Annotated in this window: 43 protein-coding genes and 2 pseudogenes; 18 read left to right on the plus strand and 27 right to left on the minus strand. The window is 68.0% G+C overall.

Going from position 1 to position 57,671, the window contains the following annotated elements; all coding sequences use genetic code 11:
* Positions 1-224 precede the first annotated feature (224 nt).
* A complete protein-coding gene (locus HWX08_RS32870; protein ID WP_076605960.1) occupies positions 225-662 on the plus strand; it encodes a type 2 periplasmic-binding domain-containing protein in 438 nt (145 codons plus the stop codon).
* 164 nt (positions 663-826) lie between these two features.
* Here the strand turns inward: HWX08_RS32870 and HWX08_RS32875 are convergent, their stop codons facing one another.
* The 10 genes and pseudogenes from HWX08_RS32875 to HWX08_RS32920 form a co-directional block, all read right to left on the minus strand.
* Positions 827-1,516: a DUF429 domain-containing protein gene (locus HWX08_RS32875; RefSeq protein ID WP_174922107.1), complete on the minus strand. Its 690-nt coding sequence runs from the start codon at positions 1,514-1,516 to the stop codon at positions 827-829.
* A gap of 9 nt (positions 1,517-1,525) precedes the next feature.
* A complete protein-coding gene (locus tag HWX08_RS32880) occupies positions 1,526-2,050 on the minus strand; it encodes an HD domain-containing protein (RefSeq protein ID WP_021161966.1) in 525 nt (174 codons plus the stop codon).
* A gap of 121 nt (positions 2,051-2,171) precedes the next feature.
* The gene (locus tag HWX08_RS32885; protein ID WP_174922108.1) at positions 2,172-5,642 is read right to left on the minus strand and encodes an ATP-binding protein; all 3,471 of its coding nucleotides are present in this window, start codon (positions 5,640-5,642) and stop codon (positions 2,172-2,174) included.
* A gap of 3 nt (positions 5,643-5,645) precedes the next feature.
* Positions 5,646-6,896, minus strand: coding sequence for a metallophosphoesterase family protein (locus HWX08_RS32890; protein ID WP_174922109.1), 1,251 nt, complete (start codon positions 6,894-6,896; stop codon positions 5,646-5,648).
* A gap of 36 nt (positions 6,897-6,932) precedes the next feature.
* Positions 6,933-7,134 (minus strand): annotated as a pseudogene (locus HWX08_RS34820) (CbrC family protein).
* Between the two features lie 280 nt (positions 7,135-7,414).
* Positions 7,415-8,179 carry a hypothetical protein gene (locus HWX08_RS32900; RefSeq protein ID WP_174922110.1) on the minus strand — a complete coding sequence of 255 codons (765 nt, stop codon included), beginning with the start codon at positions 8,177-8,179 and terminating at the stop codon, positions 7,415-7,417.
* A 376-nt stretch (positions 8,180-8,555) separates the two neighbouring features.
* Positions 8,556-9,098: a hypothetical protein gene (locus HWX08_RS32905; protein ID WP_069258175.1), complete on the minus strand. Its 543-nt coding sequence runs from the start codon at positions 9,096-9,098 to the stop codon at positions 8,556-8,558.
* A 285-nt stretch (positions 9,099-9,383) separates the two neighbouring features.
* Complete coding sequence (locus tag HWX08_RS32910) at positions 9,384-9,752, minus strand: hypothetical protein (RefSeq protein WP_174922111.1); 369 nt, start codon at positions 9,750-9,752, stop codon at positions 9,384-9,386.
* Positions 9,753-9,831: 79 nt separating this feature from the next.
* Positions 9,832-11,817, minus strand: coding sequence for a gamma-glutamyltransferase family protein (locus HWX08_RS32915; protein ID WP_174922112.1), 1,986 nt, complete (start codon positions 11,815-11,817; stop codon positions 9,832-9,834).
* Positions 11,818-12,042: 225 nt separating this feature from the next.
* The gene (locus tag HWX08_RS32920; protein WP_174922113.1) at positions 12,043-12,999 is read right to left on the minus strand and encodes a LysR family transcriptional regulator; all 957 of its coding nucleotides are present in this window, start codon (positions 12,997-12,999) and stop codon (positions 12,043-12,045) included.
* A gap of 101 nt (positions 13,000-13,100) precedes the next feature.
* Here HWX08_RS32920 and HWX08_RS32925 point away from each other — a divergent pair, with 101 nt between their 5' ends.
* The 4 genes from HWX08_RS32925 (at position 13,101) to HWX08_RS32940 (ending at position 17,458) form a co-directional block, all read left to right on the plus strand.
* On the plus strand, positions 13,101-14,225 hold the full coding sequence (locus HWX08_RS32925) for an aryl-sulfate sulfotransferase (protein WP_174922114.1): 1,125 nt from the start codon (positions 13,101-13,103) through the stop codon (positions 14,223-14,225).
* A 58-nt stretch (positions 14,226-14,283) separates the two neighbouring features.
* A complete protein-coding gene (locus HWX08_RS32930) occupies positions 14,284-15,639 on the plus strand; it encodes a uracil-xanthine permease family protein (RefSeq protein ID WP_174922115.1) in 1,356 nt (451 codons plus the stop codon).
* Positions 15,640-15,925: 286 nt separating this feature from the next.
* A complete protein-coding gene (locus HWX08_RS32935) occupies positions 15,926-16,438 on the plus strand; it encodes a DUF2165 family protein (RefSeq protein WP_174922116.1) in 513 nt (170 codons plus the stop codon).
* An 81-nt stretch (positions 16,439-16,519) separates the two neighbouring features.
* The gene (locus HWX08_RS32940) at positions 16,520-17,458 is read left to right on the plus strand and encodes a tyrosine-type recombinase/integrase (RefSeq protein ID WP_174922117.1); all 939 of its coding nucleotides are present in this window, start codon (positions 16,520-16,522) and stop codon (positions 17,456-17,458) included.
* A gap of 36 nt (positions 17,459-17,494) precedes the next feature.
* On the opposite strand, the gene HWX08_RS32945 is transcribed toward HWX08_RS32940, so the two are convergent.
* The 4 genes from HWX08_RS32945 to HWX08_RS32960 form a co-directional block, all read right to left on the minus strand.
* Positions 17,495-17,974, minus strand: coding sequence for an RES family NAD+ phosphorylase (locus tag HWX08_RS32945; RefSeq protein ID WP_174922118.1), 480 nt, complete (start codon positions 17,972-17,974; stop codon positions 17,495-17,497).
* A complete protein-coding gene (gene parS, locus HWX08_RS32950) occupies positions 17,971-18,426 on the minus strand; it encodes a type II RES/Xre toxin-antitoxin system antitoxin (protein ID WP_006480981.1) in 456 nt (151 codons plus the stop codon). Before parS ends, HWX08_RS32945 begins: the two co-directional genes overlap by 4 nt.
* 367 nt (positions 18,427-18,793) lie before the next feature.
* Positions 18,794-18,997 (minus strand): DUF1289 domain-containing protein, encoded by a 204-nt coding sequence (locus HWX08_RS32955; protein WP_076605959.1) that lies wholly within the window; start codon positions 18,995-18,997, stop codon positions 18,794-18,796.
* 241 nt (positions 18,998-19,238) lie between these two features.
* Positions 19,239-19,880, minus strand: coding sequence for an HD domain-containing protein (locus HWX08_RS32960; RefSeq protein WP_174922119.1), 642 nt, complete (start codon positions 19,878-19,880; stop codon positions 19,239-19,241).
* A 212-nt stretch (positions 19,881-20,092) separates the two neighbouring features.
* On the opposite strand from HWX08_RS32960, the gene HWX08_RS32965 reads away from it, so the two are divergent.
* The 4 genes and pseudogenes from HWX08_RS32965 to HWX08_RS32980 all read left to right on the plus strand — a co-directional run.
* Positions 20,093-21,058 carry a GlxA family transcriptional regulator gene (locus HWX08_RS32965; RefSeq protein ID WP_174922120.1) on the plus strand — a complete coding sequence of 322 codons (966 nt, stop codon included), beginning with the start codon at positions 20,093-20,095 and terminating at the stop codon, positions 21,056-21,058.
* Positions 21,059-21,385: 327 nt separating this feature from the next.
* Entirely contained in the window at positions 21,386-21,697 is a 312-nt protein-coding gene (locus HWX08_RS32970; RefSeq protein WP_244122740.1) for a DUF4148 domain-containing protein, read from the plus strand.
* Positions 21,698-22,031: 334 nt separating this feature from the next.
* On the plus strand, positions 22,032-22,745 hold the full coding sequence (locus tag HWX08_RS32975) for a dienelactone hydrolase family protein (RefSeq protein WP_069258164.1): 714 nt from the start codon (positions 22,032-22,034) through the stop codon (positions 22,743-22,745).
* Positions 22,746-22,851: 106 nt separating this feature from the next.
* Positions 22,852-23,100, plus strand: a pseudogene (locus HWX08_RS32980) (IS5/IS1182 family transposase); the annotation flags it as partial.
* A gap of 232 nt (positions 23,101-23,332) precedes the next feature.
* Here the strand turns inward: HWX08_RS32980 and HWX08_RS32985 are convergent.
* The 4 genes from HWX08_RS32985 to HWX08_RS33000 all read right to left on the minus strand — a co-directional run bounded on the left by HWX08_RS32985 (position 23,333) and on the right by HWX08_RS33000 (position 30,447).
* On the minus strand, positions 23,333-24,865 hold the full coding sequence (locus tag HWX08_RS32985; RefSeq protein ID WP_174922121.1) for an efflux transporter outer membrane subunit: 1,533 nt from the start codon (positions 24,863-24,865) through the stop codon (positions 23,333-23,335).
* 2 nt (positions 24,866-24,867) lie between these two features.
* On the minus strand, positions 24,868-28,059 hold the full coding sequence (locus HWX08_RS32990) for an efflux RND transporter permease subunit (protein ID WP_174922122.1): 3,192 nt from the start codon (positions 28,057-28,059) through the stop codon (positions 24,868-24,870).
* A gap of 15 nt (positions 28,060-28,074) precedes the next feature.
* Positions 28,075-29,331, minus strand: coding sequence for an efflux RND transporter periplasmic adaptor subunit (locus HWX08_RS32995; RefSeq protein ID WP_174922123.1), 1,257 nt, complete (start codon positions 29,329-29,331; stop codon positions 28,075-28,077).
* A 231-nt stretch (positions 29,332-29,562) separates the two neighbouring features.
* Entirely contained in the window at positions 29,563-30,447 is an 885-nt protein-coding gene (locus HWX08_RS33000) for a LysR family transcriptional regulator (RefSeq protein WP_174922124.1), read from the minus strand.
* Between the two features lie 595 nt (positions 30,448-31,042).
* Here HWX08_RS33000 and HWX08_RS33005 point away from each other — a divergent pair.
* Entirely contained in the window at positions 31,043-32,011 is a 969-nt protein-coding gene (locus HWX08_RS33005) for an AraC family transcriptional regulator (protein WP_174922125.1), read from the plus strand.
* Positions 32,012-32,020: 9 nt separating this feature from the next.
* Here the strand turns inward: HWX08_RS33005 and HWX08_RS33010 are convergent, their stop codons facing one another.
* Complete coding sequence (locus tag HWX08_RS33010) at positions 32,021-32,965, minus strand: LysR family transcriptional regulator (protein ID WP_069258158.1); 945 nt, start codon at positions 32,963-32,965, stop codon at positions 32,021-32,023.
* A gap of 474 nt (positions 32,966-33,439) precedes the next feature.
* On the opposite strand from HWX08_RS33010, the gene HWX08_RS33015 reads away from it, so the two are divergent.
* Entirely contained in the window at positions 33,440-34,282 is an 843-nt protein-coding gene (locus HWX08_RS33015; protein ID WP_174922126.1) for an FkbM family methyltransferase, read from the plus strand.
* A gap of 157 nt (positions 34,283-34,439) precedes the next feature.
* Here the strand turns inward: HWX08_RS33015 and HWX08_RS33020 are convergent, their stop codons facing one another.
* Positions 34,440-35,570, minus strand: coding sequence for a DUF2827 domain-containing protein (locus HWX08_RS33020; RefSeq protein ID WP_069258156.1), 1,131 nt, complete (start codon positions 35,568-35,570; stop codon positions 34,440-34,442).
* 316 nt (positions 35,571-35,886) lie between these two features.
* Between HWX08_RS33020 and HWX08_RS33025 the strand changes: the two genes are divergently transcribed.
* The 3 genes from HWX08_RS33025 to HWX08_RS33035 all read left to right on the plus strand — a co-directional run bounded on the left by HWX08_RS33025 (position 35,887) and on the right by HWX08_RS33035 (position 39,874).
* Complete coding sequence (locus HWX08_RS33025) at positions 35,887-37,218, plus strand: MFS transporter (protein ID WP_425128454.1); 1,332 nt, start codon at positions 35,887-35,889, stop codon at positions 37,216-37,218.
* A 149-nt stretch (positions 37,219-37,367) separates the two neighbouring features.
* A complete protein-coding gene (locus HWX08_RS33030; protein WP_174922128.1) occupies positions 37,368-38,426 on the plus strand; it encodes a porin in 1,059 nt (352 codons plus the stop codon).
* 29 nt (positions 38,427-38,455) lie between these two features.
* Entirely contained in the window at positions 38,456-39,874 is a 1,419-nt protein-coding gene (locus HWX08_RS33035) for a M20 family metallopeptidase (protein ID WP_069258153.1), read from the plus strand.
* Between the two features lie 31 nt (positions 39,875-39,905).
* Here the strand turns inward: HWX08_RS33035 and HWX08_RS33040 are convergent, their stop codons facing one another.
* From HWX08_RS33040 to HWX08_RS33065, 6 genes are all read right to left on the minus strand, one after another.
* Positions 39,906-40,877, minus strand: coding sequence for an aliphatic sulfonate ABC transporter substrate-binding protein (locus HWX08_RS33040; RefSeq protein ID WP_174922129.1), 972 nt, complete (start codon positions 40,875-40,877; stop codon positions 39,906-39,908).
* Between the two features lie 280 nt (positions 40,878-41,157).
* The gene (locus tag HWX08_RS33045) at positions 41,158-42,099 is read right to left on the minus strand and encodes a LysR family transcriptional regulator (protein WP_174922130.1); all 942 of its coding nucleotides are present in this window, start codon (positions 42,097-42,099) and stop codon (positions 41,158-41,160) included.
* A gap of 247 nt (positions 42,100-42,346) precedes the next feature.
* Complete coding sequence (locus HWX08_RS33050; protein ID WP_174922131.1) at positions 42,347-43,225, minus strand: hypothetical protein; 879 nt, start codon at positions 43,223-43,225, stop codon at positions 42,347-42,349.
* 253 nt (positions 43,226-43,478) lie between these two features.
* The gene (locus tag HWX08_RS33055; protein ID WP_069258150.1) at positions 43,479-44,189 is read right to left on the minus strand and encodes an outer membrane protein; all 711 of its coding nucleotides are present in this window, start codon (positions 44,187-44,189) and stop codon (positions 43,479-43,481) included.
* A gap of 98 nt (positions 44,190-44,287) precedes the next feature.
* Complete coding sequence (locus HWX08_RS33060; RefSeq protein ID WP_174922132.1) at positions 44,288-44,926, minus strand: response regulator transcription factor; 639 nt, start codon at positions 44,924-44,926, stop codon at positions 44,288-44,290.
* Positions 44,923-46,356 (minus strand): ATP-binding protein, encoded by a 1,434-nt coding sequence (locus tag HWX08_RS33065; protein ID WP_174922133.1) that lies wholly within the window; start codon positions 46,354-46,356, stop codon positions 44,923-44,925. The genes HWX08_RS33060 and HWX08_RS33065 overlap by 4 nt, the downstream gene beginning before the upstream one ends.
* A gap of 418 nt (positions 46,357-46,774) precedes the next feature.
* Here HWX08_RS33065 and HWX08_RS33070 point away from each other — a divergent pair, with 418 nt between their 5' ends.
* From HWX08_RS33070 to HWX08_RS33085, 4 genes are all read left to right on the plus strand, one after another.
* Positions 46,775-47,614, plus strand: coding sequence for a response regulator transcription factor (locus HWX08_RS33070; protein WP_174922134.1), 840 nt, complete (start codon positions 46,775-46,777; stop codon positions 47,612-47,614).
* Positions 47,615-47,716: 102 nt separating this feature from the next.
* The gene (locus HWX08_RS33075) at positions 47,717-50,725 is read left to right on the plus strand and encodes a hybrid sensor histidine kinase/response regulator (protein ID WP_174922135.1); all 3,009 of its coding nucleotides are present in this window, start codon (positions 47,717-47,719) and stop codon (positions 50,723-50,725) included.
* A gap of 202 nt (positions 50,726-50,927) precedes the next feature.
* Positions 50,928-55,931, plus strand: coding sequence for an ESPR-type extended signal peptide-containing protein (locus HWX08_RS33080; RefSeq protein ID WP_174922136.1), 5,004 nt, complete (start codon positions 50,928-50,930; stop codon positions 55,929-55,931).
* Positions 55,932-56,154: 223 nt separating this feature from the next.
* Positions 56,155-56,850 carry a response regulator gene (locus tag HWX08_RS33085; protein ID WP_174922137.1) on the plus strand — a complete coding sequence of 232 codons (696 nt, stop codon included), beginning with the start codon at positions 56,155-56,157 and terminating at the stop codon, positions 56,848-56,850.
* 92 nt (positions 56,851-56,942) lie between these two features.
* Here the strand turns inward: HWX08_RS33085 and HWX08_RS33090 are convergent, their stop codons facing one another.
* Entirely contained in the window at positions 56,943-57,668 is a 726-nt protein-coding gene (locus HWX08_RS33090) for a LuxR C-terminal-related transcriptional regulator (RefSeq protein WP_174922138.1), read from the minus strand.
* Between the last annotated feature and the right edge of the window lie 3 nt (positions 57,669-57,671).

The raw sequence follows: 57,671 nt of genomic DNA on the forward strand, positions 1-57,671 counted from the left end.
ACCCTGCTTCCCTCTTCCGCGCCGCGTTTCCGTTAGCGCGAAAGAGGCGTGATTCTAAGCACCGGCCACCTTCCACGCAAGCCCTTTGTGAAAATAGTTTTCGCTGCGTCCTGTAGAGATGACGCAAACCGCTCCCCTTCCATATAGAGAGCACCACGGAACGGACGAGGAACCGCGTGCCGTCGAGTATCATGCCGCGACCGAACCACGCTCTCATATCCACGATGGACAGCACCACTCAACCCGGCGACGCCGACCTTCGCGACGAATATGCAGCGCTGCGCGAGCGCGCCATCATCCTGGAAGAACAGGTTCCGCCGCTTCTGCAACGCATCTCGGATGTCTTGCCGCGAATCTGCGGCGAATCCGAACTGGCGGACGAGCACCGCGAGCGGCTCGTCGGCGCGCGCAACGCGGCGATGGTCTCGATCGAGAACTATCAGCAGGCGATTCCGTTCCTGCAGACGGCCGACTCGATCATCGAGCAACTGGACAAGACGCCCGAGCGCGACGAAGACATCGAGTGGCGTGAGTCGCTGCTGCAGCGGCTCGACGAACTGATCGACGTCGCAGTCGTGATGATCGACGACGCAGAAAATTACTTCGAACAGGCGCACGCCTGCGATCTGTCCAGCGTGCCGAAAGCCATCCTCGAGGATTGAGCACAGCCGCTCGGGACCGCGTCGCGCACCGGCGTCATGTTGCGCGCGGCAGCCGTCCCGACGCGTGCCGGCTGGTAGTCGCAGCCTGACACATTCGTCGGCACACCGGCCGCCCTCCTCCCGCAAAAGCTCACCTTTTCGCGACGCCCGTCGCCGGGCCGACACTACGCCAGTGCATCGAGCACGATCGTCTCGCTGACGATCGGCACGCGGATGTATCCGCCCTCCGCATCGCCATACGCGTGCGCATTCCCGTCGACGACGTATTGCGCCGTCAGCGCGCACAGGGTCGCGTCCCGCGCATCGACGGACTTCAGCGTCGACACGTCGATCCCCAGTCGCTCCAGCAACTGCCGACGCTGGTTGCGTTTCTGCTTCGCCGACGCCACGGCCTTGCCCAGCAGCGCGCAGGTGATCGCAAAAGGATAGGTTTCGAAACTTGCGCGTCCGCCCGCATAGTGCGCGCCGGTCAGCAGCGGATAGGCATCCGCGAGTGCGCGGTAGACGCGCTCTCCCATGAACATCCAGTCGAAGAAACCCGACGTGCTCGCGACCGCCTGCTCCCGCGACGGCGTCGGAAAGCACGAGATCCGTTCACGCGCGAGCGCCTGTTCGGCCGCCCTGCGCCCGCTCCCCGTCCACCACAGACTCGGCGCGTCGACACCGACGGCCACGACATCATGGGCGAGACACAGCGCGGGCACCGCCTCGGGCGCGATCCGCTCCTCGCGGCAGACGACCGTCGATCCGCGCAGGACCACGAGATCGCATTGCTTCTTTTCCCCGCCCACGTCGACGCCCGCCACGGCCGGCGATTGCCGCGCAGCGGACCGGAGGGAGCCAGCCGAGCGCATGCGGCAGCCTCAGTCCGCCGGCCGCGCGTCGTAGGCAGCGTCGAAGATCGCCTCGAGACCGGGATGCACGCCGCGCATCGGGTCGACGACCGACTTTGCCCAGTCGAAATACGCCTGCTTGCGCTCGAGCGGCCAGTCCGCGGGCGGATGCCGCGCGATGTCGCGCAGATTGCAGATCTTGTCGGCCAGCTTCACGAGCTTCGCGCGCCGGCTGATGGTCGCCGCATGCTCGACCTGCAGGCGCTTGCGCTCTTCCTTCGGCAACGACTTGTCGTCGGTGACTTCCATCACGATGTCCGCCACGTCTTTGCCGAACAACCGCAGCAACTCCTGCTCGGTCGTCTCGGTATCCTCGACCGTGTCGTGCAGCACGGCCGCGACGATCACGCGTTCGTCCTCGACGCCGGCCTCGTTGGCCAGCACGTCGGCGAGCGCGATCGGATGATTGATGTACGGCGACGCCTCTTCGTCCTTGCGCCGCTGATTGCGATGCTTGTCTGCCGCGAATGCGATGGCGGCTACCAGTTTTTTCATGTTCCCCCCTCGTATGGCCTGACCCGCGACCGGCAGAACCGGCCGCGTGCATTTCCGAACCGCACATACTACCTGTTCGCGATGAACCTGCCCGTGCGTCGGCAGCCCCGCATGCGTCGAATCACACGCCGACCGTTGCGCGCGGCAACTCGACGACGTTGACCCGCGCGCCGAATACGTCCCGCACGAGCGGCAGCAGATGGTCGTGGTGCGTCAGGAACAGCACCTGGGTTCGCGTCGACAGATCGCGCAGCGCATCGAGGCCGGCCTTCGCGCGCGCATCGTCGAAGTTGATGAACAGGTCGTCCGCGACGAACGGCAGCGCGGTCCGGCTGCCGAGCTGCAGCTCCAGCGCCGCGATCCGCAGCGCGAGAAACAGCTGGTCACGCGTGCCTTCGCTCAACCCGGCGACCTCGACCGACGCGCCCTTCGTCCGCCGTGCGTACAGCGCGGGCGGCGTCCGTTCGGTATCGACGGTCAGCCGCGCGAATTCGCCCAGCGTGAGCCCGGCGAAGATCTCGCCCGCCCGTCGGAGCATCGGCCCCTGCTTCTGGTCGCGATAGCGATCCGTCGCCCACTTCAGCAACCGGCTCGCCGTGGCCGCCTCCAGGTACTGCTCGGCCGCCTCGCCCATCGCCGCCAGCGCTTCCTGCCGCTTCGACTCGGCCACGGCCGCGTTCGCCTGGCCATCGATCGCGCCGAACGCCTGATCGGCCACGACCTGCTGCTGCGACAGCTCGTTCAGCCGCTTGCCGACGTCGCCGAGCGCCTGCTTCACCGCTTCAAGGTGCGCCGGGACGTCGGCGATGTCCTGTTCCGCGACCTCGGCTTCGACCGCGGAACGGGACAGGCCGTCGCCATCGCGCACCAGCGCCTCGTGCGCGGCATCGACCGCCTGCCGAAGCTGGCGCTGGCGATCCGAGCGTTCGGCCAGCGGCAGCGCCGCATCGATCGACGCGACGCCGGCCAGCTGCAACAGCGGCTGGATGCGCGCGTCGGCGCCGGCCACCGCGGCGGCCGCGTCCGCGACCTTGCCGTCGGCCTGCCGCACGGCCTCGTCGGCCCGCTCGATCGCACGCGCGCTTTCCCTGGCCGCCGCGAGGCGCATCGTCAGCCGGCGCGCGACGTCCGGCCAGTCGCCGCTCGACAGCCACTCCGGCGCGAGCGCCGCGGCCAGCCGCCGGGCGCCCGCCTCGAGCGCGGCGAGCTCCGCTTGGATCGCGGCGATCCGGTTGCGCGGCGCATCGGCATCGGCCAGTTCCGCCGTCACCGCGTTGGCGAGCGCGAGCGCGCCTTCGGCCGCGGCCAGCGTCGCCGCGCTCGCGGACAGCTTCGCGTCGGCCAGCGCGGCGCGCCATTGCGCATGCCACGCGTCGTAGGCCGTCTGCGCGTGGCCGACGCGCGACTGCGCCGTCGCGCACCCGCGTTCGGCTTCCCGCGCGCGATCGTCGAGGCTGTCCTTCTGCGCGGCCGCTTTCTCGGCCGACTGCACGAACGTCTCGGCGACGGCGATGAGCGCGGCGAGCCCTTCCGACTCGCTGCCCCGCGATACCGCCAGCAGCGCCGCACACAGCGCCGTTTCCGCACCGACCCGTGCAGCCCGCATCGCGTCGAACTCGCGGCGTTGACGCTCCAGCTCCGTCTGCGCGGCGAACACCGCGTCGCGTTTCGCCAGCCAGTCGCCCATCGCCGCCAGCGGCATGCCGGGCACCGCGGCCGTCGTCGCGAGTGCGCTCCATGCGTCGCGATGCGCGGCGAGTTCGCGCTCGCGCTCGTCCAGCGCGGCCTGCCTGCGCGTCACGCCGGCACGCGCGGATTCGACCTGCTGACGCAGCGACTGCAACGTCGCCGCCGCCTGCGTCGCGCCGAGCTGCGCATCGACGAGTTCGTCCGCGAGACGAATCGCGTCGTCGACCGCCGGTGCGCCCGTCGCGAGATCGACCGCGCCGCTGCGGATATCGCCCCACGCACCGTCGCGCCGCGCACGCGCCGCCAGCACGTCGGCGGTCGTGACGACCTTGTGATTCTCCGCGAAGTGCTTCTCCTGCAGTTCGAGCCGCTCGAGCTCTTCGAGTGCGCCGTCCCGCGCATCGCGGGCCGCCGCCGCCGCGCTCGCCCGCTCGCTGTCTTCCTTCAGCAGTGCGCCGAGCCGCGCCGCCGAAGGCACGTCGAGCGCGCGCAATGTATCGACCGGCATGCGCCACTGGCCAAGCGCATCGAGTGCGCCCGACAGCGTGCGCTCGGCCGCGGCGATTTCGTGTTCCAGCGCCTGCTCGCGCGGGCCGCTGTTGCGAAAGCCCTGCGCATCGGCCAGCGCCGCGCGCAGCGCTTCCGGCACCTCGACGGTCGACAGGCGCGCCTGTTGTTCCCGCACCTGTGCAAGCTCGCGCGCGCGTTCATCGAGCGATTCGCGCGCACCGGCGAGCGCCTGATGCAGCGCCCCGTGTTCGCGCAACAGGTTCGCGACGGTCTTCAGCGACAGCGCCGTCGGCAGCGATGCACGCAGCGACGCTTCGTCAGTCGGCCAGCCGAGCTGCGCGGCCGCGTCGAATGCGGCGGCCAGGTGCCGCTCGACGTCCGCGCCGAGCAGCAGCAGATCCTGCGCATGGTTCATGCATGTGCCGCGCAGCCGGTCGAGCGCTTCGATGTCGGCTTCGAGTGCGAGCGTGTCGACGTCGGCGTCGATCGCATCGCGCGCCTGCCGTTTCGCGAGCAGGTCGGCACGCCGTTCCTCGAGCACCTTCTGTTCGGCCGCGAGATCGCCCTGCGCCTTCAGCAGATCCGCGTATGCGGTGGGCGGCAACTCGACGACCGCGCCCAGTTCCGCCAGCGCCGCGTCCTTGACCGTCAACTCCTTCAGGTACGGCGCGAGCCGTCGCACGCGTTCGAGCTTCGAGCGCAGCGCTTCGAGCCGGCGTTGCTCGGCGCGCGCTGCGTCGATCTGCTGTTCGATCGCTTCGCGCGCGTCCTTGCGTTCGACCCAGTCGCGCGTGCGGACCTGGACCGTCTTCAGTTCGGCCACGGCTTCGTTAAAAGACGTTTCGGCGAGCGCAAATGCGCTGCCGCTGCGGCGCGGCGCCCAGAGTTCGGCCGCACGCGCGTCGAGCTCCTCACGCACGCGCCCGAGGCTGCCGACACCGGCGGCGGATTCGAACAACACCTGGCCGAGCTTGTCGGATGCGTCGAGAATGCTCCGGCCGCCGTCGACCAGACGCCCGTGATCGAGCCCGAACATCTGCTCGAAAAATTCGCGCGTGGCGCCGTCGAGGACGGCGGCCAGATAGTCGTCGGGCAGCTTGTCGTCGGCAGGCGTGCGCAGCGGCGTGCGCCCGCGCGCGCGGTGGAACGCGAGCTCGCCCGTGCCGCTCTCCAGGATGCCGCCGATCCGCAGCTCGGGCGTGCTGTGCAGGAAATCGAGCGGCGTCTGCAGCTTCATCCCGAACAGCAGCTCCGACACGGCCGTGCGGATCGTCGACTTGCCGGCCTCGTTCGGCCCCACGATCACATGGAAATCCTCTGCGGCCGACGGGAAACGCAGCGTCTCGTCCGTGAACTTGCCGTACTTGATCAGTTCGAGCTGGCTGATGCGCATCGCTTATTCCCCCCTCGCCAGCCGCGCGAGCAGCGCGGGCCCGACCTGTTCGACGAGCGCCGTGAACTCGCCCGCACGCGCCATCGTCAACAACGGCACCTCTTCCTTCACGTCGCTGCGGACCTTGCCGACGAACGGCTTCAGGTCGCGTTCGAGCAATTCGAGGAAATCCGGATCGCGCGCGGCGTCGGCGAGGATCTGCTTCAGGTCCTCCAGCGCTTCGAGCGGCTCGCTTTCGCCCGGCTGATGATCGGCCGCCGACGTCGCGAGCCGGACCTTTTCGAGCCACAGCCGCTCGTTGCCGATGATGCCGATCTGGTTCAGCACTTCCGCGCGCAAATGCGGCGCGCGGCCGAAAAAGAGGCCGTGTGCGGGCGTGCGCCCCGTGACCGTCACCCGCACCGCGCGCGGCACGTGAGCGTCGACGGTCAGCAGCGCTTCCAGCGACTGGCCGATCTTTCTCGACAGGTCGGCAACGTTCAGGCAGTCCGACGCGTCGACCGACACCGCTTCCCAGCGCAGCACGTCGAGATACAGCCGCTCGACCTGCGTGCGCCCTTGCTCGACCGTCACGAGCACCGCGCCACGGCGGCCCGTCTCGCGAATGTGGCGCCCCTGAAGGTTGCCGGGAAACACCACGGTGGACGGCCCCGACCATTGCTGGAATTCGTGCACGTGGCCGAGCGCCCAGTAGTCGTAGCCTTTCGCGTGCAGTTCGGCCAGCGTGCACGGCGCGTAGTTCGCGTGCGCCGCATAGCCTTCGAGCGCCGTGTGCAGCACGCCGATGTTGTAGTAGCCGGGCACCGGGTCCGGATAGCCGATCGCGAGATTGTCGACGACGGCCTTGTCCTTGAAGCTCTGCCCGTGCAGCGCGACGTCGAACTCCGGCAGCGTGTGGGTTTCGGGCTTGCGGTGGCCGAACACGGTGACGTTGTCGGGCAGCGTCAGCTTCTTCGTCATCTCGCTTTCGGCATCGTGGTTGCCGCCGAGGACGAACGCGCGAATGCCGGCCTTGCGCAAGCGCCCCATCTGCTGGCCGAAGAAGATGCCCGTGTTGTGGTCCTTCCAGTCGCCGTCGTACAGGTCGCCGGCGATCACGAGGAACGCGACTTCCTCTTCGATCGCACGATCCACGAGCTGGCGCAGCGCCTCGCGCGACGCGTTGCGCAACTGCGCGGCCGGCGCATCGGGATACGCGCTCAAGCCGTGCAGCGGGCTGTCAAGGTGTATGTCTGCCGCGTGGATGAACTTCACGAAGATTCCTCTGTGTCATGACGATGGAGCCAGCGATTACCGTGCGGCTGGTCGCGCATGCGCCGAGCCGTCGGCGATGCACCACGGGCGGATGCACTGCCCGTATTCGTCGACCGCGTACATGGGCCGGATACACCTCACCGCGCGCGTCGCCGCAACACATGCAACGTGCGTCCGAGCGAATTACGCGGCCCGTTGCCGGCGGGTCGGGATGGTACCTGAAAGCGGGTAACGACATGACGCTCTCCGTGGGCCCGGATGGTGGAAACGCACGCGATGCGAATTCGAACGGCCATCGTACCGCGGCATGACGGTATTAACGCGAAACCTCGGCCTCGATGAACGTGCCGTTCACGAAACGACAGACGCGATGCGTCGCGCGGCGCGATCGCCGGATAGGGAGACTGCGCGCCGCCGTATCCGGTCCGGCGGCTGTTCGACGCACGGTGCACGACGACCGGCAGTGACTCGTCGCCGTCGATGCGCTTCGAGCGGTCCGACGAAAACGCGACGCGCGGTCACTCTCCACGCGGTACCGGCGGCGGTGCATAGCCGTTGTCGTTGCCGGGGAACGGATTCGCGTTACGGCGCAGCGCCTCCTCGTCGTTCTCCTTCTGCGCGAACAGCGCGACGCCGATCACGCCGACGTTCGCGGAATCGCCGTACTTCGAGTTCGCGACATAGCTGTCGGGCACCGCCGCGAAGCGGAACGCCGCGACTTCGTCGCGGCTCTTGCGGAAACCCTCGATCGTCAGCGTGCGGCCCGGATACAGCACGTAGCCGCCGTTCGTGTAGCTGCCCGGCCGCCCCGACAGCACGTCGAGCCCGTCGACGGTCGACACGACCTCGAACGTACGACGCCCCTGGTTGCGCAGCACGATCAGATAGCGCGAACCCTCGATGCCCGCCATGTGCCAGCGGCCGCCGCTGCGCGCGAGACGCAGCGGCACGCCCTTTTCGTCCGTGAACGACAGCGCGATGTCGCCGTTGGCGAGCGCGACGCGCGTCGGCAACCGGCGAACCTGGGACGCGGGTGGATGCCCGGGCAGCGCATCGTTGTAGTAGACCGACGCGAGATCCGTCGGCTTCGCCGGATCCGCGCGTTCGAAATCAACCTGTCGGGTTTCGGATCGCACCGACTCGCCCCACGCAGTGCCGAGCCCGCGGCGTTCGCCGGCGTCCGGTACGACGGCGGACGCGCTGGCGGACGGCAGGGGCGGTGCCGCACAGGCGGCCAGCCAGAGCGCGCAGGCGAGCGCGAGAAGACGGAACAGGATGTTCATCACGTGAGGCCTCGGAATGTTATCGGGCCGCGCCGGACTCGCCGGAACGGCGTTTTGGTGTCGTCTGTCGTCACGATGCCGATTGGACAGGCTGCCCGTATCGGCCGGCGTCGCGATGGCGGCGGCCCGTATCCCGGGGAGCCCCGCTATTTAAGCATGGCGGGCGAGCAATGGGCAGGGCGCTCACGCAGCCCGTTGCGGGCGCTTGCCGGCGGGCGTCCGGCAGTGCAGCCGTGCGCGTCGCGTCGCCGGATCGGTGGCGAACGCCGACGTAGCCCTGCATCGACGATGCGATGAACGACGCGCCGCCGCGCACGCCAATAAAAAAGCCCGGCCCGCATCGAAGCGGGCCGGGCCGTATCGGGAAGCGTGACGCTTACAGCGCGCCGCCTTGCGCGGACGCCGAGCCCTTCAAGCCGACCGAGGCGCCGCCTTGCGCCGAGTTCGCCGCACCGTCGAGCGCCTCGCCGGCCTTCGCCTTCGCACCGCCGGCGACGTCGCCTGCCGTCGACATCGCGCCTTGCGCGTGGCTCTTCGCCGTGCCTGCGACGTGCTTCACGTGCGATTTCGTCGAGTGGGCGGCCGAGGCGGCGGCATCCTTTGCCGTGCCCGCTGCCGAACCGACCGCGTGGGTCGCACCGCCGGCCGCGTTGCCGGCCGCCGTGCCCACGTTGCCGACCGTCTTGCCGACGCCGTTCAGCGCGCCGCCGACGACGCTGCCCGCGCCCGAACCCGAGCCTGCCGCATTCGCGCCGGCACCGCCCTGCACGCCCACGCCGGCGCCGAGCAGCGGCGTCTGAACCTGAGCGCCGACGCCTGCGGAACCCTCAGCGCCGGTCTGGGCCGTCTGGGCGAACGCAGCCGAAGTCGCCATCGCCGTCAGTGCCGCACCCACCAGGATCGTACGAATCTTGTTCATGGTCATTCTCCCCAAAGTCGTTGTTGCTGCGGGCCGCGTTCGTGCGGCTCGTCGCATGCCTCGCCGCGACGTGCGGCAAGTGGAGCCAATGTAGCGGCGTGGACGCGCAAAACGATGGATTTGCGGGGACTGTTACTTTCGTTGCAAATGCTGACGATTGACTCACAGAGTTTGACAATCGACGCCCTGCAACGGGATCCCGACGTTTCAGGGCGGTAGTCGGGGAAACCGGTTGGCGCCACGCGAACGATCGTCGCGGATCGGGAAACCCGGCACGCGAAACGGCTAGCAGGGAAACCGGCCGCTTCGATAAGCATCCCAAAGGAACCGGGTCGGCCAGTCGTCGACGCGGCCCGACAACCGGCTTCTCGCGACGAGATCGATGTCGTCGGACACGCACGCCGCCACGTCGGCGTTCCCCGATGCGACGAACGCGAGCCTGAACGCCTTTTCCCTCAGCGCATCCACGGCCGGCCGCTCGATCGCGGCGCCCGGATCGCCGTCGATTGCGTCGAACGACGCCATCCATCGCGCATCGAACGGCTCGGCATCGCGACGGCCCAGCGCGCGGTCGCCGTCCAGTTCGCCGAGGAAATCGAAAAAGCCCGGCGCCGACAGGATGGCGTCCATTTCGAGCAGATGCGCGTTCGTCATTGCGATTCCCTCGCGATGCGCGGCCCCGGCCGCCCGTCGGTGAATCCAGGCAGACCGGGGCCGTGCGCGCCCCGCCCGATCATGGCCGGAACGTATCGCCGAGCACGACGCCTTCACGCCGCGGATCGGTGCCGCCCTGCAACGCGGGCGACTGGCCGACCGTCACGCGCATCACCGTGTTGACGCCGCTCGCCTGCGCGGACGTCGACACCTTGTGCCCGAGCGCGACGAGGCCCGTGATCAGCGGATCGTTCGCGCCGTTGTTCGTCGTGTTGACGTTCGGATGCTCGCCGCCGACCGTGGTCGTCGGGCTGTTGCTCGCGCCGAAATCGACGAGCCCTGCCGACTGCTGCGCGTCGAGCCCCCAGTCGAGTGCGCCGACGAGCGTCTTGACCACGTATTGCGGAATCGTGCCGCCGCCCGGCGAACCGGTCGCCATCACGAAATCGCCGCGCGAACCGTCGGCGGCCTGCCCGAACACGATCGTCGGCGCCATCGAGCTGCGCGGCCGCTTGCCCGGCTGCAGCCGGTTGGCCACCGGATTGCCGGCGGTGTCGACCGGGTTCGCGGAGAAGTCGGTCAACTGGTTGTTCAGCAGGAACCCGTTGGTCATGTGGAACGAGCCCATGCTCGACTCGACCGTCGTCGTCGCGCTCAGCACGTTGCCGTCGCCGTCGACGATCGTGAACTGGTTCGTGCCGTGCTCGATCAGCGTCGTATCGACGCCGAGCGGCACCGCGCCGAGATTGCCGGGCTGCGCGGTGCCCATGCTCCTGGTCGTGTCGATCAGCGCCGCACGCGATTTCAGGTACGGCTTGTTCAGCAGCGTGTCCCACGTTCCGCCCGGCAGCGGCACGAAATCCGTATCGGCCACGTACTTGTCGCGATCGGCATACGCGAGCCGCTCGGCTTCGGTGACGAGATGCACGCCCGCGACGGTCGGCTTGCCGCCTTCGAGATCGATCGCCGTCGGCTTCAGCGACTTCAGGTCGAAATTCTCGAGAATGCCGAGCGCCGACGCGACCGCGATGCCGCCCGACGACGGCGGCGGCATCCCGCACACCCAGTAGCTGCGATAGGTCGTGCACACGGGTTCGCGGCGCTTCGCCTGGTACGCGGCCAGATCCGCGACGGTCGTCTTGCCGGGCGTGAGCGTCGAGCCGTCCGCGCCCTTCGTCGTCGCGATCTTCGCGACGATGTCCTGCGCGATCTGCCCCGTGTACAGCGCGTTCGCGCCGGACTGCGCCATCAGCGTCAGCGTGTGTGCGTAGGCGGGATTCTTCAGCACGGTGCCGAGCGTCTTCGGCGATCCGTCGGCGTTCAGGAAATATGCGGCGGCCTCGGGGTCGCGCTTCAGGTTCGCGGCGTTCGCCGCGATCGCGTCGGCGAGCCGGCCGCCGATCGGGAAGCCGTTGGTCGCGAGCGTGATCGCATCGCCGAACAGGTTTTGCCACGGCAGCCGGCCGTGATCCTGCTGCAGCGCCTCGATGAGCCTCGGCACGCCGATCGTGCCGATCGAGCGGCCGCTCGCCCGCGCGTTCGGCAGCGGCGCCGAATGGTCGGTCGCGTCGTCGACGTAGCGCAGGTAGTTCTCCGTCGCGGCGGCCGGCGCGGTCTCCCGGCCGTCGTACGCCTGCAGCGTCTTGCCGCGCGCATCGTAGTAGAGCAGCACGCCGCCCGAGCCGAGGCCCGTCGCTTCGGGCACGGTCAGGCCGAGCACGGCCTGCACGGCGACCGCCGCGTCGGCGGCGGTGCCGCCTTTCTTCAGCACCGCGCAGCCGGCCGCGCTCGCATACGCGTTGGACGTGGCCACCAGATAGGTCTTCGCATAGACCGGCTTCATCCCGGTGCGATAACCCGACGACGCTTCCGGCAGCGACGGGTCGCCCGGCTGGTTCGAGCCCACCACGACGGTCGCGCCGCTGTTGTCGACCGCGAGACAGCTCGTATCGGTGGAAGGTGTCTGCGTGCGGGCCGCTTCGTTCTCGACGTCGCCGCCGCATGCCGTCAGCAGGGCTGCCGCGAGCAACGCGGACGCATACGGAAAAATCGCTGTTCTGTTCATTGTCTGCCGATGCTCTCGTAGGTCGTTGCGATGGACATCACACTGCCCGCGACCCCCTCGGTGCGCCGGCAACGCGTCCGATAGTCCCATGAACAAAATTTTTTCCGCAATAAGGGTATGGCGTAGTGCGACCGGACGTTGCGTGCGCAATGCCGCCGTTCCCCTTCCCCGCACGCGGGTTCGCATGTTGCATTGCAGTGCGATGCGCCGGTGCGGCCGATGTCGCTAGGTGGCCGCCCGACGACGCCTGCCGGTTGCGCGGCCGTCGCACGCGAGTCCGCGCTGCATCGTGTCGATCGCCTCGGAGAAAAGCTCAAGGAACATCGCCATCGCGACGGTCGCGCTCATGTCGGCCCGCTGGTAGATGCAACTGAACGAGCGCGCACCCGCATCGGCGAGCGGCGTCCACGCGAGCCGGCCGGCGGCCACGTCGTCCGCGACGTTCTCGGCGATCAGGAAGCCGACGCCCGCGCCTTCGGCCGCGAGGCGCCGCACCATCGGCACCGAACCCGTCTCGACCAGCGGCCGCACGTTGCGCGGCTGCCGTGCATCGATCTGGTCGAACATCGCGCGCAGTTCGGTGTCGGGCGTCATCAGGATCAGCGGATGCGCGAAGCAGTCGCGCATCCGCACCTTGCCGCCGGACGCCGCAAGCGGATGGCCGTGCGCCGTGACGACGCCCAGCGGCTGAGCGAACGCTCGCACCTCGACGACGCCCGCCGACGTGCGCCGGCGCAGCGCGTAGCCGATGTCGGCTTCGCCCGTCTCGACCCAGCGCACGATGCTCTCGCCGTTTCCCGAGCGCACGCTGTACGTCACGCCCGGGTAGCGCTGCATCGCGGCGAGGATCGCATCGGGCAAGAGCTTTTCCGCGGTCGACGCGGGCACCGCCAGGTTCACGTGCCCGCGCCGCAGCGCGCGCAGGTCCTCGACCTGGGTGAGCGCGTTGTCGAAGTCGCGCTGGCCGCGCCGCACGGCCGCGATCACGATCTCGCCGGCGAGCGTCAGTTGCATGCCGCGCGGCAGCCGGTCGAACAGCGGCACGCCGACCTGCTCCTCGAGATTGCGGATCTGCTGATGCACCGCCGCGGCGGTCAGGTGCAGCGCGTCGGCCGCCTTGCGAATCGAGCCGCGTCGCGCGACCTCGTCGAAACAGCGGAATGCCTGCGATATCGAACGCATGAAGGCCTCGTTAGATTTTTCCGAACAGGCCGTCAAGAATAATTCAATTTTATTGACCACCCGGATCGTCTAGATTCCGCTGCATACCCGTACCGATTCGAATGGAGACCGCAGTGACGACCGTCGACCAGATTACCCAGCGCCGCCGCGGCGTCGGCCTCATCGCCCACGATCCCGCCCTGTCCGCGGGCGGCTATACGCTCATCGCGCCGCAGACGGCCGACGGCAACGTCTATCTCGTCGGCATCGACGGCGAAGTCGTTCATCAATGGAAGATGCCCGTGCGCCCGGGCCGCCACGCGGTCATCCTCGCGAACGGCAACCTCGGCTACAACGGCAATCATCCGCGATCCGAATCGCGCTATGCGCCGTGGTCGATGTGGCATGGCGGCGACTTCTACGAAGTCACGCCGCAAGGCGAAACCGTGTGGCGCTACGAGGACCCCGCGCATCATCACGATGCGCAGTGGCTGCCGAACGGCAACCTCCTCTATGCCGCGTGCGAGCCGGTCGACGCCGCCTTTGCGCGGCGCGTGCCGGGCGGTACGCTCCACGGCGACGACGAGGTGATGTATGCGGACGTGATCCGCGAAGTGAACCGGGCCGGGCAGATCGTCTGGGAATGGCATGCGCGCGAACACCTGCGGCCCGAGGACTTCCCGATCGCGGCCGGCTTCGGGCGCTATCACTGGCCGCTCGTCAACGGCCTCGGGGTCGACGCGAACGGCCGCGTGCTGATGAGCCTGCGCACGACGTCGGGCATCATCGGCGTGAACCGCGACACCGGCCGCGTCGAGCTGCGGATCGGGCCCGACGTCGTGTCGCACCAGCATGCGCCGGTGCCGCTCGCGAACGGCAACATCCTCGCGTTCGACAACGGCAATTTCCGCCATGGCGCGCACGTCGTGTTCTCGCGCGTCGTCGAGATCGATCCCGCGACGCAGCGGGTGGCGTGGTCGTACACGGACGACGTCGTGAACCTGTTCTACTCGCCGTTCATGGGCAATGCGCAGCGCTTGCCGAACGGCAACACGCACGTCACCGAATCGTCGACCGGCCGGCTGTTCGAAGTGACGCCCGCGGGAGAAGTCGTGTGGGAATACATCATTCCGTGGTTCGCCGAATACCCGGACGAAGCCGCGCGCAAGACCGGCCCCGGGCAGCTCAACAGCGTGTTCCAGACGTTCCGCTACAGCGCCGCGCAACTGCCCTGGCTGCGGACCTGAGCTTCCGTTCACCGCCGGTTTCCGGCGCTCGTCGCCGTTCGCTTCCGAAGGGGCTGCCGTGTCGCACGATCCGATCCCCACACCCGTCGATGCACGGCTGCCCGCGTGGCAGCTCGTGCTGTTCGGGCTGCAGCACGTGCTGTCGATGGCCGCGTCCCCGATCACGGCCGTGTTCCTGATCGCGAAAATGCTCGCGCTGCCGGCAGACCTGACGGTCCAGCTGATCGGCGCGACGTTCTTCGCCTGCGGCATCGGTACGTTGCTGCAATCGCTCGGCGCCGGCCCGATCGGTGCGCGCATGCCGTTCGTGATGGTGCCCGGCGGCGCACCGACGATGCTGTTCGCCGGCATCGCCGCGCAATCGGGCCTGCCGACCGCGGCCGGCGCGGCGCTGCTCGCCAGCGCGTTCTACTGGGTGCTGCTGCCCGTCTTCACGCGCTGCCTGCGGCTCTTTCCGCGCATCGTCATCGGCGCGATGCTGCTGCTCGTGTCGGTCAACCTGATCCGGATCTACGCGACGATCGTCGTCGGCCAGCCCGGTTCGGCCGACTTCGCGCAGCCGCGTGCGCTCGGCCTCGCGCTCGCGACGATCGCCGCCACGGTCGCCGTCGCAGGGGCGTTCCGCGGTACGCTCGGGCGCCTCGCGGTGCTGATCGGCCTGACGGCCGGCGCAACGCTCGGCTGGGCGCTGGGCGCGATGCCGGCGCTCGCCGACGTATGGCGCGGCCCGCTGTTCACGCACCCGGTATGGCTGCCGTTCGGGATGCCGCGCTTCGACGTGCTGGCCGCGCTGCCGCTGCTGATCTTTACCGCGATCTCGATGGCCGAGGCCACCGCGCAGACGGTCGCCGTGGGCGAAACGTGCGGCAAGCCGGTCTCGCTGTCGCGCGACGCGCCGAAGACGATACGCGGCGATGCGCTCGCATCGCTGGCCGGCGCGCTGTTCGGCACGCCGCTGATCGTGACCAGCGCCGAGAATATCGGCGTCGTGCAGACGACCGGCGTGCGCTCGCGCTACGTGACGGCTGCCGCCGGTGCGATCCTGATCGTCATCGCGCTGTTCGCGCCGCTCGCGCGGCTCGCCTATGCGATTCCGGCCGCCGTGGTCGGCGGCACCGCGCTGGTCGTGTTCGCGATGATCGGCGTGATGGGCATCCGGCTGCTCGCCGGCGTCGACCTTCACGCGCGCGCCAACCAGTACACGCTCGCGGCCGCACTGGTCGTCGGCCTTGCGCCGATCCTCGTGCCGAACCTGTATCGCCATTTCGGCACGCCGGTGCAGATCGTGCTCGGCAACGGGATGGCGGCCGGCACGCTCGCGGCCATCGCGACGCAACTGGCGTTCGCCGCACTGGCACGGCTGAGCGGGCAGGTGGGAACGTCGGCGGCAGCCGCGCCTTCGCGCGACGCATGACGGCGACGGCCGGCAGCGCAGCACGCGCACGCGGCCCCGCTTGACGACACCCTCGGTTCGACCGACAATCGCCGCTCCCTCCTGGCGCGGGCACTCGATCCAGCCGGCGCGTGCGTCTCCTCGACGCCGCCCCGGCTTCAGGTTTTCCAGTCCCGATCTCCGCGCCGCCGTGCCACGCACGCCAATCGCCGGCCCCGCCGGACACGCTCACACAGGTATCGCCCCGAACGCCGGCGCATCGCCGCGCGGTCGCGCTTTCGCCTGCCCGTTCATTTCGGAGTCCAATATGATGATTCGTCTGTCCAAGGCAGCCATGGTCCTTGCCATGGCATTTTTCGCTTCGCTCGTCGCGTTCGGCAACATCACCGACTACGCGACGAATTTCGCGTTCGTGCACCACGTGTTCCTGATGGATACGACCTTCCCCGGCAACGGCATCATGTATCGCGCGATCGGCACGACGTGGGTGCATCACGCCGGCTATATCGGCATCATCTCGATGGAAACGCTGACGGCCGTGCTGTGCTGGATCGGCGGCATCCGCGTGCTGCGTGCGCGGCGTGCCGGCGACACCGCCTTCCGCGCGGCCAAGGCGTATGCGATCGCGGGCCTGACGCTCGGCTTCCTCACGTGGCAGGTCGCGTTCATGTCGGTCGGCGGCGAATGGTTCGGCATGTGGATGTCGAAGCAATGGAACGGGGTGCCGGACGCGTTCCGCTTCTTCATCACGCTGTTGCTCGTGCTCGTCTACCTGACGATGAACAACGACGGCATCGACGACGTGCGTACCGCGCACTGACGCACCGCTTGCATCGGGCCGGCCGGCCCGTTGGCCATCCGGACGATTGCCGAAGCGTGCGCGGCCGGCTATAAATCGGGCATGGACACGAATCGCTGGATTCACGACCCCGTCGACGCCTTTCGCGCATGGCAGGAAACCGCCGCGACCGGCGCCGACCGCCGCCCGTTCGCGCCGCGATCGATCGTGCAGCACGTCGCGATGTTCGAACGGTTCCTGCGCCATCTGAGCGAACACCGCGTGTCGCTGGCCACGTTCGGCCCCGATCACGTCGCGGCCTTCCTGGCGGAGCTCGAGCGCACCTGCGCGCCCGGCACGTCCACCCGCGTGCGCTATGCGAAGCTGATCGACCGGCTGGGCCGGCATCTGGTCGAAGCGGGCGTGCGCACGATCCATCCGGCCGGCCGGACGACACGCGATCTCGCGTGGCCGGACGGCGAGCCCGAGCCGTGCTACCTGCCGCCCGATGCCGACGCGGCGCTGCAGCGCCATGTGCAGCCTCGGCCGGGCGACGCGCCGGCCGACTGCCGGGATCGCGCGATCGTCGCGCTGCTGCTCGCGAGCGGCATTACGTCGGCCGAGATACGCGCGACGACCCACGACGCGCCCGATCTCGATGCGCGGCCGCCCGCGCTGGCCGTGCCGCGCAATCGCGCCCGGCCGGCGCGCCGGATCGCGCTCGCCGAATTCGCGCTGGCGCCGCTCGCCGCGTGGCGCACGCGCTCGGCGGGCACGCCGGCATCCGCGTTGCTGTTTCCGGCGCCGCGCGGCGGTGGCGCGATGAACGACATGTTCCTGCTGCTCGTGGTGCGCCACGCACTGACCGCGATCGGCTTTCATGCGACGGACCTGAGCCCGCGCGTGCTGCGCAACACGTATGCGCGCCGCCAGTTGCTTGCCGGCCACACGCATGCCGACGTCAGTGCGATGCTCGGGCTCGTCAGTACGCGAACGGTCACGCGCATCCGGCAGACGCTGCCGCCCGATGCGGCCGCGGATCGCGCCGCACACGAGCGCTGAACCCGCGCCGGGCGCGGGCTTCATCGCGCCGCTTCCCTACTCGGCGGGTTTCGACTGGACGAGCCGCAGAATCCGGGTGTCGTACGGCGATTGCATGACTTCGGCGATATGGATATCGGAAGCGGCCGGATGCAGCGGGTTCAGCAGGAAATTGTGCGCATGCGGCACGACGACGCTCGGCACGCGCAATAGCGCGCTCGGCTGCGTGTGCAGCCACTCGGTGCCGGCGCTGCGGGTCCAGTCGACGTTGGTGCGCCAGTCGTCCGGCGCGTCGCCCTCCGCGATTTCGGCGATATCGACCGATTCGGCTACCTCGATGCGAAGCAGCTGGTAGCCGCTCGGCAGTTGCGCGACCGTGGCGATTTCGAAATGGACCAGCGTCTCGAGCAGCGCGAGCGCCGGATGTTCGGCAAGATACACGACGGGCTGCCCGGCAAAATGCCAGCGCCCGCCGGCGCGCAATCCGCCGACGCCTTTCAGGTCGGCGAAATTGCTGATCCGCCACAGCGTCGTCAAGCGAAGTACCCCTCGTCGATCTGCGTGAGGGCTTCCTCGACGAGCCGCGCGCCATGCTCGGTGCTCGCCATGTCGAGCGACGTGCGGCCGCCGAAGCGCTGGAGCCCGTTGCGCAGCCACGCCATCGCCTTGTCCTGGTCGCCGAACGTGGCCGTCGCCTGCGCGACGATGCGGGCGAGACGGATCGCCTTGTCGGATTCCTCCGGCGACAGGCGTTCGTGCGCCTGGCGACGATGGCTCAGCGTACGGCGCGGAATGATGAAGGCCAGCTCGTCGGATTTCAGCCCGCGCTCGGACAGCCGGTCGATCACCGACACGTCGACGCGCGCGCTCGCCAGCTCGGCAAGGTCGGCGCCCGAGCGGACGCGGATCGCCAGTAACTGTTCGAGAATCGTGAATTCGGCCTGACGCGGATGCGCGACGCCCGAAGGATGGAAAGCAATGGTGCTCATGACCTCTCCCGGCAATTTGCCCAATCATTATAGGCGTTTTGCCAGGAAGACGCGGGGGAGATCGCGGGCGGGCTCGGAATGGGTGTCAGGGGGCAATTCTGAAGGCGGTGGGCCGAGGGGCCCCTGCTATCTGGTGGCGATGTGCTGGGGTCGCGAATCGACGATTCGCCTCGGTGGCGGGATGGGGTTGTTCAGTATATAAAGTCAGGCGGGTGTCGTATGGTTGTCACGTAACAACTTTAGCTATCGGTTTCTTTTGTTCTTACTTCGCCAACCCGGCTTCCAGGCTAGGGTTGAGTGGCTCGATCGCGGCAGAAGATACTCGGCAATTTCAGTGCTCAACATGAGGGACGCGGTGTCTGGTGAATCACCGTCCGTCGCGACGGAAACGCATCGCCGCGCCTTCGCGCCGGATATGTTTCCCTATCGCGCGTTTCTCGTCGTCGTTCATGAACGTTCGGTCCGCAACTTCGTCGGTCGTTCGGCCCCACCCTTTGCAGACGTCGTTGAACAGTGTCGAACACATGCCGATACAGGGGCCGTCGGATACGTCGTGAAGCGCGGAAGCCATCGGACACTCGTCTCGGTTGAAAATCTGATCGCTCAATGGATCTCACCCCATAAACGGCTACCTTTCCGCTAGCCATGTGGCCAACAGCACGCCACCAGTCCGCCCCGCTTGCCTGGCGACGGCGCCAGTCGATCGTGCAATTGACCAAATACAATCGCACTCCTGAATAACCTGCACCCCTTTCATGTTTCTCGCACGATCTCCACTCACCACCCCGGATCGTGCACCCTCCCGAAACCAGTCAACCGCTCCACGCGGACGATCGAATCACGCTGCAGAAATTGCCTGCATGGAAATGCGGATCCTTGTCTGCGAGCACGTCGGCCTTCACGTTGCCGAACGTCGTTTGCGGCTTGTGCCTGATCCCGTCGTAGAACGCCTGGATGATGTCCTCCTTGAAGTGCCGTGTACGCGGATGCGCGCGAACGACGGCCTCGCGTTCGGCGTCGCTGTATTCCGGATACGTCAGGCCCAGCACATCCATCTCGACACCCGCCGTGACGAGCGCGATCACCGGATGCATGTGCTGCGGAATGCCCGGCGTGGTATGCAGCGCGATCGAAGTCCATACGACGTCCATATCCTGCTGCGAAATGCCCTTGCCCTTCAGGAAATCGCGGGCGGCGTTCGCGCCGTCCACTTCGAAACGCTCGCACGCGCTGCTGTGCACGTGCGTCAGCCCCATGTCGTGGAACATGCAACCGCAGTAGAGCAACTCGGGATCGTATTCGAGCCCACGTCGCCGGCCCGCGAGCGCCGCGAAATAGAAGACGCGGCTCGAATGATGGAACAGCAACGGAGACGCGGTATCGCGAACGAGTTCGGTGATTTCACGCGTCAGTTGGCTATCCGGAAGGGTGATGCCTGCAACGTTCTCAGTCATGATCGACCTCCATTGAAAACACCCTTTGATTCTCCGGAGAGCGATAGCTGTCATCAATAGACGTATTACGTCAAATCCTGCCATTTTGCGCGACGGACGGACAAGGGGCACGTGCCGCAAAATAAGCGCCGGGAAGAAGCATCGCCTCATGCTCGATACATCACCGGCGCCTCTATACTGCTCGTCACGTTCGACACCACACGCAATCGATCATGCCGAAGGTCGTGGGAATCTTCGCCGTTCCGGGCGTTCAACTGCTCGATGTCTCCGCCCCGCTCGACGTCTTCGCGCAAGCGAACGCCGAATGCGGGAAACCGTTCTACACGTTGCGGATCATCGCGAGCGAGTCCGGCCCGATCCGCAGTTCGTCCGGCGCGCAACTGCTGCCGGACTGGATCGTTCCCGACATTCCCGAGCGCATCGACACGCTGCTGGTCGCCGGCGCGCCGAATGCCGACCGGATCGCACTGCGCACCGACGTCCTCGCGTGGCTGCGAGCGGCGGCCGTACAGAGCAAGCGCTACGGTTCGATCTGCACCGGCGCGTTCATCCTCGCGGCCACCGGCCTGTTGAAAGGGCGCCACCTGACCACGCACTGGGCTGCCGCCGACGCACTTGCCGAAGCCTATCCGTCGCTCGCCGTCGACGCGGACGCGCTGTACGTGCGCGACGGCAAGCTGCGCACCGGCGCCGGCGTCACGGCCGGGCTCGATCTCGCGCTCGCGCTGGTCGAGGAAGATCTCGGCCGCGAGATCGCGCGACGCGTCGCCGCGCAACTCGTCATGTTCTTCAAGCGCCCGGGCGGGCAACTCCAGTTCAGCCGCAAGGGCGAGGCGCGCCCCGCCGGACGTTCGGTGCTGCAGGAGGTCCAGCGCTGGATCGCGGCGAATCCGGAACTCGAGCATTCGGTGGCGGAGCTGGCGAAGCACGCAGGCATGAGCCCGCGCCACTTCGCACGGCTGTTCCGCGCGGAAGTCGGCATGACGCCGGCCGCATGGGTCGAGGCGACCCGCATCTCGGCCGCCCGTCAATTGCTCGAAAACGGCCACGACACGCCGAAACAGGTCGCAGCGAAATGCGGCTTCGCGAACGTCGATACGCTCAGGCGGTCGTTCACCCGGCACGTCGGCATCACGCCGACCGAATACCGGAAACGGCAGACGGTTCCGGCCGAGTAACGCCGCATTGAAGTGAATGCACGACACGGATCGAACGACGCCGATCGCCGCCGCCGAAAATACTTCGGATTCCGATTCAATAGATCGATGCTCAGCCGTCAAGCCGATCGACATCATCAACCACTCGAAGCCTCTTCCGACGCCCTCGTCAAACCCGAAACCGCACCGCAATCGTCAGACGAAACATTCGTCTGCCCAGATCGTTTACCCAGTTGCAATAATCATTCACTGGAACGCGTATTTCCGACCGGTAACGTGATCGCTACGATGCAATCAACCGCTGAACGCAACGAGCGAAGCGCCAAATCAATGAAACCGGAGGTCACCATGAAGTCGTTCATCTACGCTGTCGTCGCCGCAACCGCCCTGTCCGCCTCGTACGGCGCATTCGCACAATCGAACCCGTCGGGCCAGTTGACGCGTGCCCAGGTACGCGCGGAACTCGTCCAGCTCGAACAGGCCGGCTACAAGCCCGAGGTCTCCGACCCGTACTACCCGCGCGCGCTGCAGACCGCGCAGGCCCGCGCGACGAACTCCGATGAAACCGGCTACGGCGCGCAAGCCGCCGCCGGCGTGCGCACCGGCCGTGCGATCGCGATCAAGCAGGAAGGCCGCGACTCCGTGTATTTCGGCCAGTAAGCGCCCTTCAACCGAGCCTGTCCCCGCGTATTCCCCCGCTACGCACACGGTCTGCACGACACCCCGCTCCCGTTCATCGGGGCGGGGTGTTGCTTTTCGAGCATCTACTCCCCGAGCGAATCATGCCCGTCGCCAGACACGGCGTTGAGAACGACGTGTTGCGCCGAGCCGCTCATGCCGGCGGCCGGAGTTTGCGCATAGAATGGCCGCGTGGTCGGCGCCGGCCGACACGAACGCGAGCGGAACCACGACGTCCGGCATGCCCGATCGTCGCCGCGCCCGCAGGCCGGCTCCGATGCCGCACTCATCGCATTTTTCGAAAAGGAGCGGTTTCATGTCTCAAACATCCGGTTCCATGATCACGTTTCGACGCCCGGACGGCCAGGAACTGCAGGGCTATCTCGCCACGCCGGCAAAGACCGAGGGCGCGCCCGCGGTCGTCGTCATCCAGGAATGGTGGGGGCTGAACGACCAGATCCGCGGCGTCGCGGACCGCCTCGCGCGCTGCGGCTACTTCGCGCTGGTACCCGACCTGTATCGCGGCAAGTCGACGGTCGAGGAAGAGGAAGCGCACCACCTGATGACCGGGCTCGATTTCGGCGACGCGGCGTCGCAGGACATTCCGGGCGCCGTCACGTATCTGAAGACGCTCGCGTCGCGTGTCGCGGTGACGGGCTTCTGCATGGGCGGCGCACTCACGCTGCTGTCGCTGCAGTTCGCCGATGCGGACGCGGGCGTCACGTGGTACGGCTTCCCGCCGCTCGACTACCTCGACGCGGCAAAGCTCAAGGTGCCGCTGATGGGCCACTGGGGCACGCAGGATGCGTTCTTCGCGATCGACCAGGTCGATGCGCTCGAGAAGAAGCTGACCGACGCGAAGGTCGGTTTCGAATTCCATCGCTATCTCGCGCATCATGCGTTCGCGAACGAGACGGCCGTCGGCCCCGGCCGCATCGCAGGCACGCAGTTCGATCCGGTGTGGTCGCAAACGGCGTGGGATCGCACGCTCACGTTCTTCGGCCGGACGCTCTGGGAAAAGCAGGGGTAACGTCACGCCGCTTTCCACGCGGGCGGCTGCGCAGGCTGCGCAAAAAGGCGTAGCGGCTTCTGCCGCCACGCCAGGTACCCGGCCAAAAGAAAGCGCGTAGCGCCCACGATACCGACGTGCGCTGCGCGAGCGCGGCATCAGGGCCGTGATCGCGCAGCGCAGCTGCCAGACCGCGCACGGACGCGGGCTCGGCAAGTATCGTCGAGTGGTCGAACATCCGTACTCCCGGCTCCGCAATTTTCGCCGTCTGCGCACACGCTTCGAGCGACGTGCGGACATTCACGAAGCATTCCTGGAACCTGGCTGCTCGCTCGTCTGCTGGAACAGCTTCAGGCGCACTAAGCAAGGTTTTTGAACCGACCTCCGAGGCCGGCCCGGACCCTTCGTCGGCGATGCGTTGCAAGACGCCATTCGCCGTATCGGTTCCGCATAGCGTCCCGCACATACGCAAGCATGCTCAAACCCTCCACCGCTTTCAACGAAGAACCAAAAAGAAACGCCACGGACTTCCATCCGTGGCGTTTTCGCTTCCGCATACAGCCGGTTCGAAAAACAGGCGCAATAAGCCGCGCCTGCCTTCCTTGCGCTTACCCGTTCGTCGCGGCTGCCGACGCAGGCGCCGGTGCGGCCGCCTTGTCGTAGTCGACCGGCGCATCCGGCGCGCGCGGCGCTTCGCCGGCCCGCTCGATCCACCCGCCGCCCAGTGCGCGGTACAGATCGACCAGGTTCGTCCAGCGTGCGAGACGCGCGCTGATCAGCGACTGCTGCGCCGAATACAGATCCGTCTGCGCGGTCAGCACCGACAGGTAACTGTCGACACCGTTCTTGTAACGCAGGTCCGACAGGTCGAAGCGCCTCTGTTGCGCGTGCTCGTTGCGCTCGAGCGCCGCGATCTGCTGGTCGTACGTCCCGCGTGCGGCCAGACCGTCCGACACTTCGCGGAATGCCGACTGGATCGCCTTCTCGTAGTTCGCGATCTCGATGCGCTTCTGCACGTGTGCAAGATCGAGGTTCGCGATGTTCGAGCCGCCCTCGAAAATCGGCAGCGCGATGTTCGGTGCGAACGACCATGCCGCCGTACCTGCCTTGAACAGACCGCCGAGCGTCGGGCTCGCGGTGCCGAATGCTGCCGTCAGCGAAATCTTCGGGAAGAACGCCGCACGCGCTGCACCGATGTTCGCGTTCGCGGCCAGCAGCGTCTGCTCGGCCTGCATCACGTCCGGACGGCGCGTGAGCAGATCCGACGGAAGGCCGGCCGGCACGTCCGCCAGCAGGTTCTGCGCGTCGAGCGGCATGCCCGGCGGCAGATCGTCCGGCAGCGGTTCGCCGATCAGCAGCACCAGCGCGTTCAACGCCTGCGCGCGGGCTCGCGCCTGTGCCTGCTGGTTCGCGAGCGCCGTCTCGACGACCGTCTGCGCCTGGCGCAGCTCGAGTTCAGAGCAGGTGCCGTTGTCGAACTGCAGCTTCGTCAGGTTGTACGAGTCCTGCGCCGTCTTCAGCGTGTTCTCGGTGATCTTCAGCAGATCGTCGGTCGACAGCAGCGTCAGGTACTGGTCGGCCACCTGCGACACCAGCGAGATTTCCGACGCCTGCCGCGCATACGCGGTCGACAGGTACTGCGCGAGTGCCTGATCCTTCAGGCTCTGCACGCGGCCGAACAGGTCGAGTTCCCACGACGCCGAAAGCCCGACGTTGTAGGTCGTCGTGATGTTGCGGCCCGGCGCCACCGTCAGTGCATTCGGCAGGCGCTCGCGGTTGCCGGTGCCCGTCGCGTCGAGCGTCGGGAACAGCCCCGCGCGCGTGATCTGGTACTGCGCGCGCGCCGCCTCGATGTTCAGCACCGACACGCGCAGGTCGCGGTTGTTTTTCAGCGCGATCTCGATCAGCCGCTGCAGGCGCGGATCGACGAAGAACTCGCGCCAGCCGATGGCGGTCGCAGCTTGCCCGTTCGCGCTGCGCGCGCCGGCCGCACCCGGCTGCGTCGCGTAGACGCCGCCGGCCGGGTACGCCTGCGCGACGGGCGCGTCGGGCCGCCTGTAATGCGGCGCCATCGTGCAGCCCGCGGCGAACAGCGCGGCTGCCAGTGCGGCCGCGGTAGCGGTCAAAGCGTGTTTTTGCATCGTTACTGCCCCTTCGAATCGTGTGCGTCGTCGTGACCGCGCTGCAGGTCGCCCTGCACGAGACGCCATGCGTCGTCGACGTTTTCCGTCTCGCCGCTGAAGATCGCGCGAACCCGCACGAAGAACATCGGGATCATGAAGATCGCGAGGAACGTCGCCGTGATCATCCCGCCGATCACGCCCGTGCCGATTGCGTGCTGGCTGGCCGAACCCGCGCCGTTGCTGATCGCAAGCGGCAGCACCCCCAGCATGAACGCGAGCGACGTCATCAGGATCGGCCGCAGCCGCAGGCGCGCCGCCTCGATCGCCGCGCGAACCGGCCCCATGTTCCCGCTCGCCTGCAACTCGCGCGCGAACTCGACGATCAGGATCGCGTTCTTCGCCGACAAACCCACCGTCGTCAGCAGACCGACCTGGAAGAACACGTCGTTCTCGAGGCCGCGCAACATCGTCGCGAGCAGCGCACCGACCACGCCGAGCGGCACCACCATGATCACCGAGAACGGGATCGACCAGCTTTCATACAGCGCCGCGAGACACAGGAACACGACGAGGATCGAGATCGCATACAGGATCGGCGCCTGCGAGCCGGACTGGATTTCCTGGAACGACAGGCCCGTCCACGAATAGCCGATCCCTTCCGGCAGCTTGCTCGCAAGCGCTTCCATCGCGGCCATCGCCTGGCCGGTCGACTTGCCCTCGGCGGCCTGGCCCTGGATCTCGATCGACGACACGCCGTTGTAGCGCTCGAGCTTCGGCGACCCATAGCTCCAGTGACCGGTCGCGAATGCGCTGAACGGCACCATCCCGCCCGCGCTGTTGCGCACGTACCAGATGTTCATGTCTTCCGGCGTCATCCGGAACGGCGCATCCGACTGCACGTACACCTTCTTGATCCGGCCGTCGGTATCCAGGAAGTTGTTCACGTACTGCGACGCCCACGCGATCGAGAACGTCTGGTCGATCGCGGCAGCCGTGACGCCGAGCGCGTTCGCCTTCTCGCGATCGATGTCGACCTTGTACTGCGGCGTGTCGTTCAGGCCGTTCGGACGCACGAGCGCCAGCGCGGGATCCTTCGCGGCCATTCCGAGCAGTTGGCCACGCGCGGCCATCAACGCTTCGTGGCCGAGACCGGCGTTGTCCGTCAGCTCGAAGTCGAAGCCGGCAGCCGTACCGAGCTCGGGAATCGACGGCGGGTTGAACGGGATCACCATCGCATCCTTGTACTGCGAGTAATGCGCGAAGGTTCGGCCGATCAACGCCTGAACCTTCTGGTCCGCACGCTGGCGCTGCTCGTACGGTTTCAGCTTGACGAACACGAGGCCCGCGTTCTGGCCGCGGCCCGCGAAGCTGAAGCCGTTGACCGTGAACACCGAGTCGACCACATCCTTCTCGGCGGTGGTCAGGTACGTGTTGATGTTGTCGAGCGTCTTGCCGGTCGTTTCCTGCGTCGAACCCGACGGCGTCTGCACGATCATGAACATGTAGCCCTGGTCCTCGTCGGGCAGGAACGATTTCGGCAGGCGCGCGAACATCACGCCGACCGCGACGAACACGGCCAGGTAGATCACGAGCCAGCGGCCCGAGCGGCGGATCACGTGGTTCACGCCGCCCGTGTAGCGATCGCGGCTGCGATCGAACGTGCGGTTGAACCAGCCGAAAAAGCCCTTCTTCTCCTCGTGATGCCCTTGCGGGATCGGCTTGAGGATCGTTGCGCACAGGGCCGGCGTCAGAATCAACGCGACGAGCACCGACAGCACCATCGCCGACACGATCGTCAGCGAGAACTGACGATAGATCGCGCCGACCGAGCCGCCGGAGAACGCCACCGGCACGAACACCGCCGACAGCACGAGCGCCACGCCGACGAGCGCGCCGGTGATCTGCCCCATCGCCTTGCGGGTCGCCTCCTTCGGCGACAGCCCCTCTTCGGCCATCACGCGTTCGACGTTCTCCACCACCACGATCGCGTCGTCGACCAACAGGCCGATCGCGAGCACGAGGCCGAACATCGACAATGTGTTGATCGAAAAGCCGGCCAAGCCCATGATCGCGAACGTGCCGAGCAGCACGACCGGCACCGCGATCGTCGGGATGATCGTCGCCCGCAGGTTCTGCAGGAACAGGTACATCACGAGGAACACGAGCACGATCCCTTCGATCAGCGTCTTGACCACTTCCTCGATCGACAGGCGCACGAACGGCGTCGTGTCGTACGGATAGTGGACGACGAGGCCGTGCGGGAAATACTTCGACAGCTCCTGGATCTTGGCCCGCAACGCGGTCGCTGTAGCCAGCGCGTTCGCACCGGTCGCGAGCTGGATGCCGAGGCCGGCCGTCGGCTGCCCCATGTACTTCGTGTCGAACGTGTAGTTCTCCGAACCCAGCGCCGCGCGGCCGACATCCTTCAGACGTACCTGCGAGCCGTCCTGGTTGACCTTCAACAGGATGTTGCCGAACTGCTCGGGCGTGCGCAGCAGCGTCGATTCGGTGATCGTCGCCTGCAGCATCGTGCCCGGCTTCGCCGGCGTGCCGCCGATCTGGCCGCCCGCGATCTGCACGTTCTGCGCGCCGATCGCGGCGCTGACGTCGACCGGCGTGAGGCTGTAGTTGGTCAGCTTGACCGGGTCGAGCCAGATGCGCATCGAGAACTGCGAACCGAGCAGCAGCGTCTGGCCGACGCCGTTCACGCGGCTGAGCGGATCGAGCACGTGCGACGCCACGTAGTTCGTCAGGTCCTCCTTCGACATGCTGCCGTCCTCGGAGTTGAACGCGAACCACATCAGCCAGTTGCTGCTCGACTTCGTGACCTGCATGCCGAGCTGCTGCACGACCTGCGGCAGATTCGGCGTCGCGAGCGACAGCTTGTTCTGCACCTGCACCTGCGCGACGTCCGGATTCGTGCCCGGCGCGAAGGTCAGCGTGATCGTCGCGTTGCCCGAGTCGTCGCTCGTCGACGACATGTACAGGAAGTTGTCGAGACCGCTCATCTGCTGCTCGATCACCTGCGTCACCGTGTCTTCCACCGTCTTCGCGGAAGCGCCCGGATAGTTCGCCTGGATCTGGATCGTCGGCGGGGCGATCGTCGGATACTGCGCGATCGGCATCTTGAAGATCGATGCGATGCCGGCCAGCATCAGCACGATCGCGATCACCCACGCGAAGATCGGGCGATCGATGAAGAACTTGGCCATGAAACGGACTCCTCGTTATTGCGCGGCCGACGCAGCGGTCGAACGCGCGGCAGCATGAGCGGCGGTGCTCGCCGGCGCGGCGCCGGACGCATTCGCGGCGCTGGCCGATATGGCGGACGCAGCGTCCGGTGCCGGTGCGAGCTGCGCGGCGACGGTCTTCACGGTCGCGCCCGGGCGCACCTTGTCGACGCCCTGCACGATCACGTGATCGCCCCCTTGCAGGCCGCCTTCGACGATCCAGTTCTGGCCGTACGTGCCCGCCGTCGTCAACGGACGCGTCTCGACCTTGTTGGCCGCATTCACGACCAGTGCGATCGCCTGCCCCTTCTGGTCGTGCGTGACGCCGATCTGCGGCACCAGGAACGCGTTCTCGTTCACGCCTTCCTCGATCCGTGCACGCACGAACATCCCCGGCAGCAGCACGCGGCCCGGGTTCGGGAAGAGCGCGCGGATCGTCACCGAGCCGGTGGTCTGGTCGACCGTCACGTCCGAGAACTGCAGCTTGCCCGCCTCTGAATAGGTCTTGCCGTCTTCCAGGATCAGCGACACCTTCGCCGCGCCCGGGCCGCTCGTCTTCAGGCGCCCGCTCTGCACGTCCTGACGCAGCTTCAGCCCTTCGAGGCTCGACTGCGTGAGGTCGACGTACACCGGATCGAGCTGCTGCACGGTCGACATCAGCGTCGCCTGGCTCGCCTGCACGTATGCGCCCGGCGTCACCTGCGAAATGCCGACACGGCCCGAAACAGGCGAGACGACATCGGTATAGCCAAGGTTGATCTGCGCGGTATCGACCGCTGCCTTGCCGGCCGCGACGTCCGCCGCGGCCTGGCCTTGCGTGGCCACCGCGTTGTCGTAGTCCTGCTTGCTGACCGCGTTCGCGGCCACCAGCACCTTGTAGCGCGCGACCAGTGCGTTCTGCGTGACGAGGTTCGCCTGCGCCTTCGCAAGCGTCGCCTTCGCGCTGTTCAGCGCGGCGATGTACGGCGCCGGATCGATCTTGTACAGGCGCTGACCGGCCTTGACGTCGGAGCCTTCGGTGAATTCACGGCGCAGCACGATGCCGTCGACCCGCGCACGCACCTGCGCGACGAGGAACGCACTGGTGCGGCCCGGCAGTTCGGTCACCGCGGGTACGGCCTGCGGCTGGACGGTGACGATGCCGACTTCCGGCGTTTGCGGCGGCGGCGCCGATTCTTTCTTTCCGCACGCGGCCAGGAAAACGGCAGCCGTTGCAGCAGTGATTAAGCGGTATGGAACCCGTTCGACGCGCATGGAGCGACCTCTCACAAATAGACGACCTTCAATGGGAATCACCAGATCTCCTCGAGACCTGCACGCGCGGCCGGAATGCTGTCGCTTACCGTTTGCCGCGGATGCGGTCGCGTATGGCGGGCGTGCGTTGCGCCCTGCGGAGCGTTCGTTCGTCGAACTGCTTCCACGGAAAAAGAACCGCGAGCCCGCGGCCGCGAAGGGCACGCGTTGCCGCGACGGCCGACCGCGCCGCTAGCTCGCGGGCCGGAATGCGGCGCCGGCGAATTCGATGAATGCCCGCGCGGCGGCCGGCAGATGGGCGGTGCGCGCATACGCGAGCTTCAGCGTGACGGGCGCGAGCGGGCGCACCGGTGCGACGCGCACGAGCGTGCCGGCCGCGAGGTCGGCGTCGACGAGATACGCGGGCAGCACCGCGGCGCCCATGCCGGCCACGGCCAGCCGCCGCGCCATCTCGAGATGACCGACGCCCGGGCTGCCGCCGGGCGCCGCATCCGGCCGGAGCGCAATCGCATCGTCGTCGCCCGCTGCCGGCGGATCGAGCCGCACCGCCGTGATGTCCGGCCAGTCGCCCGACGCAGCGGCGCCGCCGTGCGTGTCGACATAGCCCGGCGCCGCGACGCGCAACGATTCGTATACGGCCAGCGTGTGCAGCGCATGCGCCCCTGTCACCGGCATGCCGTCGGTCAGGAACGCGACGTCGATGTCTTCCGATGTCAGGTCGACATGGGCATCGGTCAGCGTCACGGTCGGCCGCACGTCACGGAACCGGTTCACGAAGCGATCGAGCAACGTGCTCAACTGGCTGAGCCCGAACGCGACCGGGGCGGCGACGCGCAACGCGCCTTCCGGCTTGCTGCCCATCGCGACGACACGACCGTCGATCTCGTCGATCGCTCCGAGAATCCGCTCGACGCGCGCGAGATACAGCTCGCCGATTTCCGTCAGCGACTGGTGGCAGGTGCTGCGTTGAAGCAGGCGCGCGCCCAGGCGCGTCTCGAGCGCATCGACCAGCCGGCTCGCCATCGCCGTCGACACGCGCAACCGCGTCGCCGCCCGGCGAAATCCGCCTTCCCTTGCCACTGTCACGAATGCCCGAATCGATTGAAGTTGGTCCATTTGTCCGGATTCCCCTGCGCGGTCGTCTACCCTGATGCGCGCACCCGTCGCCATATCGCGACCGACGCGCGACCGACGCGCGACGACCCGGCCAATGCGGCGGCGCCGACGCCGGCCACGCCGGGCCGGTCGGCACGCTCGCGCGGAACGCGTGCCGGCATGCAACGGACGCAAGCCGGCCTCGGCTGGCCCGATGCACGAACATTCGAATAGCAGTCCTGATTCTTTTCCAGCGGTTCACAGCGGCGACACCGGCGGCATGCGCCGGCCATCCGGCGTTCCTGCCCGCATCGTCCCGACCCGCTGGAACACGTTTCCTTCAGCAGGTGCAATGGTATGAAAACCGCCGGAGATTGGCTTGCCCGATCCTGCGATTGTTTTGCCTTAATTTCCGAATTTGTGCGCTGCACACCGCGCGACGGCCGGCGATGCCGTCGCCGGCCGCGCAGATCCGGATGATCGGGCTAATTTCCGACAGGTTTAGGCAATCACCGGCAGGCGACTGGCCGTACGATGTGACCGCCGTGCAGGTGTCGCTGCTGGATTGCCCAGCCGCGCGCTTCGCACCGATCATTCCGCCATCCGCTCACGCAATATGGAAACCGACGCTCGAACGCCGCCGCTACCGCGCATCACGCCCGATCAGAATCGCCGGCCGCCCACGGCCACGCTCGCCGCGTTGATCGCCGCCTATGCGCCGCACGACGGCACGTTCGAGCTGCCGGTGCGCGGGCTGCGCGTCGCGCGCGCCTGCACGTCGCCGCCGCACTGGAACCATGGCGTGCACCCTGCGTGCGTCGGCATCGTCGGGCAAGGCGCGAAGTCGATACGGGTCGGCGACGGCGTCCACGTGATCGACGCCTCGCGGATGCTGGTGGCGACCGCCGACCTGCCCGTCACCGGCCGCGTAACGCGCGCGAGCCCGGCCGAGCCGTTCCTGTATGCACACCTGGCACTCGATCCGGCGCGTATCGCGGCACTCACCCCACGCGTGTTTCCGCTCGGGCTGCCGAAGGCCGTCGACTGCGGCGCCCTCGACACGCACGACGCACCGGCTGAAATCGTCGACGCGTTCGTCCGGCTGATGCAACTGATCGCCCAACCCGACGACCTCGACCTGCTCGCGCCGCTGATCGTCGACGAAATCATCATCCGGCTGCTGCGCGGCCCGTCGGGTGCGCGTGTCGCGCAGGTCGGCCACGCCGATTCGACGACGCAGCGCATCTCGCGCGCCGTCGCGTGGATTCGCGATCACTACGTCGATCCGATAACGGTCGAATCGCTTGCGCGACAGGTGGACATGAGCCCGTCGACTTTCCATCATCACTTCCGTGCGGTCACGTCGATGAGTCCGTTGCAATGCCAGAAGATGCTGCGGCTGCAGGAGGCGCGCCGCCTGATGTGCGTGTCGGCAATCGATGCGCGGCAGGCGTGCCGCCGGGTCGGCTATGTGAGCGCGTCGCAGTTCAGCCGCGAATACGCGCGCCTGTTCGGCGATGCGCCGGGCCGCGACGCCGTGAAGCTGCGCGACGAAGCGGTGCCGCTGTCGCGCGTCGCGCCGTAGGCCGGCGCGTCACGCGCGCGGCGCGCGCGAACGCGTGCCGCGCTTCGTTCCGCCCGCATGCGCACGCTCGGCCTGCACGGCTTCGTCGATGCACTGGACGAAGTATTCGGCCGACGACGTGAGCACCGCGCTGTCGCGGAACAGCAAATAGAGATGGCGTGCGGGCGGCTGCCCGACGAGATCGAGCGTCTTCAGCGTGTCGGACGCGTCGCCGCGCAGTGCAAGCTGGGTCCACGCCGTCACCACGTCGCTGTTGACGGCGAGCGCGTAAAACAGGGTTTGCGACGCGCAACGCGTCACGCGGCGCGGCACCGGCAGGCCGGCCTGTGCGAACAACTCGGCGAGAAACGCGCGGAATTCGGCGGAGGGCCCCGTATGCAGCCACTCCGCATCCTGCAGATCGGCGAGCGACGTCGCACCGGCGAGCTTGCCCTTGCGGCTCACCGCGAACCACATCGGAAACGTGTCGAGATGCTGGCAGCGCACGGACGTGAAATCCTGCGCATCCGCGCCCGCGCCCAGCGCGAAGTCGAGCGCGCCGTTCTTCAACTGCTCGACCAGCTGCGAGGGGCTGCCTTCGACGAATTCGAGCTGGACGTCGGGCATCGCGCGGCGAAAACGGTTGTACGCGGCCGGCAGCACCGTGATGCCCGCAAGCGGCGTCATCCCGATCGCGAGCCGGCCCTGCCGGTTCTCGCGCAACTGCGCCATTTCCTCCTCGGTGCGCGCCACCTCGTTGACGACCAGCTCGGCCCGCCGCAGCATCGCGTGCCCCGCATCGGTGAGCGTCACGCCCGACGAACTGCGCGCGATCAGCATCAGCCCGAGTTCGTCCTCGAGATCGCGCAGCGAACGCGTGACGGCCGGCTGCGTGAGATGCAGGGTGCGCGCCGCCTCGTGAATGCTGCCCGAGCGGGCGACGGCCACGAGCGCGCGGAGCTGGTGAAGTTTCATGTGTGGGCTCTTGGGGAAGGTGTCTTCGGCTCTCCGGACCGATCGAGGACCTGGACAGCTTTCCCGGGAAAACGGCATGCGTCGCGTCCCGGAAGACGCCCCGGGCTACCGGATTCCCGGAGAAGTTGCGTTCGGAATGGGGCAGGGCCTGCGTGCGTGTCTCCACCGATCCTCGCGACAAGCGGCGCCGTTGCCGTGTGTTTCAGCGTCCGGCAGCGCCGACGTGCTTGCGCGATGTACGTGCGAATCATGTGCCCCGGGAATCTATCATGGAAGCCGAGCCGGCCAGCGACGCGACGGCGCCTCACGGCATCGACCTCGTCGATTCGTTGCGGCGAAATTTTCGCTTGCCCGGTTCGTACCGCTACCCCGCAAGCACGCTATATTGTTGTCCAAATCAACCTGCGGCGCATTCTCCAAAGTGCCGATAGCCGCATTTTCCGACGCGCTTCCTCACCCGAGAGAACGAGAAAAATGGACCACGCGCAATACTTCAACCAAAGCTCGATTCAGGCCGCGAATCTTCGTCTGCACTATCTGTCGCAGTTGCTGCGTGAACAGACCGGCTCGGTGGTCCAATACGGCATCCTTCGCGGGTATCCCATCGGCGTCAGTCAATGGGCGGAGGTCGCCGTCGGCGGCTACCTGCTCGGCACCTACGAGATCGCCGTTTGCGCGATTCTGGAAGCGCTCGGCTCGCCCGGGAAGGTACTGATCGACCTGGGCGCGGCCGACGGGATTTTCGGCATCGGCCTGGTGCGGAACAACGTGTTCGGGCGCAGCCTGTGTTTCGAAATGGACGAGCCGCGCCGCCAGGCCATCCAGCATCGGGCTGCGGAAATGGGGCTGGCGGACCGGGTTGCCGTTTATGGCCAGGCCGATCGCAACCTGCCGGCGATCCTGTCGGAGCACGGCGGCGCGCCGGCCGAGCGGGTCATTCTGTGCGATATCGAGGGCGCGGAATTCGAGCTGTTCGACAGTGCGCTACTGGAACAACTCGCCGGTAGCCACGTCATCATCGAGATCCACGATTTCATGTACCCCGATCCGCAGCAAGCCGCACGCGCGTTCGATGAATTGAGCGCGCGCGCGAGTGAGCATTTCCACGTGTACGAGATTCGCGACGGGCTGCGGGACATCCGCAACATTCCGTTGCTGCGCCACTGGTCGGACTGGGACGCGTGGCTGATGTGCGTCGAGGCACGCTATCGAATGATGCGATGGCTCTGGCTCGAGCCGAAGAGCCAGCCGCGGCGTTCCAGCCACGACATCGATCGGCTGATCCTCGACTACCAGCGCCGGATCTTCGCTGTTTGACGGCGGCGAACCGGCGCGCCGATGCAAGCGCGCCGCGAACCTGACCATGAAGCGAGCAGGCCGCGCACGTTGTGGTTCATGCGTGCGGGCCCTCCCCTCTGCTGCTACGCCGACCGGGATTCACTCATCCAGATCGCCTGTTTTTCTTGTCGCGGGACTACCGATTCGCGTCGAAGAGACCGAGCAGCAGCTCGTCATAGGCTTCGACCTGCTTCGGGTTTGTCGACAGGAAACGACCGATGATGTCGCGCTGCCGGTCACGATAATCCTGCCAGTTTTCATCGTGAAGCTCGATTGCCCGTTCGAGTTGCCGGCCCCCTTCCTCCGCATCGTTCTCGTTATAGAAGTACCCAAGCTCGCTGACGAGCGAAGCGTTATGGACCAGCGCGTAGCCGTTCCAGCACACATCGAAATAGAAATAATTGAGCGCCAGCCCCCATTGATGGGAAATCACGATATCCGTGAATTCCGAAAGAAACTGAGGGGTGCTGTAATAGCCGACAAAGCTGATCTTCGAATCCCGGACCAGATCCAGATGATGGGCAATCCCGATGAATTCCGGACTGCCGTTTGCAAGGTGCTCCGTGTTCGTCGCATGCACATAAGCGATCTTCGAACCGCATTTCCGATAGCCCAGCTCCGCGATCAACAGCGGATAGAGACAGAACTTGGTCACGTCGATATTCGGTTCCATGATGGACAACCGCTTGGGCTGCCCGGTCGGACGATACTCGCCGCGATGAGGAAGCGCGGCCGATCGTTCTTCGACGCACATCGGATCCCACACGAACGGCACCTCGCGAACCGGCTGGCGTCGCAGTACGCTGAAGAAGCTCGCACTCGTCTCGACCACTTGCGGAATGATCCACACCTGATCGTAATGCTGGTTGATCAACACCGATTCCGCATGCCGTCGGCCAAAAATCATCGCCTGCATCATGTGCACGTATTCCGGCCCGCAGCAATAGCTCACGACCTTCGTGCCGCGCGCCTGCAGATACGCGGTTTGCTGCGTATCGATCTGCCCGCCGAGCTCGATCAGCACGTCAAGCGCGTCTTTCGCATCGTCGAAAGAGCACACCGGATACTGATCGAGATCCCAAGGAAGTTCCGACGAAATCCTGACGTTCGTCGTGTTGACGAGGGTCACCCGATGACGGAGCGGCGAATGCTGAAAGAGCTTCATCAAGTACAACGCATTCTGCTTGATGCCGTTGACCCAAAGACTCTCCGTCGCGTGATGCAGACCAATCGTGATACCGATGTTGAGCGAGCGTGCCGAACTCATGCGGGTTCCCCAGTGTGCGCGTCAAATTGCGAATGAGATCATAGCGCTCCCGTTCTTCGGCGCGGTCAATTACTGTCAAAATTTCCGACTTGGCCCTTGCCGCGTCCACTGCGGCACGGCGTGGCCATCGGCCGGGCCGCATTCCTGCACGACACCAACCCCGACTGGACCTGATCAGACAAAAGGCATCAGGGGATAAACAAACGTTATCAGGATAAAAATTTGCGCGTATCGCGATGTTTTGCCCGGTCTTAACATGCGGCCAGCGCTCGCGGGATGCCTGACGATCCACGCGGCGCTCACGATACCGATACCCATGGAGACACCCCCGATGCAAGACGCCGCCACGCCGCTCGTCGACGCGCCGCCGGCCCCGCGCCGCCGTTCGGCGCAGACCCGGACGATCATCGCCACCTCGGCCGGCAACGCGCTCGAGATGTTCGACTTCACCGTGTTCAGCTACTTCGCCGCGCTGATCGGCAAGACGTTCTTCCCCGTCGACTCGGGCGCCGGCCCGCTGCTGCTCGCGATGGCGACGTTCGGCGTCGGCTTCGTGATGCGCCCGCTCGGCGGCATCCTGATCGGCAACTACGCGGACCGCGCGGGCCGGCGGGCAGCATTGACGCTGACGATCCAGCTGATGATCGCGGGCACCGCGTTGATCGCGCTGACCCCGTCGTATGCGCGCATCGGCGTCGTCGCGCCGGTGCTGGTCGTGATCGGCCGGCTGTTGCAGGGCCTGTCGACCGGCGGCGAAATCGGCGCGTCGACCACCTTCCTGATGGAATCGGGCCCGCTCGCCGGCCGCGGCTTCATGGTGAGCTGGCAAATGATCAGCCAGGGCGTCGCGGCGCTGCTCGGCGCGCTCAGCGGCGCGCTGCTGTCGGCCGTGCTGCCGGCCGACGCGCTCGAAAGCTGGGGCTGGCGCGTGCCGTTCCTGCTCGGCCTGCTGCTCGGCCCGGTCGGCTTCTACATCCGCCGGCATCTCGACGAAACGCACGTGTCGACGCGCGACACCGGCGGCAGCGCGGCGCGCGAAGTGTTTACGCGCTACCTCGGCCGCGTCGTGCTCGGCACGCTGATGATCATCGGCGGCACGTCCACGCTCTACATCTTCGTGTTCTACATGCCGGCCTACGCGGTGCGCACGCTGCACCTGCCGATGGCGACGTCGTTGCTCGCCGGCTGCGCGTCGGGGCTGGCGATGATCGTCGCAGCGCTCGTGTCGGGGCTGTGGATCATCGATCGCCTGCCGCGCCGCAAGCCGATGATCGCCGTCACGTGGCTGCTGTCGCTCGCGTGCGTGTATCCGGCGTTCCGGCTGCTGATCGCCGCGCCGTCGGTCGGGCTGATGGTCGCGATCGTCACCGTCGTGATGGCCTTCGCCACCGCGGGCAGTTCCGCATTCCTGCTGCTGATCATGGAGGCGTTCCCGCCGCGCGTGCGCGCCACCGCGCTCGCGACGATCTACAGCTTCGGCGTGACGATCTTCGGCGGCTTCGCGCAATTCAACGTCACGTGGCTCCTGCATCGCACCGGCGACCCGATGTCGCCCGCGTGGTACGTGCTCGCGTGCGGCGCCGTCAGCATGATCGCGCTGTGGCGCTTCCGCGAACGCCCGGCCGACTCGCACGACGACGGCCGCTGAACGGCCCACCGCTTCATTCACGGCGACGCCGGGCACCGGCACCGCCACTCCCGAACAGACCAAGGAATCCGCGACGTCGACGCGTACGCGGGCGGGCCGTTGCACGCCTGCGATTCGCGCGCCGACGATGGCGACACCACGAGACGAACGTGCGCAATTCAACCCTGATGGCCGCGTGCTGCGCGGCGGTAACCTGCATGTGGGCCGCGCCGGCCCGTGCCAACGTACAGATCTACGGCGCGCTCGACAGCTTCCTGCAATACGCGCGCATCGGCAGCCGGACGAGCGTCGGCCTGATGAGCGGCGGCGCGTCGACGTCGCGCTTCGGCTTCATCGGCAGCGAGGATCTCGGCGGCGGGCTGCGCGCGAGCTTTCGCCTCGAAAGCGGCTTCGACCTGATGTCCGGCCGCCCGCAAAGCGCGGCGTCGTTCTACAACCGCGAAGCCAACGTCGCGATCGGCTCCGCGGACTGGGGGACGGTCAAGCTCGGCAAGCAGTATCCGGCGATCGTGCCCGAAGCGGCCGATCCGTTCTATCTCGTCGGCCAGTTGTCGCCGTTCGCGAGTACCGCGCTGATCGGCAGCGACCTCGGGCGCGGCGCCGCATCGCTGCCCGGACGCATCGAGAACGCGATCAGCTACAAGACGCCGACCTACGGCGGACTCGACGTCACCGTGCTCTACGCGTTTCGCAATGCGGCCGGCGCAAGCCCGATCGCGAGCAATGCGGGCGCCGTCGCCAATTTCGCGCGCGGCCCGGTGATGCTGAGCGCGGCCTACAACGCGATCTGGGCCGCGACGTCGTCGACGCCGGGCGGCGCCCCCGACGGCCCGCGCACCGACTCGGTGATGGCCAGCGCGTCGTATGCGTTCGGCCCGACGCTCGCGTCGTTCGCGTACACGCTGATGCGCCCCACCGCGCCCGGCACGCTCGTCGCGCAGGTCTATTCGCTGGGTGCGATCTGGCAGCGCGGCCCGCACGCGATGCGCGCCGATCTCGCGTATCGCACGATCGCCGGCCAGCCGAGCCACGCGCTCGGCGCGCTGCTCGGCTACGACTACCAGTTCTCGAAGCTCACCGGTGTGTACGTGCGGCTCGGCGGCTTCAGGAACACCGGACAGTCGGCGCTGTCGTTCGGCGCCGCGCCGATGTCCGCGCCCGGCATGAGCAGCACCGTCTTCGCCCTTGGCCTCCGGCAGAAATTCTGACCGCGCCAGCCTCTTCACAGGAGCAATTCATGACTTCACTCGCCCTCGACTTCATCGACAGCCAGCGCGCGCAATTCACCGAGCTGTCCGACCGGATCTGGAACCTCGCGGAGCTGCGCTACGAGGAATTCGCGTCGACCGACCTGCACGTCCGGATGCTGGAACAAGCCGGCTTTCGCGTGACGCGCGGCGTGGCCGACATCCCGACCGCGTTCGTCGCCGAAGCCGGCAACGGCGGCCCCGTCATCGGCATCCTCGGCGAATACGACGCGCTGTCCGGGCTCAGCCAGGAAGCGGGCGCCCTCACCTGCCAGCCGTCGGGCGAGATCTCGAACGGCAACGGCCACGGCTGCGGCCACCACCTGCTCGGCACGGCCGCGCATCTCGCCGCGGCCGCGGTGAAGGCGCATCTGGAACGCACGGGCCAGCCCGGCACCGTCCGCTTCTACGGCTGCCCCGCCGAGGAAGGCGGGTCGGGCAAGACCTTCATGGCGCGCGCCGGCGTGTTCGACGATCTCGACGCCGCGCTGTCGTGGCACCCGCACGTGTACACGGGCATCTTCCCCGCCGGTTCGCTCGCGAACATCCAGGCGTACTTCCGCTTCACCGGCAAGGCGTCGCATGCCGCCGCGTCGCCGCACCTCGGCCGCAGCGCGCTGGATGCGGTCGAACTGATGAACGTGGGCGTGAACTACCTGCGCGAACACATGCTGCCCGAGGCGCGCGTGCACTACGCGGTGACGAACACCGGCGGCCTGTCGCCGAACGTCGTGCAGGCCAATGCGGAAGTGCTGTACCTGGTGCGCGCGGCCCGCAACGACCAGGCGGCCGACCTGTTCGAGCGCGTGAAGAACGTCGCGCGCGGCGCGGCGTTGATGACCGATTGCCGGCTCGAGATCGTGTTCGACAAGGCGTGCTCGAACCTGCTGGAAAACACCGTGCTGAACCAGGTCATGTACCGGCATCTGCAGTCGATCGGCACCGCCGGCTTCGACGCGGACGATGCGGCGCTCGCCGACGCGTACCAGCGCCAGACGCTGACTGCTCAGGATATCGAAACGTCGTCGCGTTCTCTGAACCAGGCGTGGCGCAATCCGAAGGCGCTGTTCGACGGCATCGATCCGTACGAGCCGGGCAAGGGCCGCCCGATCTGCGGCTCGACCGACGTTGGGGACGTGAGCTGGGTCACGCCGACCGCGCAGTGCCACACGAGCTGCTACGCGTTCGGCACGCCGCCGCATTCGTGGCAATGGGTCGCGCAAGGCAAGACACCGCTCGCGCACAAGGGGATGCTGCTGGCGGCGAAGACGATGGCCGCGACCGCGATCGACCTGCTCGGCGCGCCGGACACGCTCGCGCAGGCGAAGGCGGAGCTGCTCGAGCGGCGCGGCGGCCGGCCGTACGTGTGCCCGATTCCGGACGACGTCGCGCTACCGTTCCGCCGTTGAGCGCGTACCCGGCCGGTGGCCGGCCGCGCCGTTACGCGAGCGCGGGCGGCGCAGCCTGGCTGACGTCGACGCGTTTCGGCAGGATGCCGGCCTGGTAGAACACGTCGGCGACGCGCTGCTGGTATGCGAGCGTGTCGCGCGTGACGGGCTCGACGCCGAAGCGCGCGCGGCGGAACGCGAGCGCGACGGCGGGCTCCGGAATCCCCCAGAGCTTCGAGAATTCGGCCGCGCCCTGCGCGCGGTTCGCATCGAGCCAGCGCTGGACCGTCGTCAGTTCCTGCACGGCGGCATCGAGCACGTCGGCGTTGCGCTGCGCATATGTGCGCGACGCGAAGTAGTAGCCGCGGTTCTCGACGAGGCCCGTGCCGTCCGCGACGATGCGCGCGTCGAACGCCTGCTGGACCACCGCAAGGAACGGGTCCCAGATGATCCATGCATCGACCGAGCGGTTCTCGAATGCCGCGTGCGCATCGGACGGCGACAGCCACACCGGCGTGACGTCCGAACGGTCGAGCTTCGCGGCCTGCAACAGCCTGACCAGCAGGAAGTGCGTGTTCGATCCCTTCACCAGCGCGATGCGCTTGCCGCGCAGGTCCGCGAAGGTCCTGACCGGCGAATCCTTCGCGACGACCACGGCTTCGGCCGCGGGACCGGCCGGCGTCTGCGCGTAGTAGACGAGCGGCGCGCCGGCCGCGAGCGCGAAGACGGGCGGCGCTTCGCCGACGTCGCCGAAGTCGATCGATCCCGCGTTCAACGCCTCGAGCTGCGGCGGCCCCGACGGAAACTCGGTCCACGTGACGGTCACGCCGAGCGTCGCGAGTTTGCCCTGCAGCGTGCCGCGCGCCTTCAGCAAGCTGAGCGGCCCTTTCTGATAGCCGATGCGCAACGTGCGCGCGCCGGCCGTGCCCGCCAGCGCGAGGCCCGGAGCCACGGCGGCGCCCGCCGCGATGGCCAGCCCGGCATGCAGGAGCCGGCGGCGGGTGGTCGAGTGTGGGTCTGCCATGTCGTTTCGGATTCGATGAAGAGGATGCGGCTTTGCGCGTACATGCGATGAAGCCGGTCGAACCGATTCTAGGGGGTCGGCGCCGCGCGCCGAACCAACGATGTTCGATATCGAAAGCAAGCGCTTTCATAAGGGCATGCCGGTTACCCGGGCATCCATGCCCAGGGGCCGTCATGACGATGCAGTCGACAGCTGCATCAAGATCTGCATCGAATAAAGGAGTGCGTATTATTTTATCGATCGATGCGCGACCGCGTGGTCGCGCGCCGAAGATCCGACTTCAGGACTTGCAGGAAGCGTTCAGCGCAGCCTCGTCGGCGGCCAGCATTTCGGGCACGCATTCGCGCAGGAAATCGACGAACGTGCGGATCTTCGCATCGAGATACTGGCGCGACGCGTACAGCGTGTAGACGGTCAGCTTCTGCAGCCGGTAGTCGGGCAGGACGCGCACCAGCGCGCCGCTCGCGAGCGCGGGCAGCGCCGACGACATCGGCAGCGAACCGATGCCGAGGCCGGCGCGCAGCGCGGCGCCGAGCGCATCGGCGATGTTCACCTGGAAATCCGGTGACGGCAGGTCGAACGTCTCGGGGCCGTCGGGGCCCTCGAGATGCCAGCGATCGCGCGGAAAGACCGGCGTGACGATCTGCAGGCACGCATGGCCGTCGAGCTCGCGCACCGTGCGCGGCGTGCCGCGCTCCTTCAGATACGCGGGCGACGCGCACAGCACGCTGTGCACCTCGCCGAGCCGCTGCGAAACGAGCCCCGAATCGGGCAGCTCCGTCGCGCTCAGTTGCAGCGACACGTCGTAGCCTTCGTCGATGATGTCGGGCACGTGCTGCGACAGCGTCAGCTCGACCGCGACCGACGGATAGCGCTGCCGGTAACGCACGACCGCGGGCACCACGTAGGCCTGGCCGAAGCTCGTCGTCGCGTGGACATGCAGCCGCCCGGACGGCTTCGCCTGTGCGTCGGCCGCCTCGGCTTCCGCTTCTTCGATATAGCCGAGGATGCGCTGGCAGCGGTCGAGATACCGCTGCCCGGCGTCGGTCAGCGCGATGCGGCGCGTGCTCCGGTTGAGCAGGCGCGTGCGCAGATGCGTTTCGAGCTGCGCGACGGACCGCGAGGCATAGGCCGTCGTGATGTCCAGGCGCTGGGCCGCGCTCGTGAAGCTGCCCTCCTCCGCCACCCGGACGAAAATGCGCATCATCTGTAACGTGTCCATCGACCTGTCCCCGGATTGAGATCGCATCGCGCCAACGGCCGGCGAGGGGGCCGGCGGCGCCGGCGCGGGCCGGTCTGGCGCGAATTGTGCGGAACAGTACAGCAGCGATGCAGACGTGTCCAGTTCGCCGTACGCGGCGCGATCGGGACGCGGAATCGGGTCGTCCGGTGGCCGGGCGGCCGGCGTCCGGCCGTGCGCAGGGCGAGCCCGGCGCGCAGCAGCGCGCCGTTCGCTCGTCGCACGGATCTCAGGGTTCGATCAGGCGCGGATGGTCGGTGAAGGCCACGCCCGTGTCGGCGGGGGTTGCGATCTGCGCGGACTGGCGCACCGGTTCGCGCGTCGCGGCAAGCCAGCGCGTGAACTCGGCGGCGGTCATGCCGACCGCCGCGGCCGAGCCGGACGACGATGCCGCGGCAAGCGCCGCGTCGTCATGGCGCGCCGCCGCCCGCACCTTCGGCGCAGCGGCACTCGCGGCGGCCGGCGCAACCGAGGCCGTCGATGCCGCCGCCTGCGGGCGGGCCGGGGCGATGCGGGCGTGCTTGCGCTGCGGCACCGTCGCCGGCTTCGATGCGTCGGCGGGCGCGACGGTCGTGACGACCTCGCCTGCGCCCTGCGCTGCCGGCCTATCCGTCCGCATTGCGAACGATTCCTGCCGATCCGTTCCAGGCTGCATGCTTTCCGGCGGGAGGACGGCGGCGACCGGCGCCGCAACGGCCGCCTCCGGCATCATCGAGATCGCCGACTCGTAGAACGTGTCCTGTGACGGCGCACGCGTGCGGATGCGGGTGCGGTTGTCGATGATGTGCGTCGCCGCGACACATACGGAGCCGAACACGAGGCCGACGAGCATCGCCATCAGCGTCGGCCGCCACCGGCGGCAGGTACGCGACGCCGCCCACGCGCGATTCTCGGAGCCGAAATCCGCCGCCTGGACCGCGGCGACGCGCGGCGCCTCGCGCGTCACGCGCAGATCGAACACGCCCGGCCGCGGCCGCCGGCTCGGGACGAACGGCGTGCGCCGCCGGCCATACGGCGGCGGCACGTCGGAATATGGATGCGCGAGCGGTAGCGCGAAAACGCCGGTGATGTCCTGCATGCCCATGATGATGTTGACGCGGCACTGCACGACGTCCGCCGTGACGACCCGCGCTCCCGTAGAGTGAATCGATGATGGCGAGTATCGCCGGTCGTGCCGCGCGTCGTAAATCGGACCAGGCCCGATCGGCGCATCGATACGGTCAGCCTGGTCCTACCGGCGAGCGAACGGCCGCGCCGGATGCGCGAACCCGAAGCGGCCGCGACGCACATCGATCCCGCGATTCATCGCGAACGCCCGTCGCGCTCGCCGGCCCATCGGTACCGGGCCGATCGGGACGCGTTCAGAACCGGCCGCGCAGGCCGATGAACACCTCGTTCGACGACAGCTTCGACTTCAGTTGCTCGTCGCGCGCGAGCACGCGGTTCGCGAACGTGTTGTAGCCCGTCTCGACGTTGCCCATGTCGACGTAGCGATACCCGACATCGATCGAGAAGCGCTTGTTGATCGCATAGCTGACGCCCGCGCCGGCCGAATACGCGAGGTTGGTCTGCGTGCGCGACGCGAAGCGGCGCGTGTCGTTGGTCTGCCAGCCGTCGGCCGACACGATCGCCACACCGACGCCGAGCGTGCCGTACACCGAGAAACCGCGGCCCAGATCGAAATCCTTGTAGCCGTTCAGCATCAGGCGCTGCGAGGACACGTGGAACTCGTTCGCGTTCGCGTCGAACGGCGCCCAGTAGCTGACGAAGTTGTCGGTGCGCTTGAACGTGTATTCGCCTTCCGCGCGCCAGCCGTTGCCGAACTGGTAGCCGAGCGCCACCGCGCCCGTCACGCTCGAATTGCCGTCGGGGCCGCCGACGCGATTCGTCACGCGCGGGCTCGTCAGTTCCATGTTGGTCGCGTTGTCGAACGCGCCGACCACGCGTGCGGTGGCGTAGTAGCCCGCGTCGCTCAGGTCCTGCTTCTTCGTTTCCGGTGCGATCGTGTCGGCCAATGCGGCACCCGAGAACAGCAGTGCGAACGACGACGGCAGAGCAAAATACTTGATCATGAAAATGCGTCCTTCTCGATGATTCGTGGAAAACGTCATCGTAGGGAGCGCACCGCATTCGCAGAACCCGTTCGCCTACGGGTTACGCCTCCGTAGCGCTACGGAGGCGACGCCGCCGCGAACGCCGCGTAGTCGCGCACGAGTTCGACGAGCGACGCCGCGTGCAGCTTGTCGAACACGTTCGCGCGATACGTCTCCACGGTGCGCGGCGACAATCCGAGCACACGCGCGATTTCCTTGTTGCTGTGGCCGCGCACGATGCCGTCGAGCACCTCGCGCTCGCGCATGCTCAGCGTCGCGACCCGCGCCGCCCGCGCCTGCTCCTCGCCATCGCCGTCGCGCCGGTTCTCGTGCTGGCGGATCGCCTGCTGCACGGCGTCGATCAGTTCGTCGTCGTCGACGGGTTTGCGCAGGAAGTCGCTCGCGCCGCGCTTGAACGCGCGCCGGCACGCATCGACGTTGCCGTGGCCCGTCAGCACGATCACCGGCAGCGCACGCCGCGCGCTCAACCGGTCGAGCGCGTCGAGGCCGCTCATGCCCGGCATGCGCAGGTCGAGCAGCACGCAGCCGAGCGCGCGGTCGTCGGCGTCGGCGAGAAACGCGTGGGCGTCCGCATAGCAGCGCGTCGGCAGCCCGACCGTGCGCAGCAGCAGCGCGAGGCCGTCGCGCACCGGTTCGTCGTCGTCGACGATCGCGACGATCGGCCCTTCGGGCGGCATCGCTTGTGTCCCGTTCATGCGCGGGCCTCCTCTGCCAGCGGCAACAGCAGCGTCGCCTCGACGCCGCCCGACGGCAGGTTCCGGATCATCAGCGAGCCGTCCTGCCGCTGCGCGAGCGTGTCGCACAGCGGCAGCCCGAGGCCGAGCCCGTTTTCGCGTGTCGTGAAGAACGGCTCGAACAGGCGCGGCAGCGCGTCGTCCGGCACGCCGGGGCCGTTGTCGACGACGCTGAAACGATAGTGCCGGCCCGCGCGGCCGCCGCTGATGCGGATCTCGCCGAACGGCATGCCGGCCAGCCCGTCGCGCGCATTGCGGATCAGGTTGTGCAGGATCTGCTCGACCGCGACCGGCTCGGCCACCGGCGCGGCGCGCGGCGCCGCGTTGTGCCATTGCAGCGCGATGCCTTCGCGCGCGAGTTCGTCGCGATGCAGGAACAGCACCGCATTCATCACCGCGTCGGGATCTAGCGCGTGCGCGCGTCCGCCGCCGGCGGACGTCATCGCGCCGCGCAGCCGGTCGAGGATCGCCGCCGCGCGCTTGGCCTGCGCGACGCTCGACTGCAGCGCGCGGCGCACGCCGTCGCGTTCGGCCGGCAGGTCGAGCATGCGTTCGGCCGCGCGCGTATGCGCGACGATCGCGGTCAGCGGCTGGTTGAGTTCGTGCGCGATTCCCGCCGCCATCTCGCCAAGCGTGTCGAGGCGGCCGAAGCGGTCGATCCGCTCGCGCGCATGTTCGCGCCGCCGCGCTTCCCGCAAGCGCCACGCGCCGCGCGCGCCCGCGACGAGCAGCACGGCCACCGCGTTCCACAGCGCGATCGGCAGCCACGGCAGGTCGGCTAGGGTCAGCGTGCGCGTGGTCGTCAGCACGAAAGCCTGCGGCTGCGCAGGCAGGCGCTTCTCCACGCGCATCGTCCAGCCGAACGGCGTCGCGGGCGCGGGGCGCTGCAACAGCTCGAACTTGCGGTCACGCAATTGCAGCGTCGCCGACGACAGCGCATCGGGCCAGTCGCCCGGCTGCAGCAGCCGGCGCGGATCGATCAGCACCGCCCATCCGGTATCGCCGGCGAGCCAGTATCCACCGTCCGCGTCGAACGTCAGCGCAAACGCCGCGGCGCCGCCGCGCGCAGGTGCGCCGACGGGCAACGGGCCGCCCGTGCCGAGCCAGCCGGCGCCGCGCCGCCAGTGCGCGAGTGCGTCGAGCTGCGGCATGCGCGTGCGCAGGCTGTCGAGCATCGTCGACGGCGGCGCGGGCAACGCGGTGGCGCCGAGCGTCTCGAGGATCGCTTCGTGCTGCGCGGCCTTCTGCGCGAGCAGGCGAATCACGATGCTCGAATTCTGGAAGAAGCGGTCGTGCGCGTCGGCAACGAAGCGCGACGTGACGAACGCGGTGCCGGTCAGGCTGAGTGCGAGCCACGCGAACAGCACGGCGACGCGGAGAGAAGGTTTCATCATCGAGGGCGGAAACGGACGACAGGCGAAATGCACGGAATGCACGAAATGCGCGGCCGACGCACGACATCTCGCGCACGGCACGCCCATCGGCGGCAAGGTTGCGTGCGCAACGACACGATCACGCCGCCGCGCCACGCGGGTTCCGTCACATTGTCGGCACGACGACGCTGCCCTTGGTCCGATAACACAGCCGACGACTGTCAGCCCCGTCCTAAATCGCGGCCCCGCCCGCGCTTTCCGGAAAAACATGCCGAAAAACCGCCCAATTTCGGACTGGACCGATGTTCTTGCGATATCGAAGTCGCGACAATGGCTTCACCTGCCGCTCGCTGCCAGGATGCGCGCGGTTGGGTTTCCATAGTCGATATTTGTCCCGCCCATCCCGGCGGGATCTTTTTTTCGAAGGCGTTGCATCGTGACCGACGCATCTCCGCTCGCCATCGCAATTCTGACGATCGACCATCCGAGCCGCCACGCGTTCGACGATCGCCTGCGCCGCGCCGGCTACGGCTACGACCGTCTGCGCATCGACGACATCCTCCGGAAATCCGGCTACCGTCCCACCCGCTTCGAATATCTGCCCGATCTGCTGTCCGCGTGCGACGCGCGGCCGTTCGACCTGTTCGTCGTGCAGTGCGAATCGGCGTGCTTCCGCACGCTCGAAGCGATCCGCACGCTGCGCGCACGCTTTTCCGATACCGCGCCGATTCTGTCGATCAGCCAGCGCGACGACGAAGCGGCGCGCGCCGTGTGCTTCGCGGCGGGCGCCAACGAGCACCTGCCCTACGCATCGTCACCCGAGCTGCTCGTCACGAGCGTGTCGACGTGGCTGCGGTGGGCGCACCACCGGGCCACGCATCACCGGCACTGGCGCGTCGGCCGCTTCGAGTTCGATGCGGCCGAACGCACGATCCGCGTCGCCGGCCGAGAGCACGTGCTGACCGAGAAGCACTTCCAGATCGCGACCGCGTTCTTCCTGAACATGGGCCGCGCGCTCGGCCGCGCGCACCTGAGCCAGCTCGTGTGGGGCTCGCTCGTCGCGACGGCGAGCCGCCGCGTCGACACGCACGTCGCCACGCTGCGCGACCGGCTCGAACTCGACGGCCGGCACGGCGTGCGGCTGATGACGATGTACGGCGTCGGCTACCGGCTCGTGATGTGCGAACCGGGCGACACCGGAGGGAACGACGAAGCCGACATGGCCGACGAGGCCGACGGGACCGGCACACTGCACGGCATCGACGGCCTGCGCTGAACGCCCGGCCGCGCACGCGCAGGCCCGCGCTGCCGCCGTGCAGCATGGAAACTGGTCCGACTCCATTATCATGGCGGAACCCTGGCCGACTCCCCGCTCCCGATGGACCACCGCGCCGCACCCGATCGCCCGCAGCCGGCCGCCCGCGCCGCGCCCTCTTCCCGCCCGCCGGTCGGCCGCCGGCAGCGCGCGCTGCTGTACGGCGGCGGCATCGCCGTCACGATCGCGATCCTGCTCGCCAGCGGCCTAATGCTGTATGCCGTTGCGAAGGAAACCATCCACGAACGCTACACCGCGTTCGCCGTGCGCCACTTCCTCGTCCAGTTCGAATTCAAGCTGCGCATGACCGGCATGACCGCGATCGTCACGCACGACGAGGCGTTCCGCGACACGCGCGCGACCGACCCGGCGCTCGTCGCCGAACTCGATGCCGGGCACGGCCGGCTCGAACTGAAAGGCAGCGACCGCATCCCGTCGATGCTGGTGCTCGCCGACCTGTCGCCGGCCACGCCGGCAGCGTCGTACGAGCGCGATCTCGCGATGGCGAGCGACCTCACCTATCGCGTCGGCGCGTATCTCGCGAACCACGACGCCGACCGCGCCGCCGCGGGTTACGTGTACCGCCCCGATCGCCGCTTCGCGCTGGTGATCCCGGCCCCCGCCGCGGGTTCGCCGGCGGCGGGAGTGGCCGGCGCGTCGGCGTTGCTCGCGCAGGTCGCGGCCGGCCTCGAACCGCCCGCCGCCGGCCAGTACGTGTGGCTCGCACCCGCTTACGATCCGGTGCAGCGGCGCGACGTGTTCCGGCTCGTCGGCGCCGCCTATGCGGGCGGCCAGCCGTTCGAGGTGCTCGTGTCGACGCTGCCCGTCGACGTGCTGCGCACGCGCCTGACCACCGAGTACGCGACCAACGGCGCGATCATCGCCGACGCGCAGGGCAACACGCTGCTGCGCACCGGTGCGGCCGTGAGCGACGCGGCCACGCTCGCCACGCTGAAGCGCGTCGCCGCCGGCCCCCGCGCGGCGGCCGGCAGCGGCCCGCGCTCCACCTACGCCGAGGGCCTGTTCGCGCTGAGCCAGCCGATCCCCGATACCGACTGGACGATCGTGCAGGCGTTCACGCTGCGCTCGCTCGTCGCCGCGGTCGGCCTGCAGGCCGGCTGGTACGTCGCGGTGATGGTGGCCGCGCTCGTGCTCGTGTGGGCGCTGCTGGTGCTGTTCGACCGCCGCGTGCTGATACCCGACGATGCACGCACGCGCCGCGTGGTCGAAAGCGAGAACCTGAACCGGACGATCGTCGAAGCCGCGCCGTCCGGCATCGCGCTGCTGTCGCTCGCCGACGGCGCGGTGCTGCTGCAGAACGACACGATGCGCGCGTACGACGCACGCATCGCCACCGCGCCGTCGCTCGCGGCGCGGCTGCTGGCGCGCTTCGACGCGTCGCCCGGCGCGAGCGCGTGGCAGTCCGACCTGCACGTCACGCTGCCGACCGGCGCCGACGAAACCGTCGACCTGCTCGTCAATCTCGTGCGCACCCGCTACCGCGACGCGGACGTCGTGCTGTGCAACTTCTCCGACATCACGTCGCAGAAGAACATCGAGCGCAAGCTCGACGAGGCGCTGCGCGCGGCCGACGCCGCGAACGACGCGAAATCGGCGTTCCTCGCGACGATGAGCCATGAAATCCGCACGCCGCTCAACGCGATCCTCGGCAACCTCGAGCTGATCGGCCGCGAGCCGCTCGCCGACACGCAGCGCGAGCGGCTGCAGACGGTCGAGGGTGCGTCGTCGGTGCTGCTGAACCTGATCAGCGACATTCTCGACCTGTCGAAGATCGAGGCCGGCCAGATGACGATCGAGGCGATCCCGTTCGATCTCGCGGAAGCGATCGAGCAGACCGGCGCGATGTTCGAACCGCTTGCGACGGCGAAGGGGCTGCAGTACGACGTCATCGTCGACGATGCGCTCGCGTCGCGCTACGTCGGCGATCCGGTGCGGATCCGGCAGATCGCCGCGAACCTCGTCGGCAACGCGATCAAGTTCACCGACCGTGGCGACGTGACGCTCGAAGTCTATCTGCGCGACGACGCGGACCCGGCGTCGCCCGTCGTGATCGGCGTGAGCGACACGGGCATCGGCATGACCGACGCGCAGCGCGCGGCGCTGTTCCGGCCGTTCACGCAGGCCGATACGTCGATCACGCGCCGCTACGGCGGCACGGGCCTCGGGCTCGCGCTGACCAAGCACCTCACGCAGATGATGGACGGCGCGATCGACGTGAAGAGCGCGCCCGGCGAAGGCAGCACGTTCGTCGTCACGCTGCCGCTGCGCGCGGCGACCGACGCGGAAATCGCGCGGCACCGCGCCGACACCGCCGACGCGGACGCCAGCACCGTCGCGGCGCGGCCGGCGCTGGCCGCGCGCGTGCTCGTCGTCGACGATCATCCGGTGAACCGCACGCTGCAGCAGAGCCAGCTCGTCACGCTCGGCTACGCGGCCGATGCGGCCGACGACGGCGCGTCGGCGCTGCGCCGCTGCGCCGACACGCGCTACGACCTCGTGATGACCGACCTGAACATGCCCGGCATGGACGGCTACACGCTCGCGCGCGTGCTGCGCGCGCGCTACCCCGACTTGCCGGTGATCGCGATCACCGCGCATGCGAGCGCGGCCGAGCACGCGCGCTGCGCGGAAGCCGGCATTGTCGCGGTGCTCGTGAAGCCGGTGCTGCTCGACACGATCGACCGCACCGTGCGCCGCTTCGCGAAGGTGGCGGCGGCCAGCCGGCCCGCGCGAAGCACGCTCGTCGATCTGGCCGAAGGTCCGTTGCCGCCGGACGTGCACCGGTTGTTCGGCGACACGCTCGATCGTTCGCTCGCGGCGATTCGCGATGCGCTCGCGCGTGGCGACGCGCCCGCGCTGCGGGCGGAGCTGCATTCGCTGCGCGGCGCGTTCGCGACGATCCACGAGCACGCGGTGGCCGATGCGGTGCGCGACATGCAGGACGCCGTGCAGGCCGGCGATTCGGCCGCGCTCGGGCCGATGGTCGACCGCACCGAGCGCCTCGCGCGCGACACGCTCCGGCGGCGCGCGGCGCAAGCCCCACAAGCCTGAAACAGCCGCCGTCCGGCGGCTGTCTTTACTTCCCTCCCTGCTCTCTCCATGGCCGCCCGTCGCGGCGGCCCGTTCGCGCGTGTGCGCGTGTAGGACTCGTCTTACAAACATCCCTTCCCGAATAGGTTTTGGACGACAGATTCGGACGAGACCGATCCCTACCATTGGCTTACCAACCTGACGAACTGAAAGGAGTAGGTCAATGAACAAGACATATCGCAACATCTGGAACACGGCTACCGGCACATGGACGGCCGTGGCCGAAACGGCGCGCTCGCGCTCGAAGGGGTCGGCGCGCGCGGCGCGCCAGGCCGTGGCAGTGCTCGCGCTGGGCGGCGCATCGATCGGCGGCGCATTCGCGGCTGACGCGTGCACGACCGAGGACGGCGTGAGCGGGTCGCTCGATGCGGCCGGGGTATGCAAGGTGACGGCATCGCGCACGATCGGCACGGACGCAATCGGGACGACGGCAACGCTCACCGACAACTACTTCAAGGTCAACAGCACGAGCGCCAACCTGGCGGCTGCGACGGGTGCCAACGCCGTTGCAATCGGGCAGGCCGTAACATCCAGCGGTTCCAGTTCGGTTGCGATCGGCTCGGGCACGTCAGCAGACGGGCTTCACTCGATGGCGCTCGGCGCATCTTCGAGCGTGATCGGCGACAGCAACCTGGCCGTGGGTGACGGAGCAACGGTATCGAGGATGACCTATACGCCGACGAATGCCGTTGCAATCGGCATGGGTGCCCGGGTAACCGACGGCGGCGTGAACGGCGCCACGGGGTCGATCGCGATCGGTAATGGCGCAGCGGCTGCCGGGTCGGGCTCGATCATGATCGGGACAAGCACGCGCCACTCGGGCTCCGGCGCGACGGTCGTCGGCGCGAATGCGAGCGCGATGGGTGGCGGCGCAGGCGTTGCGATGGGCGCAAGCAGTTCGGCCGCGGGTAGTGCTTCAGTCGCGATGGGCCCTAACGCCACAGCTACCGGCTTGGGCTCGATTGCAATCGGCAATCAGGCCGTGACCGCGAACAACAACGCCGTCGCACTCGGCAATGGCGCCGCCGGGAGCGTCGTCAACGCCACTGCGATCGGCAGCAATGCCCAGGCAACGGGCACCAACGCGACCGTGCTCGGCCAGAGCTCGTCCGCAAGCGGCCTGTCGGCGGTCGGCATCGGCTTCCGGGCCAATGCGCAGGCTGACAACTCGGTCGCGCTCGGCGTGGATTCCGTCGCGAACCGCAACAACACCGTGTCAGTTGGGTCGGCTACGCAGCAACGTCAGGTCGTCAACGTGGCCGCTGGTACGCAAGCGACGGACGCGGTGAACGTGAGCCAGCTCCAGCCTGCCGTAACCGCACTCGGCGGCGGCGCCGCCATCAACCCGACAACAGGTGCCGTGACCGGCCCGACGTACACGCTCACCAATGGTGGCACGCAAACGACGGTCGGTGGCGCACTCGGCGCACTCGACAGCGCGCTCGCGACCGCCAACGGCAACATCGCGCGCAACACGGGCGACATCACGACGATCAACAGCAAGCTGGCCACGGTCGTCACCGACGATTACGTGAAGGTCGACACGACATCGGGCGCCACGCCCGCACAGGTCAGCACCAGCGCACTCGCAGTCGGTGCAAACGCGCGAGGGACCGGTGACCGTGCAACTGCCGTCGGCAACAACTCGATCGCGAGCGGCGCGAATAGCTCCGTATTCGGCATGGGTGCAACGGCGTCGGGCGCTGCGAGCACCACCATCGGCGCATACGCGTCGGCTACCGGCTATCACGCGTCGGCACTTGGCGTGGGCGCGATCGCGTCGGGATCGGAATCAGTTGCCATCGGCACCAGTTCGAATGCCGATCGTGACAACAGTGTGTCGGTCGGTTCTTCGACACTGCAACGCCAGATCACCAACATGGCTGCCGGTACGCAGGGCACCGACGCCGTAAACGTGTCGCAGCTTTCGCCCGTCGTCGCTGCGCTCGGCGGCGGCGCAACGATCGATTCGAGCACGGGCACCGTCACGGGCCCGACGTACACGCTTACCAACGGCGGTGCACAAACGACGGTCGGCGGCGCACTCGGTGCGCTCGACGGCGCACTCACGACCGCCAACGGCAATATCGCGCGCAACACGGGCGACATCACGACGATCAACACCAAGCTCGACGGCCTGTCGAACGGCACGGTCGGCCTCGTCCAGCAAGCAGCTGCCGGCGATGACCTGACGGTCGGCGCGCACACCGACGGCGCAGCGGTCGACTTCACCGGCACGGCCGGCGCTCGCAAGCTGACCGGCGTCGACGCCGGCGCGGTCTCGGTGTCGAGCAAGGATGCGGTGAACGGCTCGCAACTGCACGGCGTTGCGGATAGCGTCGCATCGGCCATCGGCGGCGGCTCCGTCGTGAACACTGACGGTTCGATCTCGGCGCCGAGCTTCACTCTCGGCGACGGCACCGGCGGTTCGACCACGGTCCGCTCGGTCGGCGGCGCGGTCGCCAACCTTGACGGTCGCGTCACGACGAACGAAGGCGACATTGCGTCGCTGGCCGATCAGATCGGCAGCGGCACGGTCGGGCTCGTCCAGCAAGCCAGCGCGGGCGCAGATATCACCGTCGGCGCGAACACCGATGGCGCAGCGGTCGACTTCACCGGCACGGCCGGCGCTCGCAAGCTGACCGGCGTCGACGCCGGCGCGGTCTCGGTGTCGAGCAAGGATGCGGTGAACGGCTCGCAACTGCACGGCGTTGCGGATAGCGTCGCATCGGCCATCGGCGGCGGCTCCGTCGTGAACACTGACGGTTCGATCTCGGCGCCGAGCTTCACTCTCGGCGACGGCACCGGCGGTTCGACCACGGTCCGCTCGGTCGGCGGCGCGGTCGCCAACCTTGACGGTCGCGTCACGACGAACGAAGGCGACATCGCATCGCTGGCCGATCAGATCGGCAGCGGCACGGTCGGCCTCGTCCAGCAAGCCAGCGCAGGCGCGGACATCACCGTCGGCGCGAACACCGACGGCGCAGCCGTCGACTTCACCGGCACGGCCGGCGCACGCAAGCTGACTGGGGTCGACGCAGGCACGATCTCGGCGTCGAGCACCGACGCAGTGAACGGCTCGCAGTTGCACGGCGTGGCCGACAGCGTCGCATCGGCGATCGGTGGGGGTTCCGTCGTGAACACTGACGGTTCGATCTCGGCACCGAGCTTCACGGTCGGCGACGGTAGCGGCGGCTCGACCACGGTCCGCTCGGTCGGCGGCGCGGTCGCCAACCTCGACGGTCGCGTCACGACGAACGAAGGCGCAATCGCATCGCTGGCCGACCAGATCGGCGGCGGCACGGTCGGCCTCGTCCAGCAAGCTGGTGCGGGCGCGGACATCACCGTCGGCGCGAACACCGACGGCGCAGCGGTGAACTTCACCGGCACGGCAGGCGCTCGCAAGCTGACTGGCATCGATGCAGGCGTGGTCTCGGCATCGAGCACCGACGCAGTGAACGGCTCGCAACTGCACGGCGTCGCGGATAGCGTCGCATCGGCCATCGGCGGCGGTTCCGTCGTGAACGCCGACGGTTCGATCTCGGCGCCGAGCTTCACGGTCGGCGACGGCCACGGCGGCTCGACTACGGTCCGCTCGGTCGGCGATGCGGTCACGAACCTCGACGGTCGTGTAACGACGAACGAAGGCGACATCGCGTCGCTGGCCGACCAGATCGGCAGCGGCACGGTCGGCCTCGTCCAGCAAGCCGGTGCAGGCGCGGACATCACCGTCGGCGCGAACACCGACGGCGCAGCGGTGAACTTCGCCGGCACGGCAGGCGCACGCAAGCTGACCGGCGTCGACGCAGGCGCGGTTTCCGCATCGAGCACCGACGCGGTGAACGGTTCGCAACTGCACGGCGTCGCGGATAGCGTCGCATCGGCGATCGGTGGCGGTTCCGTCGTCAACGCCGACGGTTCGATCTCGGCGCCGAGCTTCACGGTCGGCGACGGCAGCGGCGGTTCGACCACGGTCCACTCGGTCGGCGACGTGGTGACCAACCTCGACGGTCGCGTGACGACGAACGAAGGTGCAGTTGCGTCGCTGGCAGACCAGATCGGCAGCGGCACGCTCGGCCTTGTCCAGCAAGCCGGCCCGGGCGCCAACCTGACGGTCGGCGCGAACACCGACGGCACCGCGGTGAGCTTCGTCGGTACGGCTGGCGCACGCAAGCTGTCGGGCGTCGCGAACGGCGTGAACGACGACGATGCGGTGACGATCGCGCAGTTGAAGGCAACGGGCCTCATCGACTACACGGGCAGGGAAATCGCAGCCGTGACGTATGACGACATCTCGCTTGCCAGCGTGACCTTCGGGGGGTCGGCGGGAACCAGGCTGCTCAACGTCGCACCGGGCCTGATCGCGGCGGGCAGCATGGAAGCCGTGAACGGCAGCCAGTTGTACGACCTCCAGGAGCGGTTCGCGCAGGAGTACGCACGACTCGACGGCCGCGTCGGCGACCTCGAAGCCGGCGGCGGTTCGGGTGGCGGCGGCGGTGGTGGCGGCGGCAACGTCGGCCCCGGCACGGGCGGCGAAGGCTCGCTCGTGGTCGGCGACGGCTCGGCAGCCTCGGGCGAGAACAGCTCGGCCATCGGCCAGGGTTCGGCCGCCTCGGGCAGCGGCAGCACGGCGGTCGGCCAGGGTTCGAACGCATCGGGCAGCAACAGCTCGGCGATCGGCCAGGGCGCGGTGGCCTCGGGCGACAGCAGCACGGCCATCGGCCAGGGTTCGAAAGCGACCGGTAGCGGTTCGGTGGCGATCGGCGCGGGCTCGGTGGCGACCGAGGCGAACACCGTGTCGTTCGGTGACGGCACCGCCGAAGGCAATCGCCGGCTCGTGAACATCGCGGACGGCGTCAACGCCAGCGACGCGGCGACGAAGGGCCAGCTCGATCGTGCGATCAACGGCATGCAAGGGCAGATCAACGACGTCGCGAAGAACGCATACGCCGGTGTCGCGGCAGCCATGGCAATGCCGAACCTGACGCCGTCGCAGCCGGGCAAGACCGTCGTCGCGGCCGGCGCCGCGAACTACAAGAGCGGCTCGGCGATCGCGGCCGGCGCGACCTACCGGACGCGCGACGGCAAGTGGCTGATGAACGGCGCCGTGTCCGTCACGTCGACGGGCGATGCAGGTGTGCGTGCGCAGGTCGGCTACGAGTTCTGACCGGACGGCTCCGCGTCGTGCGGAGCATCCATCGACCCGAAGCGGGGGAGCGATCCCCCGCTTTTTCGGCCGACGGCCAGTGACGGTTCCGAACGAGCCGCTACCGGCCGTCGGCGCGACGACATCGCGTCCGGCCTGCGTTGCACGCCGGACGCGCATGCATTCGTGCCGACCTCCGCCGCCCGGCCCCCGCCGCGCGGCGCAACATGAAGGTACAACCGACATGCCAGGAAACTTCCCCATCCGCATCGTGATCGCCGACGACCATCCGGCGGTGGTCATCGGCGCGCGCTACGAACTGTCCGCGACGAATACGCTCGCGGTGGTCGCGAGCGCCAACAACTCGACCGAACTGATGGAAACCCTCGCGAACCATCCGTGCGACGTGCTCGTGTCCGACTACGCGATGCCGGGCACCGAATACGGCGACGGACTCGCGATGTTCTCCGCGATCCTGAAGCGTTACCCGAATCTGCGCGTCGTCGTGATGACGATGATGGAGAACGCGGTGGCGCTGCGCGCGTTGCTCGACCTCGGCATCGCGTGCGTGGTCAGCAAGTCCGACATGACGAGCCACCTGACGATGGCGATCCACGCGGCCTACACGAACGGCCGCTACCTGTCGCCGTCGATGGACCGCATCCTGCGGGCCGCCGGCAATTCGGGCGGCAAGGCGCCGGCGCTGTCCGCGCGCGAGCTGGAAGTGATTCGTCTCTTCGCGTCGGGCCTGTCGGTCAACGACATCGCCGAGCAATTGAGCCGCAGCAAGAAGACGATCAGCACGCAGAAGAGTTCGGCGATGCAGAAACTGGGCATCGAGCGCGACGTCGATCTCGTCCGCTACGCGATCGCGTGCGGGCTGGTGTCCGACTACGGTTACGCGACGCCGCTGCCGGCGATCGACAAAAACCCGCGCTGACGGCGCGGTGACCATGCCGGCGCATGGTCGGCCGTACCCGCCTGCACGAATGACCCGGCACCCGAAACTTGCCGGCGCGCATGGCGCGCCGGTCAGGCCGGATCGGTGCGCCCTTTCTCTTCGTCTTCCTGCTCCACCGCCTTGCCCTCGCTGCCGGACGCGGCGACGATCCCGTGCTCGATCGCGTAGCGCAGCAGGTCGATATCCTTTTCCACGCCGAGCTTCTGCATCGCGCGCGCCTTCTGCGTGCTGATCGTCTTCTTGCTGCGGCTGAGCTTCTCCGCGATCTCGTTGACGGTCATCCCGGACGCATACAGCCGCACGACCTCGATCTCGCGGCTGCTCAGGCTCTGCGCCTGATCGACGATCCGTGCGCTCGAATGCGCGGAAAGCGTGCGCACGACCTTCTCGACCGACGGCGAATAGTAGGTGCCGCCCGTTGCGGCCGCATGCACGGCCGGAATCAGGTGGTCGATCGCATCCGACTTGCTGACGATGCACGCGATGCCCAGCCGCACCAGCGCGCCGACCACCGCCGCGTTGTCGAGCATGGTCAGCACGACCAGCTTCACGGCCGGGTAATTGCGTTGCAGGTAGGAAAACAGCGCGATGCCGTCGCCGTGCGCGTTGCCGGGCATCGCGTAGTCGGACACCAGGACGTCGCACGCCCCTGCATCGAGCAGTGCGATCAGCTCGGTCGAATTGCCGGCCGTGCCGGTGAGCCGGATCGTCGGCACCGACGACAGTCCATGCTGGACGCCGACGAGCGTTGCCGGATGGTCGTCGGCCAATACCACACGTATCTGATAGCTTCCCATAGT

Source organism: Burkholderia metallica (genome assembly GCF_902832845.1).
Classification (GTDB): Bacteria; Pseudomonadota; Gammaproteobacteria; order Burkholderiales; family Burkholderiaceae; genus Burkholderia; species Burkholderia metallica.

Bases quoted from the DNA above. Each gene is read 5' to 3' on its own strand.
- HWX08_RS33000 (WP_174922124.1), bottom strand. From the start codon at position 30,447: ATGGACCAACTTCAATCGATTCGGGCATTCGTGACAGTGGCAAGGGAA.
- HWX08_RS32875 (WP_174922107.1), bottom strand. From the start codon at position 1,516: ATGCGCTCGGCTGGCTCCCTCCGGTCCGCTGCGCGGCAATCGCCGGCC.
- HWX08_RS32885 (WP_174922108.1), bottom strand. From the start codon at position 5,642: ATGCGCATCAGCCAGCTCGAACTGATCAAGTACGGCAAGTTCACGGAC.
- HWX08_RS32910 (WP_174922111.1), bottom strand. From the start codon at position 9,752: ATGACGAACGCGCATCTGCTCGAAATGGACGCCATCCTGTCGGCGCCG.
- parS (WP_006480981.1), bottom strand. From the start codon at position 18,426: ATGAGCACCATTGCTTTCCATCCTTCGGGCGTCGCGCATCCGCGTCAG.
- HWX08_RS32935 (WP_174922116.1), top strand. From the start codon at position 15,926: ATGATGATTCGTCTGTCCAAGGCAGCCATGGTCCTTGCCATGGCATTT.
- HWX08_RS33060 (WP_174922132.1), bottom strand. From the start codon at position 44,926: ATGAACGGGACACAAGCGATGCCGCCCGAAGGGCCGATCGTCGCGATC.
- HWX08_RS33090 (WP_174922138.1), bottom strand. From the start codon at position 57,668: ATGGGAAGCTATCAGATACGTGTGGTATTGGCCGACGACCATCCGGCA.
- HWX08_RS33045 (WP_174922130.1), bottom strand. From the start codon at position 42,099: ATGGACACGTTACAGATGATGCGCATTTTCGTCCGGGTGGCGGAGGAG.
- HWX08_RS32925 (WP_174922114.1), top strand. From the start codon at position 13,101: ATGGAGACCGCAGTGACGACCGTCGACCAGATTACCCAGCGCCGCCGC.
- HWX08_RS32915 (WP_174922112.1), bottom strand. From the start codon at position 11,817: ATGAACAGAACAGCGATTTTTCCGTATGCGTCCGCGTTGCTCGCGGCA.
- HWX08_RS32965 (WP_174922120.1), top strand. From the start codon at position 20,093: ATGCCGAAGGTCGTGGGAATCTTCGCCGTTCCGGGCGTTCAACTGCTC.
- HWX08_RS32970 (WP_244122740.1), top strand. From the start codon at position 21,386: ATGAAGTCGTTCATCTACGCTGTCGTCGCCGCAACCGCCCTGTCCGCC.
- HWX08_RS33085 (WP_174922137.1), top strand. From the start codon at position 56,155: ATGCCAGGAAACTTCCCCATCCGCATCGTGATCGCCGACGACCATCCG.
- HWX08_RS32940 (WP_174922117.1), top strand. From the start codon at position 16,520: ATGGACACGAATCGCTGGATTCACGACCCCGTCGACGCCTTTCGCGCA.
- HWX08_RS33015 (WP_174922126.1), top strand. From the start codon at position 33,440: ATGGACCACGCGCAATACTTCAACCAAAGCTCGATTCAGGCCGCGAAT.
- HWX08_RS33020 (WP_069258156.1), bottom strand. From the start codon at position 35,570: ATGAGTTCGGCACGCTCGCTCAACATCGGTATCACGATTGGTCTGCAT.
- HWX08_RS32870 (WP_076605960.1), top strand. From the start codon at position 225: ATGGACAGCACCACTCAACCCGGCGACGCCGACCTTCGCGACGAATAT.
- HWX08_RS33005 (WP_174922125.1), top strand. From the start codon at position 31,043: ATGGAAACCGACGCTCGAACGCCGCCGCTACCGCGCATCACGCCCGAT.
- HWX08_RS33025 (WP_425128454.1), top strand. From the start codon at position 35,887: ATGGAGACACCCCCGATGCAAGACGCCGCCACGCCGCTCGTCGACGCG.
- HWX08_RS32955 (WP_076605959.1), bottom strand. From the start codon at position 18,997: ATGGCTTCCGCGCTTCACGACGTATCCGACGGCCCCTGTATCGGCATG.
- HWX08_RS33080 (WP_174922136.1), top strand. From the start codon at position 50,928: ATGAACAAGACATATCGCAACATCTGGAACACGGCTACCGGCACATGG.
- HWX08_RS32990 (WP_174922122.1), bottom strand. From the start codon at position 28,059: ATGGCCAAGTTCTTCATCGATCGCCCGATCTTCGCGTGGGTGATCGCG.
- HWX08_RS32880 (WP_021161966.1), bottom strand. From the start codon at position 2,050: ATGAAAAAACTGGTAGCCGCCATCGCATTCGCGGCAGACAAGCATCGC.
- HWX08_RS33040 (WP_174922129.1), bottom strand. From the start codon at position 40,877: ATGGCAGACCCACACTCGACCACCCGCCGCCGGCTCCTGCATGCCGGG.
- HWX08_RS32920 (WP_174922113.1), bottom strand. From the start codon at position 12,999: ATGCGTTCGATATCGCAGGCATTCCGCTGTTTCGACGAGGTCGCGCGA.
- HWX08_RS32995 (WP_174922123.1), bottom strand. From the start codon at position 29,331: ATGCGCGTCGAACGGGTTCCATACCGCTTAATCACTGCTGCAACGGCT.
- HWX08_RS32960 (WP_174922119.1), bottom strand. From the start codon at position 19,880: ATGACTGAGAACGTTGCAGGCATCACCCTTCCGGATAGCCAACTGACG.
- HWX08_RS33010 (WP_069258158.1), bottom strand. From the start codon at position 32,965: ATGAAACTTCACCAGCTCCGCGCGCTCGTGGCCGTCGCCCGCTCGGGC.
- HWX08_RS33035 (WP_069258153.1), top strand. From the start codon at position 38,456: ATGACTTCACTCGCCCTCGACTTCATCGACAGCCAGCGCGCGCAATTC.
- HWX08_RS33075 (WP_174922135.1), top strand. From the start codon at position 47,717: ATGGACCACCGCGCCGCACCCGATCGCCCGCAGCCGGCCGCCCGCGCC.
- HWX08_RS32905 (WP_069258175.1), bottom strand. From the start codon at position 9,098: ATGAACAAGATTCGTACGATCCTGGTGGGTGCGGCACTGACGGCGATG.
- HWX08_RS32900 (WP_174922110.1), bottom strand. From the start codon at position 8,179: ATGAACATCCTGTTCCGTCTTCTCGCGCTCGCCTGCGCGCTCTGGCTG.
- HWX08_RS33055 (WP_069258150.1), bottom strand. From the start codon at position 44,189: ATGATCAAGTATTTTGCTCTGCCGTCGTCGTTCGCACTGCTGTTCTCG.
- HWX08_RS33065 (WP_174922133.1), bottom strand. From the start codon at position 46,356: ATGAAACCTTCTCTCCGCGTCGCCGTGCTGTTCGCGTGGCTCGCACTC.
- HWX08_RS32975 (WP_069258164.1), top strand. From the start codon at position 22,032: ATGTCTCAAACATCCGGTTCCATGATCACGTTTCGACGCCCGGACGGC.
- HWX08_RS32985 (WP_174922121.1), bottom strand. From the start codon at position 24,865: ATGCAAAAACACGCTTTGACCGCTACCGCGGCCGCACTGGCAGCCGCG.